Here is a 57,111-nt window from a genome sequence, read left to right on the forward strand (position 1 = left end):
AGAAAGATGCCGCCCGAGGTCGCCGCGAAGCGCACGAAGAAGCCGTCGTCGTCGTTTTTATCGGTGGTCTGCGAGCGCACGAGGAACGGCCGGCCGATCTGGCCGGCGGCGATTTTATCGAACGCGTCGCGGTAGCTCGGATCGAAGCGGCGCATGAAGCCGATCGTCGCTTGCAAGTGCGGATAGCGCACCGCTTCGGCCAGCACGCGCTCGCATTCGGCGACATCGAGCGACAGCGGCTTTTCGCAGAACACATGCTTGCCGGCGCGCAATGCGTCGACGATCTGCTGCGCGTGCAGCGACGAAGGCGTGACGAGCCATACCGCGTCGAGCTGCGGATCGGCGAGCAGGTCCGCGTAATCGGCGTAAAGGCGCGGCTCGGGTAGCGCATCGCGCGCCCACGCGAGTTCCGCTTCGAGCGGACTGCACGCAGCCGCGAGCGTCGCGCCCGGCACCCGATACGCGAGATTCTCCGCATGCCGCTTGCCAAGCCGCCCAAGGCCGACCACGCCGATCCGCAAGCGCTCCGTGGCGGCCTTCATCACGCGGCCTCGCCGAGTTTGACCGCGCGGCCCTCGCGCCACGAACGCGTTGCGGCTTCCGCGAGTTCGAGCGCTTTCAGGCCATCGGCGACGGTCGTGCGCACCGGTCTGCCGTGCGTCACCGCGTCGAAGAAATGCGCGATTTCGAGCGCGTACGCCGCACGATAGCGTTCGAGAAAGAACGCCTCGGGAACGTCGGTCGATACTTTCGTGTTCGAGTATGCGGTGACTTCGGTCGGCCGGACGTTGCCCGCCTGCAGCATGCCGGTGCTGCCGAGCACTTCGAAGCGCTGGTCGTAGCCGTACGCGGCGCGCCGCGTGGTGTTGATCTGGCACAGGCGGCCGCGCTTCGTGCGGATCGTCACCGCGGTCGAATCGACGTCGCCCGCGTCGGCGATTGCGGGGTCGGTGAGGCAACTGCCGGTGGCGTGCAGCGTGTCGGCTTCGTCGTCGAGAATCCAGCGGCAGATGTCGAAGTCGTGAATCAGCATGTCCTTGAAGATGCCGCCGGAGCGCCGGATGTACTCGACCGGCGGCGCGCCCGGATCACGGCTCGTGACGACGAGCATCTCGGGCGTGCCGATCTCGCCCGCGTCGAGGCGCGCTTTCAATGCGGAAAACGTCGGATCGAAGCGCCGCTGAAAACCGATCATGCACACGACACCCGCGCGCTCCACAGCTTCCGCGCACATCCGCGCGCGCTCGAGCGTGAGATCGACCGGCTTCTCGCAGAACACGTGCTTGTTCTGCGCGGCCGATTTGACGATCAGGTCCGCGTGCGTGTCGGTGCTCGAACAGATCACGGTCGCGCCGATCGACGCATCGCCGATCGCGCCGTCGATATCCGCGACCTGCGCGCCATGCTGCGCGGCGAGCGCGGCCGCTGCTTCGCGATTCACGTCGACCACGTATTTGAGTCGCACGCCGGGCTGCCGCGCGAGATTCGCCGCATGGATCTTGCCGATGCGCCCCGCGCCGAATACCGCGACGTCGATCGTGCTTACCGCGTCAGTCATCGTAGCCTCCAGTGTCGTTGGATTCTTCAACGTTCAGTTCGAGCTTGTACGCGAGCGCGATGAAAAGCGCCTGGCACAGGCAGATCGTGCTGGTCAGCGAGCGGAACGCGAACGCGCTGCCCTCTTTCACGTAGAGTTGCGTGCTCGCGTAGCGTGCGAGCGGCGAGAGTTGGCTATCCGTGATGACGAGCGTCTTCGCCTGATGATGATGCGCGACGCGCAGACAGTACTGCGTCTCCTTGCCGTACGGCGCGAAACTGATCGCGATCACCACGTCGCCCTTCCTGACGCTGCGAATCTGCTCGCGATACATGCCGCCGAAGCCGGACACCAGATGCACGCGCTTGTGCGTGTGCTGCAACGCATAGACGATGTAGCTCGCGACCGGAAACGAACGCCGCACGCCGATCACGTAGATGTTGTCGGCCTGCTGCAGCATCTTCACGGCGGCGTCGAACTGCTTGTCGTCGAGGCCCGCTTCGAGTTCTTCGAGCCCGCCGCGCGACGCGGCGATGAACTCACGCGCGACCGCGCCGCCCGACAGCGTGCCGGGCTTCTCGTCGATCAGCTTGCGGATGCGCTGCTGATAGCTAGACGACGACACGCCCTGCCCCGTATACGCCTGACGAAACACCGCCTGCAGATCCGAAAAGCCGGAAAAGCCGAACCGCTGCGCAAAGCGCACGACCGCCGACGGATGCACGCCGCAGCTGGCGGCGATATCGCTGGTGCGATCCATCATCACGCTCGAGCGATGCTGCTCGATATACGTCGCCACGCTCTTCAACTGCCGCGGCAGCGACTCGTAGGTATCCGCGATGCGCTGCATCAATTCATCGACGCTCGGCGACGCCTCTTCGGTGATCTGTTCCGCCATGACAGCCTCTCGGGGTTTCCTGCAATGCGACAGACGCGCCCGCGGCCCGCCGCAACGCGCATCCGACGTTGCCGAGTATAGGCGGCTGCCCCATCAAATGGAACGTATTTTCCATTTTTATTTGTCATGAAATTTTCTTTGCAAGCCCTCGGAAGATGACCTACTCTTGGTCGTGAGCGATGGCGCTTCGGCCGCGTTGTGTGGGTCATCGGAATGGCAAGCCGCCCGCCAGGCGCTCCCTCAATAACGAACGACAGACCGAGAAAGGTGGAGACAATGAGACTTTGCAGAGGCAAGGCAACGCTCAGGATTCTGGTGACGGCGTTGACGTTGGCGACGGGATTCGGCGCGGCCTCGGCCGCCCGCGCGGCGGACGCTCACTTCGTGCTGATCAGCCACGCGCCGGATTCGGACTCCTGGTGGAACACGATCAAGAACGCGATCAAGCAGGCCGACGAGGACTTCAACGTTCAGACCGACTACCGCAACCCGCCGAACGGCGACATCGCCGACATGGCCCGTCTCGTCGAGCAGGCGGCCGCACGACACTACGATGGCGTGATCGTATCGATCGCCGACTTCGACGTGCTGAAGAGCTCGATCGGCAAGGTCACCGAGAAGCACATTCCGCTCGTCACGATCAATTCGGGCACCGAAGAGCAAAGCGCGAAGCTCGGCGCGATCATGCACGTCGGCCAGCCCGAGTTCGCGGCCGGCAAAGCCGCCGGCGAAAAGGCCAAAGCCGCCGGCATCAAGTCGTTCCTGTGCGTGAACCACTACGCGACGAACCCGGCCTCGTTCGAACGCTGCCGCGGCTTCGCCGAAGCGATCGGCGCCAACTTCAAGACCTCGACGCTCGACGTGGGCCAGGACCCGACCGGCGTGCAGTCGAAGGTCAGCGCGTTTCTGCGCAATCATCCCGATACCCAGGCGGTGCTGACGCTCGGTCCGCTGTCGGCCGACCCGACTTTGAAGGCGCTGCAGCAGATGGGCCTCGCCGGCAAGATCTGGTTCGCGACCTTCGATTTCGATAGCGACATCGCGAAGGGCATCCAGGACGGCACGATCCAGTTCGCGATCGACCAGCAACCGTACTTGCAGGGCTATATCCCGGTCGCCGTGCTGGCGATCGCGAAGAAGAACAACACGACCGACCCGGTGAAGATCCGCGAGGTCCTGCAGGCGAATCCGAAGTTCAAGGAGCGTCTCGCGACCTACGGGCTCGCACCGTCGTATGGGCCGCGCAATATCGGCTCCGGTCCGGGCTTCATCACCAAAGAAAATGTCGACAAGGTGCTGAAGTACGCGGGTCAGTACCGCTGAACGCACGGCAACGCATCGCATCGCGCGATCGAGCCGCCGCGCCAGCGGCAAGGTTGACAAGGCAGTGACCGGTGGGACGCAGTGCGTCTTGCCGGCACTCGCCCGCTCAGAGGATTCGCACACGCCCACGGCATTGCGCCGATTCGCCGGTCGCGGGGCGTATCAAGGAGAGCTTCAATGGGTGTCGCCGACCTGTTTCATCCCCATCACCGCAAGCAACCGCCGTCCGATCCGCAGGACCCGGCGCAATCTGGCGCGTCGACCGCCTCGCAATCCGCTGCCGTCGACGAACGCGTGCGCGAGGAATCCTGGTTCCGCCATCTGCTCGGCCGACCGGAGTTCGCGGCGCTCGCGGGCACCGTGATGGTGTTCATCGTGTTCGGCGTGGCCGCGGGCAACTCCGGGATGTTCAACCTCGACGGCGTGATGAACTGGTCGCAGGTCGCCGCCTACCTCGGTCTGATCTCGGTCGGCGCATGCCTGCTGATGATCGCCGGCGAGTTCGATCTGTCGATCGGCTCGATGATCGGCTTTGCCGGCATGATGGTCGCGCTGCCGACCATGTACTTCCACTGGCCGATCTGGCTCGCGATCGTGTTCGCGTTCGTCGGCTCGATGCTGCTCGGCGCGCTCAACGGCTATCTGGTGATACGCACGCGTCTGCCGTCGTTCATCGTCACGCTGGCGTTCCTGTTCATTCTGCGCGGTCTGACGCTCGCGCTGTCGGTGATGTTCGCCGATCGCACGATCATCTCCGGCGTCGGCGACGTCGCGCGTCAGGACTGGTTCGCGCACACGTTCTTCCAGGGCGTCGCGTTCCGAGGTTTGTTCGTATGGCTTGGCCACCTCGGTCTCGTGAAGATGCTCGACAACGGCGCGCCGCTGGTGCCGGGCATTCCCAAGGTGTTGCTGTGGTGGTTCGTGCTCGCGGTGGTCTGCGCATTCACGCTCGCGAAGACGCGCTTCGGCAACTGGATTTTCGCGGTCGGCGGCGATGCCAACGCGGCCAAGAACGTCGGCGTGCCGGTGCGTCGCGTGAAAATTTCACTGTTCGTGCTGACCGCGTTCTGCTCGGCGCTGTATGCGGTGCTGCAGGTATGCGACATCGGTTCGGCCGCGGCCGACCGTGGTTTGCAGGCAGAGTTCGAGGCGATCATCGCCGCGGTGATCGGCGGCACGCTGCTGACGGGTGGCTATGGTTCGGTGGTCGGCGCCTGCTTCGGGGCTCTGATTTTCGGCGTCGTGCAGATCGGCATCACGTACACCAATGTCGATTCCGACTGGTTCCGCGTGTTCCTCGGCGTGATGCTGCTGCTCGCCGTGCTGTTCAACCACTACGTGCGCGGCCGCGTCGCGGCATCGCGCTAGACGGAGGTTCACGATGAGCACCCCCGAACAGAACGCGGACGACATCATCCTGTCGCTCGAGAACGTCAGCCGTTATTTCGGCAACATCATCGCGCTGAACGACATCACGCTGCGGCTCAAACGCGGTGAAGTGCATTGTCTGCTCGGCGACAACGGCGCCGGCAAATCGACACTGATCAAGACGCTCGCCGGCGTGTATCAGCCGAGCAAAGGCACCTACCGGGTGGACGGCAAACCGGTGCACTTCACGTCGCCGAAAGACGCGCTCGATCTCGGTATCGCGACCGTCTACCAGGATCTCGCGCTGGTGCCGCTGCTCTCGGTCGCGCGCAATTTCTTCATGGGCCGCGAGCCGCAGAAAAAGCTGTTCGGCTTTCTGAACGTGATGGACCTCGAAACCTGCGCCACCACCGCGCGCGACAAGCTCGCCGAAATGGGCATCAACGTGCGCGACCCGCATCAGCCGATCGGCACGATGTCGGGCGGCGAGCGTCAATGCCTGGCCATCGCGCGTGCGATTCACTTCGGTGCGCGCGTGCTGATTCTCGACGAACCGACCGCCGCGCTCGGCGTCAAGCAGAGCTTCAACGTGCTGAAGCTGATCCATAAGGCGCGCGCCAAAGGCATCTCGGTGATCTTCATCACGCACAACGTGCACCACGCGTACCCGATCGGCGATTCGTTCACGCTGCTCAATCGCGGCCGCTCGCTCGGCACCTTTACCAAACAGACGATCAGCAAGGACGAAGTGCTCGACATGATGGCCGGCGGCGCCGAGATGCAGAAGATGATGGGCGAACTCGAAGGCGCGACGATCTGACCGATTCGCGCGGGATGTCCGGCCTCGGCGCGTTTCGCCCGGCCGGCCTCCGCGCACTGTTACTCAGGACTATTCATGGCTCACTCCAGCACCTCCAGCGGTTCCGCAGGCAGCCGGTTCGCGCCGGACCGTGCCCGCGACATCGTGTGCCTCGGCCGGCTGGCCGTCGATCTGTACGCACAGCAGGTCGGCGCACGGCTCGAAGACGTGTCGAGCTTCGCGAAGTATCTCGGCGGCTCGTCGGCGAACATCGCGTTCGGCTGCGCGCGGCTCGGGCTCAATGCAGCCATGCTCGCGCGCGTCGGCAACGATCACATGGGACGCTTCCTGACCGAGACGCTCACGAAGGAAGGCTGCGACGTGAGCCACGTGCGCGTCGATCACGAACGGCTGACCGCGCTCGTGCTGCTCGGCCTGAAGGACCGCGACACGTTCCCGCTGATCTTCTACCGCGAGAACTGCGCGGACATGGCGGTCGACGAGGCCGATTTCGACGAGGCGTTCATCGCGTCGTCGAAAGCGCTGCTGATCACCGGCACGCATTTTTCCACCGAGCAGGTCAATCGCACGAGCCGGCGCGCGCTCGAATACGCGCGCCGCAACGACGTGCGCACCGTGCTCGACATCGACTACCGCCCGGTGCTGTGGGGGCTCACCGGCAAGGCCGACGGCGAGACGCGCTTCGTTGCGAGCGAAGGTGTCAGCGCGCATTTGCAGCGGATTCTGCCGCTGTTCGACCTGGTGATCGGCACCGAGGAAGAGTTTCGCATCGCCGGCGGCAAGACCGACCTGCGCGACGCGCTCGCGATGGTGCGCGCGGTGACGCCGGCCACGCTGGTGCTCAAGCGCGGGCCGCTCGGCTGTCAGATCATCGACGGCGAGGTGCCTGCATCGCTCGACGCTGCGCCGATTCACGGCGGCGTCGAAGTCGAAGTGCTGAACGTGCTCGGCGCGGGCGACGCGTTCGCTTCCGGCTTCCTGTCCGGCTGGCTGCGCGATCAGCCGCTCGACGCCTGCGCGCGCGCCGCGAACGCAAGCGGCGCGCTGGTCGTGTCGCGGCACGGCTGCGCCCCCGCGATGCCGACCCCGGCCGAACTCGACTACTTCCTGCGCGAAGCGCAGGCCGATCCGCAGCGCATGCGCCGACCGGATCGCGATGCGAAGCTCGCAAGACTGCATCGCGTGTCGCCGGCGCGCAAAGCGTGGCACGAAGTGCTCGGCTTCGCGTTCGATCATCGCAATCCGTTCTTCGAACTCGCGCAGCAGACCGGCGCCGACGAGGCGCGCATTTCCGAGTTGAAGGCTTTGTTCGTCGAAGCGGTCGCGCAAACCGAACGCGCGTTGGATCTGCAGGGACGCATCGGCGTATTGATCGACGATCGCTATGGTCAGGACGCGCTGAATGCCGCGACCGGCCGCGGCTGGTGGATCGGCCGTCCGGTCGAATTGCCCCACTCCGTGCCGCTCGTGTTCGATCATGGCCGCTCGATCGGCACCACGCTGATCGCGTGGCCGCAGGAGCACGTCGTCAAATGCCTCGTGCAGTTTCATCCGGATGAGCCGATCGAGCAGCGGCTCGAACAGGAGGCGCAACTGCGCGCGCTGTACGACGCGACCCAGGCCAGCGGCCACGAACTGCTGCTCGAAGTGATTCCGCCGAAGCATGCGTCGCTGCCGCAGGGACCGGACATCGTGTATCGCGCGTTGAAGCGCCTGTACAACCTCGGCATCTACCCCGAGTGGTGGAAGCTCGAACCGATGGACGCCGCGCAATGGCAGGCCATCGACGCGCTGATCGCCGAGCGCGATCCGTATTGCCGCGGCGTCGTGCTGCTCGGCTTGTCGGCGGCGGTCGAGCAGTTGAGCGAAGGCTTTCGTGCGGCCGCGCAAGCGGCGACGTGCCGCGGCTTCACGGTCGGCCGCACGATCTTTCACGAACCGAGCCATGCGTGGCTCGCCGGTGAAATCGGCGACGACGAACTGATCGCGCGCGTGCGCCACACGTTCGAGACGCTGATCGCCGCGTGGCGCGGTGCGCGCGGCGACCCGACGGCGCATGGCGCACCTCATCACTCTCATCAGGAGCAGGCGGCATGAACGAGCGCATCATGCATGACGACACTCCATCCACCAGCGGCGCGACGCAAGCACCCGCCCGCTCCGGCGGCACGATCCGCCTGACGATGGCACAGGCGCTGGTGCGCTATCTGGCCGCGCAACGCGTCGCCAGCGAAGACGGCGTCAGCGCCGAGCCGCTGTTCGGCGGCGTATTCGCGATCTTCGGCCACGGCAACGTCGCGGGCATCGGCGAGGCGCTGTATCAGCATCGCGACGCCCTGCCCACTTTCCGGGCGCACAACGAGCAGGCGATGGCGCACAGTGCGATCGCCTACGCGAAGGCGCACTTTCGCCGCCGCATGATGGCCGCGACGACGTCGATCGGCCCCGGCGCCACCAATCTGCTGACCGCGGCCGCGCTCGCGCACGTGAACCGTCTGCCGGTGCTGCTGCTGCCCGGCGATATCTTCGTGTCGCGTGCGCCCGATCCGGTGTTGCAACAGCTCGAGGATTTCAACGACGGCGGCGTATCGGCGAACGACGCGTTCAAGCCGCTGTCGCGCTACTTCGACCGCATCGTGCAGCCGGCGCAATTGCTGAGCGCGCTGCCGCGCGCGATCCGTGTGCTGACCGATGCCGCGTTGTGCGGCCCCGTCACGCTCGCGTTGCCGCAGGACGTGCAAGCACAGGCCTGGGACTTTCCGGAGGACTTTTTCACGCCGCGCGTCGTGCGCATTCATGCACCCGCGCCACGTAGCGACGATCTCGACGCCGCGTGTGCGCGCTTGCGGCACGCGAAGCGGCCGCTGATCGTCGCGGGCGGCGGCGTGCTGTACAGCCGCGCGGCCGATGCGCTGCACCGCTTCGCGAGCGCGCATGGCGTGCCGGTCGCGGAAACGCAGGCCGGCAAGAGCTCGCTCGCGTGGAACGATCCGCTGAATGCGGGCGCGCTCGGCGTGACCGGCTCGCCGGCCGCCAACGCGCTCGCGCATGACGCCGACTGCGTGCTCGCGCTCGGCACGCGGCTGCAGGACTTCACGACCGGCTCGAACACGCTGTTCACGCAGGCCGACGTGATCGCGATCAACGCGAATGGCTTCGACGCGCTCAAGCATCGCGGCTTCGTCGTTGAAGCCGATGTGAAGCTTGCGCTCGATGCGCTCGCCGGGCCGCTGCAAGGCTGGCACGCCGAGCGCGCGTGGACCGCGCGCGCACACAAGCTCGCGGCCAGTTGGCGCGACACCGTGCAAACGCTCACACATGCGCCACAACGCGACGCGGTGCTGCCATACGAGGGCGACGTGATCGGCGCGGTGCAGCGTTCGAGCACGCGCTCGCCGACCGACGACATCGTCGTCTGCGCGGCCGGCACGCTGCCCGCCGATCTGCACAAGCTATGGCGCGCGGGCCGGCCCGGCGCGTATCACGTCGAATATGGCTACTCGTGCATGGGCTACGAGATCGCGGGCGGTCTCGGCGTGAAGCTCGCGCGGCCCGAGCGCGAGGTGATCGTGATTCTCGGCGACGGCAGCTATCTGATGATGAACAGCGAGATCGCGAGCTCGGTGATGCTCGGCGCGAAGCTGATCGTCGTCGTGCTGGACAATCGCGGCTTCGGCTGCATCAACCGGCTGCAACAGGCTTGCGGCGGCGCACCGTTCAACAATCTGCTCGACGATTGCGCGCACGGCCCGGAAGGCGTGCCGCGCATCGACTTCGCCGCGCACGCGCGCGCGCTCGGCGCGCAAGCCGAACATGCGCGCAATCTCGCCGAACTCGAAGTGGCGCTGCAACGCGCACGCGCGGCCAAGGGCACGTACGTGATCAGCATCGACACCGACCCCGCTCGCACCACCGAAGACGGCGGCTGGTGGTGGGAAGTCGCGGTGCCCGAAGTATCGGCGCGCACCGAGGTGCGCGACGCCCGCGCGAAGTACGACGCGCAGTTCGCCGCGCGCGCGGCGCCCTCTGCAACGCCTTCGCCGTCCCAGGGCAGCGATCACGACTGAAAACCATGAGGACTTCGGCATGACTGCTTTCGACGTACGCATCGGCATCAATCCGCTGTCGTGGATGAACGACGACCTGCCGTCGCTCGGCGGCGAGACGCCGCTCGAAGTCGCGCTGACCGAGGGCCGCCAGATCGGCTATCAGGGGTTCGAGCTCGGCAACAAGTTTCCCCGCGAGCCGCAAGCGCTGAAAACGCTGCTCGCGCAATACGACCTCGCGCTCGTGTCCGGCTGGTACTCGGGACAACTGGCCAAACGCAGTGTCGCGGAAGAAATCGACGCGGTCGGCCCGCATCTGGAATTGCTCGCGCAGAACGGCGCGACCGTGATGGTGTATGGCGAAGTCGCCGATTCGATCCAGGGCACGCCGCGCCCGCTATATCAACGGCCGCGCTTTTTCAGCGACGCGCAATGGGCCGACTACGCGGCACGCGTCGATGAATTCGCGCGCTATACGCTGAGCCGCGGCGTGCGGCTCGCCTATCATCATCACATGGGCGCGTATGTCGAAACGCCCGCCGACGTCGATCAGTTGATGGCGCGCACCAGCGACGCGGTCGGCCTGCTGTTCGACGCCGGGCACATCACGTTCGCGGGCGGCGACCCGGTGGCCGTGCTCGACAGGCACATCGCGCGCGTTTGTCACGTGCACTGCAAGGACGTGCGCCCCGCCGTGATGAAGCTCGCGCGCAATCGCAACTGGAGTTTTCTGGATGCGGTGATCGCCGGCGCGTTCACGGTGCCCGGCGACGGCGCGGTCAATTTTCCGGCGCTGATCGACCGGCTGAAGCGGCATGGTTATTGCGGCTGGCTCGTCGTCGAGGCGGAGCAGGACCCAGTGGTCGCGCCGTCGTTCGACTATGCGCAGAAGGGGTACGGAACTTTGCGGGCGCTCGTCGATGCGCCGCTCGGCAAGGAGGCAGCATGAGCTTATTGGTAAAGGCAGAGCGCGAAGGCCAGACGATCGCGCGCGTGACGCCGCAGTCGGCCTGCTGGCGCTATGTAGGATTCGCCGCGTATCGGGTCGGCACGAGCGAACTCGTGTACGTATTCGAACCGGCGCGCGAAACGTGCATCGTCGTGCTGAGCGGCGCGGTCGATATCCAAACGCCGGATACGACATGGAGTTCGCTCGGTTCGCGCGACAGCGTGTTCGAAGACGCGGCGCCGTACGCGGTATATCTGCCGCCGAACGTGCGCGCGACGGTGCGCGCGAACCGCGACGCGGAAATTGGTGTCGCGAGCGCGCCGGCCAAGGGCGAGTATCCGGCGCGCTTGATCGAGCCGGCGTCGATGAAGCGCTCGACGCGCGGCAAGTCGCTGAATACGCGCTATGTGTGCGACATTCTTCCGCAGACCGAGCCGGCGGAGTCGTTGCTGGTGGTCGAAGTGAGAACGCCGGGCGGTCACGCGTCGAGCTATCCGCCGCACAAGCACGACACCGACAACATTCCGCACGAAAGCTCGCTCGAAGAAACCTATTACCACCGGCTCGATCCGCCGCAAGGCTTCGCATTCCAGCGCGTGTATACCGACTCGCGCGATATCGACGAATCGATGGCCGTCGAGGACCACGACGTCGTGATGGTGCCGCGCGGCTATCACCCGGTCATCGTGCCGTATGGCTACGACTCGTATTATCTGAACGTGATGGCCGGCAGCCAGCGGGTCTGGCATTTCCATAACGATCCGGCGCACGAATGGATCATCAATAAGGATGCTTGACCAGCCAGGACCCGCAGCGCGTTGGGCCAGGCCAGCAACGCGTCAGGTGCGCGACAGCCTTCGTTTCAGCCCACCCCGAGCCACTCGCGCATCACATCATCACGCGACAGGAACGACGTGAGCGTGCCGTCGAACACGAGCTCGCCGTGCCCCATCACCGCGACGCGGCTCGCGATGTCCTGCGCGATCACGAGCCTCTGTTCGATCAGCAACATCGCGACGCCACGCTCGCGCAGCGTGTGCAGACAATCGGCGACCTGCTGCATCACGAGACTCGCAAGCCCTTCGCCAGGCTCGTCGATCAGCAGCAGATCGGGGTCGCCGAGCAGCGCCCGCGCGAGCGCGAGCATCTGCTGCTCGCCGCCCGACAGTGCGCCGGCACGCGTGCGCTTGCGCTCGGCGAGCACCGGGAATAGCGCATAGGCGTCGTCGAGCGTGAAGCGCGGGGCGCGGCCGCGCGCCCGCGATGCGGCGGCCGGCGCAATGCCGAGCAGCAGGTTTTCATGGACGCTCAGCGCGGCAAACACGTCGCGATGCTCGGCCACATAGCCGAGCCCGAGCCGCGCGATCTCGAACGTGCGCAGACCGGCGAGCGAGCGTCCCGCGAAACGCAGTTCGCCCTCGCAGCGCACGAGGCCCATGATCGCGCGTGCGAGCGTCGAGCGGCCCGAGCCGTTGCGTCCGACCAGCGCGATCACTTCGCCGGGCTCGATGCTCAGCGTGACGCCGTGCAGCGCCTGGCTCGCGCCGTACCACGCGTTGAGGTCGCGAATGTCGAGCAGCGCGCTCATCGGCTTGCCCCGTGGTCCGGTTTATCACCGGCGCGAGCGGCTGAGGCCAGATCGAAGCGCTCACCCAGATACGCGGCCCGCACCGCCGCGTCCGCGCGAATTGCGGCCGGCGACCCGCTCGCGATGATGCGCCCCTGCACCAGCACCGAAATCCGATCGGCGATCGCGAACACCGCGTCCATGTCGTGCTCGACCATCAGCAGCGTGCGGCCCGCCGTGGTGTCGCGGATCAGCTCGATCGCGCGCGCCGCCTCCGCGCGGTTCATGCCTGCGGTCGGCTCGTCGAGCAGCAGCGTGTGCGCGCCGCCCGCGAGCGCGATGCCGAGGTCGAGCGCGCGCTGCTCTGCGTAGCTGAGCGTGCCGGCCGCGACGTCGCGGCGCGGGCCGAGGCCAACCGCGTCGAGCACGTCGACGGCGCGCGCATCGACCGCGGCGGTGCCGGTCAGACGCTGCCACCAGCGCGTGCGATCGCGCTCGGCAAGCTGCGCCGCGCAGCGCAGGTTGTCGAACACGGACAGCCGCGCGAACACGCTGGTGCTCTGGAAACTGCGCGCCAGGCCGCGGCGCGCGATCGCGGCCGGCGCGAGCCGCGTGATGTCCGCGCCGAACAGATGGATACGCCCCGCGCTGGGCCGCGCGCCGCCGCCGATCAGGTGGAACAGCGTCGATTTGCCCGCGCCGTTCGGGCCGATCAGCGCGTGGCGTTCGCCGGGTTCGATCGCGAGATCGACGCCGCGCAGGATCGGTGTCGCGCCGAAACGCTTTTCGATGCCATAGAGCGCGAGTGCGGGGATCATCGTGCGGCTCCGGAGGATCGTGCCGCGCGTGCTCGCGCGGGGACACGTGCATGCGCGCGCAGCGCATGGCGTGTGGACAGCGCTGCCAGGGCGGCGAGCGCAACGAGTGTCAGCGCCAGAGGACCCGGCGACAGCGTCGGTGCAACGGGGACATCGGCACTCGCACCGGCGCCGAACCATGCGCTAAACGCCGCGCCTTCGTCCGCACCGAACTGCGCCGCATAGGCCCATTGCACCGCGATCACGATGGCAGCGAGCCACAGCAGCCCCGCCGCCGCGCTCCACAGATACGCGGCCCGGCAACCACGCCAGCCATAGGCCGAAATCCGCGCCACCTGCCGCGACGCAAAGCCAGCAAGCCCATCCGGCGCGGCCATCACGACGACGACAAAGAACAACCCGAGATAGAACAGCCACGCCCGCGTGACACTCGCGACCACCACGCTGAAAAACGTGATCACGATCGCCCCCGCGACCGGCCCGAAGAAAGCGGCCGTGCCCCCGATCACGGTCGCGATCAGCACCGCGCCCGAGCGCATCATGCCGACGCTCTCGGTCGACACGAGTTCGATATTGATCAATCCGAGCGTCCCCGCGATACCCGCAAAAAACGCCGACAGCACGACCACGCCATAGCGAACCCGGCGCGGATAGCAGCCGATCGCCGCCGCGCGCGCCGGGTTGTCGCGCACCGCGTTCGCGAGCCGCATGAACGGCGTGCGCGACAGCGCAAACATCGCGACGCTCGCGACGACGCACCACAGCGCGATCAGCGCATAAGCCTCGCGCGCCGGACCGAAGCTCCAGCCGCCGAGCAGCGGCCCGCTCGCGCGATCGATCGCGACGCCCGCCTCGCCGCCGAACCAGCCCGGCAGCGTCCACGCCGCCGCGACGACGAGCTCGCCGAGACCGAGTGTGATCATCGCGAACGCGGTGCCGGCACGGCGCGTCGCGATAAAGCCGAACAGCACGCCGCACAGCGCGCCGCCGATGCCGCCGACCACCGGCAGTAGTACGAGCGGCACGCCGCCTGCGTTGAACACGCGCGCGGCGATCAGCGCGCCGAGCCCCGCAAACGCGGCGTGTCCGAACGACAGCAGCCCCGTCTCACCTAGCAGCAAGTTGTACGACAGCGCGAACACGATCATCGTCGCGCTTTGCGCGAGATAGGCGAGCAGCCAGCTGTGCGGCCAGATGAAAGGCGGCACGGCCAGGAAGATGACGAGCGCGAGCCACGGCGCGAGCGCGCGGCCGGGCCTGCAAGGCCGCACCCCGCTGTCCATCGCATCTGACGACCCGCTCCGCTTACGCATGATCGTCACGCCGTCCGAACAGCCCGCGCGGCCTCATCGCCAGCACCGCGACGAGCAGCAGGTACGGCAGCAGCGGCGCGACTTGCGCGAGCGTCAGCGCGTCCCATTCGGGCGGCAGCACCGCGCCGGCGAGCGACATCGCGTCGCCCAACGACAGATCGCTCGCGACCGCCAGCGTCTGCACGCACCCCACCAGCAGCGACGCGACCAGCGCCCCGCTCAGCGACCCCAGACCGCCGATCACGACCACGACGAACACGAGCGAGCCGAGCGACTCCGCCATCGCCGGCTCGATCACGAACAGCGGCGCGCCGATCACGCCGGCCAGCGCGGCGAGCGCGGTGCCGGCCGCGAACACGCCGGTGAACACTCGCGGCACGTTGTGGCCGAGCGCTTCGACGGCCTGCGCATGCGTGAGCGCGGCGCGCACGATCAAACCCGTCTTCGACACGCGCAGCATCGCGACGAGCGCCGCGAGCATCGCGAGCGACACCGCCATCATGAACGCGCGATAGCGCGTGAACACCGCGCCGTACAGCGAGAACAGCGGACCGTCGAGCACGGCCGGAATCGTCGCCGACAGCGGACTGTGCCCCCAGCCGAGCTTGACCAGTTCGCCGAGCAGATACGCGGCGCCGAACGTCAGCAGCAGCTCGGGCAGATGACCGTGCCCGCGCACGCGCCGCAGCAGCCAGCGCTCGAGCGCCGCGCCGAGCAGACCGACGACGAGCGGCGCGACCACCAGCGCGCTCCAGAAACCGGCGCGCGCCGCCACCGAAAAGCCGACGTACGCGCCGAGCATGTAGAAGCTCGCATGCGCGAAGTTGAGCACGCCGAGCATGCTGAAGATCAGCGTCAGCCCGGCCGACAGCATGAACAGCAACAGCCCGTAGCTCAGGCCGTTGAGCAGAGTGATGATGAACGACTGCACGCGTCTAGTTCGCCGGTCCGGCGACGCACAAAGGTTCGAGCGCCGCGCGCAGTTCGGCGGGCAGGTTCACCGGACGGCGCGTTGCGCGATCCACGTAGACGTGCACGAAATGCCCCTGCGCGGCGGGCGCGGCGTCGCCGTCGCGGAACAGCCCCACCTCGTAGCACACGCTCGACGTGCCGAGCCGCGCGACGCGCAAGCCCGCGTCGATGCGATCGGGAAACACGAGCGGCGCGAAGTAGTTGCACTGCGTCTCGACGACGAGCCCGATCGTCGCGCCGTGCTCGAAATCGAGCACGCCCGCGCGGATCAGATACTCGTTCACGACGGTGTCGAAATAGCTGTAGTAGACGACGTTGTTCACGTGGCCGTACACGTCGTTGTCCATCCAGCGCGTGGTGATCGACAGGAAATGCGGATACGCGGCGCGGCCGGCGGGGGCGGGTTTGTTCATCGGAGGTGGCGGTTGGTGGATGCGAGGATGCGGGGCTGCCTCACAGCGACTCGGTCAGCATGCGGCGATAGTCGTCGGCGCTCGCCTCGCGCGGATTCGTGCGGTGGCAATGATCGAGCAGCGCGCCCTGCACGACCTTGTCGAACATGCTTTCGTCGACGCCCATCTGCCTGAGGCCGGTCGGCAGGCCGAGCCGCGCGGTCATGTCGAACAGCGCCTGTGCGAGGTCCGCATGCTCGGGCACCCCCATCACGCGACGCATGCGCGCATAGCGACGCTCGGCCACCACGGTCGGCGCGCGCTCGTTGAAGCGCAGCACCGCGGGCAGCACGACCGCGTTCAGCGTACCGTGATGCAGCGACGTGCGGCCGTTCACCCTCAGGCCGCCCAGTGGATGCGACAGCGAATGCACACAGCCGAGGCCCTTCTGGAACGCCATCGCGCCCTGCATCGACGCGCTCATCATGTTCAGGCGCGCCTCGCGATCGCTGCCGTCCGCGCAGGCGCGCTCGATGCTGTGCCACGCGCGTTCGAGACCGTCGAGCGCGATGCCGTCGGCGGGCGGATTGAAGGCCGGCGCGAGGAAGGTCTCGATGCAATGCGCGATCGCGTCCATGCCGGTCGCGGCGGTCAGCCCCGGCGGCAGGCCGAGCGTGAGACCCGGATCGCATAGCGCCGATTTCGGCAGCAGACTCCACGAATGAAAACCGAGCTTGCGGCCGTCGTTCAGGATCACGATCGCGCCGCGCGCGACTTCGCTGCCGGTGCCGGCCGTGGTCGGAATCGCGATCAGCGGCGCGACGGCGTCGGTGATCTTCGCGCTGCCGCCTTCGATCGTCGCGTACTGCGTGAGCGGCCCCGGATGCGTGGCCGCGATCGCGACGCCCTTCGCGAGATCGATCGACGAGCCGCCGCCCACCGCGATCAGCCCGTCGCAGCCTTCGTCGCGATACAACCGAGCCGCCGCGAGCACCTTTTCCTCGGTCGGATTCGACGGCGTGTCGTCGAACAGCGGCACGTCGCCGAGCTTCAGCGCGTCGAGTGCCTGCCGCACGATGCCGGCCGCGACGACGCCCTTGTCGCTGATCACCAGGGGCCGCTCGATGCCGATGCGCGCGCACTCGGATGACAGTTGCGACAGTGCGTCGTAGCCCAGATGAATATGGGTCAGGTAGTAGATGTAGGCCATGCCGTTGCTTCTCCCTGAGCGTGCGCTCATTGACCGCTGATTGACGTGGATGATCGGTTCGGTAATGCGTCGATGGCTGTGCTGTGTCGGGTGGTGTCTCGTGTGCTGTGGGCTGTCTCTATGTTGGCTGCGTTGTCCGCGTTGTCTGTGTGCTGGCTAATGTTCCGGTTCGATGGCCGGAGCGCTTTACAGCCCCGGCCGCTCGACGAATTCGAACGGCAAATTGCGCCGCCGCATCCATTCGCCGAGCGCTTGCCCCGTGCCCGCGCGCCACGGCCGCAGCTTCGCGGGCTCGACGAGCTGGTATTCCAGCAGTTCCGGCGACAGCGCGATCGTCCCGTGCGCCTTCACGTGATACGCGATGATCAGCTCGTTCTTGCGGATGAATTCGTACACGCCGATCAGCTCGACCGACTCCGCATGCAGTGACGTCTCCTCCATCACTTCGCGCGCGATGCCCTGCTCCGGCGTCTCGCCGTTTTCGAGGAAGCCGGTGATCAGCGCGAACCGGCCCTCGGGCCACGCGGCATTGCGCGCAAGCAGAATCTTGCCCTCGTACTCGACGATCGCAGCGACGACCGGCAGCGGATTATTCCAGTGCACGTAGCCGCACTCGGTGTCGGGACAGATTTGACGGACGCGGCCACCGTCGTGCTCAGGGTCGGTGCGTTCGGTCAGTGGCTTCGCGCAGCGGGGACAGAATCGATACTCGGTCATGGCGGGGGACGTCTCTTTGTTTCGTGTTTTTTGGCGGGTCGTAGTGGCGTGCTTCGCGTGTGTGCCGAGTGATGCGTCGAGGTGCCGGTGGTCGCTCAGGCTCCGGCAACTCACGCGTGCGCGATCACGCGGCGCACAGCTCGCGCACGTCGGCGGCAAAACGCTCGACCGTTTCGGGCTGCGTGTCCCACGCGCACATCAGACGGCAACCGCCCGCGCCGATGAACTCGTAGAACTTCCAGCCGCGCCCGCGCATCGCCTTCGCGGCATGCGGCGGCAACTGCGCGAACACCGCATTCGATTCGCTCGGAAACATGATGCTCACGCCCGGGATTTCCTGCAACCGCGTCTCCAGCAGGCGCGCCATCGCGTTCGCGTGACGCGCATTGCGCAACCATACGTCGTTGTCGAGCAGACCGAGCCAGGGCGCGGAAATGAAGCGCATCTTCGATGCAAGCTGTCCCGCCTGCTTGAGCCGATAGGCGAAATCGTCGGCGAGCGCGCGGTCGAAGAACACCACCGCCTCGCCGACCGGCAAGCCGTTCTTGGTGCCGCCGAAGCACAGCACGTCGACGCCCGCGCGCCACGTGATTTCGGACGGATGCACGTCGAGCGCGGCGACCGCGTTCGCGAAACGCGCGCCGTCCATGTGCACCTTCAGATGACGGCGCTTCGCGATCGCGGCGATCGCGCGCACTTCCTCGACGCTGTAAACGGTGCCGACCTCGGTCGACTGCGTCAGCGTGACGACCTTCGGCTTCGGATAGTGGATATCGGCGCGCCGCGTGACGATGGACTCGATCGCATCGGGCGTGAGCTTGCCGCCGATGCCCGGCGCCGTCAGCAGTTTCGAGCCGTTTGAGAAGAACTCGGGACCGCCGCATTCGTCGGTCTCGATGTGCGCGAGTTCGTGGCAGATCACCGAGTGGTACGACTGGCACAGCGACGCGAGCGCGAGCGAATTGGCCGCCGTGCCGTTGAACACGAAGAACACTTCGCAATCGGTCTGAAACAGGTCGCGCAGACGGTCGCAGACCTGGTTGGTCCAGGAGTCGTCGCCGTAGGCCGGCTCGTGGCCGCTGTTGTTGGCGGCGATCAGCGCGTCGAGCGCTTCGGAACAGATGCCGGCGTAGTTGTCGGACGCGAAATGTTGCATGGTCGAGCGACGCGCCCGGCGACAGGCGCGAGAAAATGACGGAAAGCGGTCATTTTAGTGCGCTCGTGCGAGATTTGTTTTCGGGTGCTAGCTGCAACCGCAATCCGGCATGCGGCCACGGCGCGGGCCGCGCGGCACGCGCATTACCGCGATCAGTCCCGCCGCCCCCGCCAGCAGCGCGCCCGCGGCGAGCCACAGCGCCAGCGAAAACGATCCCGTGTGGGCGGCAATCGGCGCGGCGACCAACGGACCCGCGATCTGTCCGATACCATAGGCCGCCGTCGCGTAACCCATCAGCCCGGCCGCGTCGTCGCCGCGCAGCCGCCGCGCCTCGCGCATCGCGAATAGCGTGATCGCGGTAAACGGCAGGCCGATCAGGATGCTGCCGAGCGAAAACCCGCCCGCAGTCGGCCACACGATGCCCAATGCGATGCCGAATGCCTGCAGCACATACGAGCCCCCAAGCAGCGCGCGGTTGTCCCAATGCAAGGGCAAACGCGCGGCGAACAACGCGCCGACGATCAGCGCGGCACCGAACATCGGCCAGAACAGGTCCGGCCACGCCGAGCCCGGCAACGCGTGGCGCGCGATGACCGGCAGAAAGGTCGCGGTAATGATGTAGCCGAAGCCCGGGATACCGTAGAGCAGGACCAGCCAGAACGCGTCGGCGCGGCGGACGGCATGACTCGTCCGAACACCGTCCGTACGGGGCGGCGGGTTTGCGCCAGCGCGTGATCCGGTGGCGGATTTTGCGGTGGAGGAGCTCGCAACGGCAGGCTTCGCCGCCCCCACGCCCTGAGTCTCCCCGAACACCGGCCACACCAGCACGGTCAGCACCGCGCCGATCAACGCAAAGCCGATCCATCCGACCACCGCGCCATAGCCGCCCGCGACGCTGACCAGCAGGCCGGTCCCGACGATGCCCACGCCCGGCCCGGTGTAGATGACCCCGCTCCACTCATTTGCGCCGAGTTCAGCGAGCCGCCGCAAGCCCCACTGCGACGCGAACACGAAGGTCCACGCGCTGACCGCGCCGGCGACGAAGCGCACCAGCGCCCACACCCAAAACTGGCCGGTGACACCCATCGCGAGCGTCAGCAGCACGGTTGCGGCGAGTCCGACGCGCACCATGCGCGCGGGCTCGGCCCGCAGCGCCGCGCACGTCATCGCGCCGACGAAATAGCCGGCGTAATTGGCCGACGCGAGCCAGCCGCCATGCTGGATATCGAGGTGCGGCTGGCCGAACGCGGCGCCGTGCAGCATCAGCGGCAGCAGCGGCGTAAAAGCAAAGCGCCCGATACCGAGCGCGACGGCCAGCGCGGCCATGCAGGCGAGCGCCGCGCGCCGGGCGGCGTGCGGTTCGTGGAAGCGCCGGTACGCGTGGGAGGCAAGGTCGTTCATGATCGGACGGTCAAGCAGCGATGGGGTGAATCCATATTAGCTTGACCTCTGGATCACGAAAAATGAATAATTAGGATGCCATTCATCGCCAGGAGAGAATCATGGATCTGGCCGCTCTGACCATTTTTCGCGCGGTCGTGCGCGAAAACGGCGTGACGCGCGCCGCGGCGAAGCTCAATCGCGTGCAATCGAACGTGACCACCCGCATCAAGCAGCTCGAGGAGCAACTCGGCACCGAGCTGTTCATCCGCGACGGTCGCCGGCTCGTGCTGACGCCGGCCGGCGAGACCCTGCTGCCCTACGCGGAACGGCTGCTCGCGCTCGCCGACGAGGCGCGTCACGCGGTGCGCGAGGATCGCCCGAGCGGGCGTCTGCGCCTCGGTACGATGGAAAGCGTCGCGGCGACGCGTCTGCCGGCCCTGCTCGCGCAATATCACCAGCAATGGCCGGCCGTCGAACTGGAGCTGGAGACCGGCACGACCGGCAGGCTGATCGAGCGCGTGCGCGAGTTCGAGGTCGACGCGGCACTAGTCGCTACGCCGCTCGATGCCGCCACGCTCGGCGATGTGTTCGAGACCGTGCCGATCTTCCACGAGGAACTCGTGATGCTGACGCCGCGCGGCCATCGGCCGATCCGCGAAGTGCGCGACATTGCGCTATCGACGTTGATCGCGTTCGAGCGCGGCTGCGCCTATCGCGCGTATATCGAGAAGTGGTATCTGGAGCACGGCATGCGGCCGGAGCGCGTGCTGGAACTCGGCTCGTATCACGCGATCGTCGCGTGCGTGGCGGCCGGTGCGGGCGTTGCGGTCGCACCGCGCTCGGTGCTCGATCTACAGAGTGACACGAGCAATATCGCGGTGCACGAGTTGCCCGATATCGGCATCATCGACACGTTGCTGGTCTGGCGACGCGGACATTTTTCATCGGCGCTCAATGCGTTGCGGCGCGCGCTGGTCGCATCGCAGGAAGGGACGGCCGACGCGGATACGGCGGCGTCCGTGGTTGCGAACGTGGTCTGATCGTTGAATCCGCGCCGGCAACCTGGGCTCGACGCAAGCCGAACGGCTTCAGCAAAAGCAAAGGGGCCACGCAGCGCGCCGATCTTGCTGGCGCGCTGCGTGGCCCCTTCGTCGAACCCGGCTCGACTTCGCGTCGAGCCGGACTCAACCGACCATCAGTTTCAAAGCTGACTTTCGACCCAGCCCTTGACGCCCGCGAGCGCCGCCGGCAGGTTGGCCGGCTCGGTACCGCCAGCCTGCGCCATGTCCGGACGGCCACCGCCCTTGCCGCCCACCTGCTGGGCCACGAAGTTGACCAGCTCGCCCGCCTTGACCTTCTTGCTGGCGTCGGCGGTCACACCGGCGATCAGGCTGACCTTGCCGCCTTCGACAGACGCCAGCACGATCGCCGCGCTCTTCAGCTTGTCCTTGAGCTTGTCGACCGTTTCGCGCAGCGTCTTCACGTCCGCGCCTTCGAGCGTCGCCGCGAGCACATGCACGCCGCCGACTTCGATCGCCTGGCCCGCGAGCTCGTCGCCCTGGCTCGACGCCATCTTCGACTTCAGCGCGCTCAGTTCCTTCTCGAGCGCCTTCACCTGGTCTTGCACCTGGCCGATGCGCTGCGTGAGTTCCGCCGGTTGCGCCTTCAGCACGGCCGCGGCCGCGTTGACCCGCGCTTCGAGCTCCTGCACGTAGCGCACCGCGTTGTCGCCGGTGATCGCTTCGACGCGACGGATACCGGCCGCGACGCCGCCTTCCATCACGATCTTGAAGAAGCCGATGTCGCCCGAGCGATTCACGTGCGTACCGCCGCACAGCTCACGCGAGAAGCCGAGGTCGAGCACGCGCACTTCGTCGCCGTACTTTTCGCCGAACAGCGCCATGGCGCCGCCCTTCACCGCATCGTCGTACGACATCAAACGCACGATACCGGGCGCGTTCGCCAGCACTTCGGCGTTGACGATTTCCTCGACGCGGCGGATCTGTTCGTCCGTCATCGGCGCGTTGTGCGCGAAGTCGAAGCGGGTCTTGTCAGCGTCGACGAGCGAGCCCTTCTGCTGCACGTGCGAACCGAGCACCTCGCGCAGCGCCTTGTGCATCAGGTGCGTGGCCGAGTGGTTGCGCGCCGTGCGAGCGCGGCGCACCGCGTCGATTTCCGCCTTGACGACGTCGCCGACCTTCAGCGTGCCCTGCTCGAGCGTGCCGTGATGGCCGACCACATCGGCCTGCACCTTCAGCGTATCGGCAACGGCAAAGCGCGTGCTGGCGTTCGCGAGCACGCCCTGGTCGCCGACCTGGCCGCCCGACTCCGCATAGAACGGCGTGTGATCGAGCACGACGACCGCCGGCTGGCCGGCCTGCACCTGCTGCACCGACGCGCCGTCCACATACAGCGCGACGACCTTTGCGTCGTCGAAGACGATTTCTTCGTAGCCGTGGAACGTGGTCTTCGCGCCCGAGTATTCGAGGCCCTGCGCCATCTTGAACTTGCCCGCCGCGCGCGCCTGTTCGCGCTGACGCGCCATCGCGTCGTCGAACGCGGGTTCGTCGACCGTCACTTCGCGCTCGCGGCAGACGTCCGCGGTCAGATCGAGCGGGAAGCCGTAGGTGTCGTGCAGCTTGAACGCGAGTTCGCCGTCGAGCGTCTTGCCGCCCTTCGCGTCGAGATCGGCCAATGCGGCTTCGAGAATCGACATGCCGTGCTCGATCGTCTCGAAGAAGCGCTCTTCTTCCTGACGCAGCACGTCGGTCACGCGCTTCTCGGCCTGTGCCAGTTCCGGATAGGCGTCGCCCATCTGCGCGACGAGGTCGGCGACGAGGCGATGGAAGAACGAACCCTTCTTGCCGAGCTTGTAGCCGTGGCGGATCGCGCGGCGCACGATGCGGCGCAGCACGTAGCCGCGGCCTTCGTTGCCCGGAATCACGCCGTCGACGATCAGGAACGAGCACGCGCGGATGTGATCGGCGATCACCTTCAGCGAGTTGTTGGTCAGATCGGTCACGCCGGTTTCGCGGCCAGCGGCTTGAATCAGCGCCTGGAACAGGTCGATCTCGTAGTTGCTGTGCACGTGCTGCAGCACCGCGGCGATACGCTCGAGGCCCATGCCGGTGTCCACGCATTGCTTCGGCAGCGGCGTCATGTTGCCCTGCGCGTCGCGGTTGAACTGCATGAACACTAGGTTCCAGATTTCGATGTAGCGGTCGCCGTCTTCCTCCGGCGATCCCGGCGGGCCACCCCACACGTCCGGGCCGTGGTCGTAGAAGATTTCCGAACACGGGCCGCACGGGCCGGTGTCGGCCATCTGCCAGAAGTTATCCGACGCGTAGCGCGCGCCCTTGTTGTCGCCGATGCGGATGATGCGCTCGACCGGCACGCCCACTTCCTTCGCCCAGATGTCGTGCGCTTCGTCGTCTTCCTGGTAGACGGTGACCCACAGCTTGTCTTTCGGCAGCTTGTAGACTTCGGTCAGCAGTTCCCACGCGTAGTGGATCGCGTCGCGCTTGAAATAGTCGCCGAACGAGAAGTTGCCGAGCATCTCGAAGAACGTGTGATGACGCGCGGTGTAGCCGACGTTCTCGAGATCGTTGTGCTTGCCGCCGGCGCGCACGCTGCGCTGCGCGGTCGTGGCGCGCGAATACGGGCGCGATTCCGCGCCGAGGAACACATCTTTGAACTGCACCATCCCCGAATTGGTGAAGAGCAGCGTCGGGTCGTTGCCGGGCACGAGGCTCGACGAACGGACGATCGTATGGCCCTTCGATTCGAAGAACTTGAGGAATTTCTCGCGGATATCAGCGGCTTTCATAGCGTGCGGGGGACGGTCCTGACGGTTCCTGACGAAGACTGGCGGTCGGTGGGATGCGCCAACTGTCTGTTTCTTTAAACGACTGATTATACGGGATCGGCACGCGCGCGCGGCACTGCGCGCCGCCTGGCCGGCTATCCGGCCAGGCCGGCATGCGCCCGCTGCGACACTCGCGTGTCCGATCGTCCGATCCGCGCTATGACGTTCGGCTGACTGCGTCCGCGAGCGGGAATCGCTTAAGATGACTTCCACGAAACTTCACGCGAAATGGCGCATGGCGGTTCGCCGCGCGGCCTGCAACCATCAGGAGACATTCACGAACATGGGCGCTCTCAGTCACATCCGCGTGCTGGATCTCACCCGCGTGCTCGCCGGTCCGTGGTGCGCGCAGACGCTCGCCGACTTCGGCGCCGACGTCATCAAGATCGAACGCCCCGAGGTCGGCGACGACACGCGCCACTGGGGGCCGCCGTATCTGAAAACGCCGGACGGCGCGGACACGCGCGAAGCCGCCTACTATCTCGCGGCGAACCGCAACAAGCGCTCGGTCACGCTCGACATCGCGTCGCCCGAGGGCCAGCGGATCGTGCGCGAGTTGGCAGCGCAAAGCGACGTCGTGCTCGAAAACTACAAGGTCGGCCAGTTGAAGAAATACGGCCTCGACTATGAATCGCTCAAAGCGGTGAAGCCCGACCTGATCTACTGCTCGGTCACGGGCTTCGGGCAGACCGGGCCGTATGCGCAGCGCGCCGGTTATGACTTCATCGTGCAGGGCATCGGCGGCTTCATGAGCATCACCGGCGAGCGCGACGGCCAGCCCGGCGGCGGCCCGCAGAAGGCCGGCGTCGCGATCGCCGACCTGATGACCGGCATGTACTCGACGATCGCCGTGCTGACCGCGCTCACGCACCGCGACCGCACGGGCGAAGGCCAATACATCGACATGGCGCTGCTCGACGTGCAGGTCGCGATGCTCGCCAACATGAACTCGAACTACCTCGCGAGCGGTCAGCCGCCGGTGCGCTGGGGCAACGCGCATCCGAACATCGTGCCCTACCAGACCTTCCAGACGAGCGATGGCTGGATCATCGTCGCGGTCGGCAACGACGGACAGTTCCGCAAGTTCGTCGAGGTCGGCGGCCGCCCGGAACTCGCCGACGACGACCGGTTCGCGACCAACCCCGCGCGCGTGCGCAACCGCGAACTGCTCGTGCCGATGCTCGCGGACATGGTCCGTGTGCAAGGCAAGCAGCGATGGATCGCGGCGCTCGAAGCGGCCGGCGTGCCGTGCGGGCCGATCAATAACCTCGACGAAGTGTTCGACAACGAGCAGGTGGTCGCGCGCGCACTGCAGGTGGATCTGCCGCATCCGTCGGGCGGCACGGTCAAGCTCGTGCGCAATCCGATCAACATGACCGGCACGCCGCCGCAGGCGCTGAGCCATCCGCCACTGCTCGGCGAGCATACCGAGCAGGTGCTGAGCGACCTGCTCGGATACGACGCGCAGACGATTGCGGAATTGAAGCGAAAAACGGTGATCTGATCGACGAGGCGGCGAGACTCAGCGCGGCGCCCTTAGCGAAGCCAGCCAGCTGCGCCCCTCGTCCCAATCGCCGAGGCCGCTATCGGCGTTGATGTGGCCGCGCGCGCCAATCTCGATCCAGCGGCTGCCCCACGCGTTCGCGCAGGTTCGTGAAAACGGCACGCCGCCATACGGATCGTCGCTGCTCGCCACGACGATCGTCGCAAACGGCAGGCGTTCGAGCGGCACCGGCGCAAAACCGGTCGCGTCCCGCGGGAAATGCGCTTCGGCCGGATCAGGCACGGCGACCAGCAGCGCGCCGGCCACCTTCGCGAGCTGCGCCGCGCTCGCGTACTGCGAGGCCCAGAACGCCGTGGTCAGACAGCCGAGGCTGTGAGCGGCGAACACGACCGGCGCGTCCAGGGAGTCGAGCGTGGCGGCCAGCGTGCGGCACCAGGCGTCTCGCGAAGGGTGGTCCCAGTCCGGCATCCGCACGCGGACGAACGCGGGATCGAGCGCTTGCCAGCGCGTTTGCCAGTGGCCTGGGCCGGAGTCCAGATAGCCCGGCAGTACGAGTGTGGTTGGTTGTTGTTCGGTCATCGTGCTTCCCCGTGTTCGGCTTATGGCCCGCTCGCGGGATAGCGCGGCGGGGCGTCTACCGTATCACGCGTGCCACGCCGGCACCACGGGGATCGCTCGCTGGCTCGGGCGTCGCGCCGTTCACGCGGATCATCTGCACGTCGCCGTTGAACGGCTGCTGCTCGACCGTATAGCCGAGGTCCTTCAATTGCGTGGCGAGCTCATCCGGCGCGGGATGGTACGGCTCGAAGTAGATCGTCTTTTGCGGCAGCAGCTGATGATGGAAACGCATTGCGGCGAGCGCGTCCGTCGGCGACATGTCGAAGTCGGACAGATTCGTCATCACCTGAAAGATCGTCGTCAGGATGCGCGAGCCGCCGGGCGTGCCGATCGCTAGCGCGATCTTGCCGTCCTTCATCAGCAGCGTGGGCGTCATCGACGAAATCGGGCGGCGGCCCGGCGCGATCGTGTTCGGCTCGGCGTCGGCGGCGCCAGTTGCCGAGACCGCGCCCGACGCGCCTGTCGCACCGGCGCCGGCCGGCTTGATCACGAAATCGTCCAGCGCATCGTTCAGCAGAAACCCACCGCCGTCCACCACCACGCCCGAGCCGAAATCGCCGTTCAGCGTGTAGGTGTTCGACACCGCGTTGCCCCACTTGTCGACCACCGAAAAATGCGTGGTTTGCGCCTTCTCCGTGGCCGCGGCACCGTCGACACCGGGTTTCACCGCTGCCGCGCCCGGCGCTTCGTCGGTTTTGACTTCGGCCGCGCGCTGCGCGAGGTAGGCGTCGTCGATCAGCTTCGCGACCGGCACCGGCGATGCATCCGGGTCGCCGAGATAGCGCTGCCGGTCCGCGAACACCCGATCCTCGATCTGCGCGATCAGATGGATGTACGGCGCCGAATTCAACGCGACACCGTCGAACGCAGGCTGCAGAGCGGCCCGCATCTTCAGCATCTGGATCAGCCCGATCCCGCCCGAGCTCGGCGGCGGCGCGGTGATCACGCGGTAGCCGTGCCAGTCGGCGGCGAGCGGCTCGCGCCACAGTGCCTTGTACTGGCTCAGATCCTGGCTCGTGATCAGGCCGTGGCCGTACATCTGCGCGGCGATCATTTGGGCCGTGCGGCCCTCGTAGAACTCGCGGCCGCCGTCGCTCGCGATCCGCCCGAGCGTCTGCGCGAGTTCGGGCTGGCGCAGCGTCACGCCCGCTTTGAGGTTCCCGAAATAGGCGTCGAAATTGGTCTTGCTGGCGAAGCTCTTCGCAGCCGCGTCGCGTCGCTGCTGCAGCCGCGGGTCGACCTGGAAGCCGTCGGTCGCGTAATGGATCGCGGGCGCGAGCACCTGCTTCCATTTGAGCTTGCCGAAGCGCCGCTGCGCTTGCCACATACCATCGACCGTGCCCGGCACAGCCGCCGCGCGATGCCCGACCGTGCTCATGCCCGGCACCACATTGCCCTTGTCGTCGAGGTACATGTCGCGGGTCGCCTGCTGCGGCGCGCGCTCGCGATAGTCGAGAAAATACGGCTTACCGTCGACCAGCAGCGTCATGAAACCGCCGCCGCCGAGGTTGCCCGCATCGGGCCGCGTGACGGCGAGCGTGAAGGCCATCGCGACCGCGGCATCGACCGCGTTGCCGCCTTCGGCGAAGATCTGCTGCGCCGTGTCGGCACTGTAGCCATCCGGCGCGGCGACGGCCGACGCATCGAGCGCCGGCTTCGGCGCCGGTGTTTTCGCGCCGGCGGACAACGGCGCAGCCAGGTTCACGGCAAGCGCGGCACACCAGGCCGATGCGAGCACGCGACGGGTACGGCAAGAAAATCTGGCGCTAGCCAAAGCGCGGGCGGAAGGCGCGCGAAACGCGCCGTGCGTCGGGATAGACATCCGAGAAAACTCCGGCAACGAGGCGAGCATGGCGCACGAGCAGAGAAGCCTCGTGCAAGAAGATGAAGAATAGTGTGGACGGCCCGGGCAAGCCCGCCCCGCGCAAAGGCCCAGCACAGGTGCGCGGCCGCGCGCAGCAGCGCATCCTAAGTCGGCGCGCAGCCGGCCGCCAACCCGTTTTACCTCCTGTTACAGCCCCGCGCGCCTGCTGCGGTCACTGCGGCATCCGCGCCAAACCCGCCCCGCTGTTGGCTGCGCGCCGCAAGCGCCTGCCGCGAACGGGCTCGTCAGGTAGAATTGACGGCTAAGCGGGCGCATTGCGCGCCCCCACGGACTCTCATCTTCTCGCATGAATATCGAACGCAAAGACGCTGACCGCAACGACGCGCCCGCGGCATCCAATTTCATCCGCAACATCATCGACGACGACAACCGCACCGGCAAATGGAGCCAGCGCGTCGAAACGCGCTTCCCGCCGGAGCCGAACGGCTATCTGCACATCGGTCACGCGAAGAGCATCTGCCTGAACTTCGGCGTCGCGCGCAGCTACGGCGGCGTGTGCCATCTGCGCTTCGACGACACCAATCCGGAGAAGGAAAGCGTCGAGTACGTCGAGTCGATCATCGACTCGGTGCGCTGGCTCGGCTTCGAATGGGAAAAGGACCGCACCGAGCATCTGTACTACGCGAGCGACTACTACGACAAGCTGTACGAGTTTGCCGAGCTGCTGATCCAGCGCGGCAAGGCGTACGTGGATAGCCAGTCGGCCGAGGAAATGCGCGCGAACCGCGGCTCGGCCACCGAAGTCGGCACGCCGTCGCGTTTCCGCGAGCGTTCGGTCGAGGAAAACCTCGATCTGTTCCGCCGCATGAAGGCGGGCGAGTTCAAGGAAGGCGAGCACGTGCTGCGCGCGAAGATCGACATGTCGTCGCCGAACTTCAACATGCGCGACCCGGTCATCTATCGCATCCGCTTCGCGCATCACTACCGTACCGGCGACACGTGGTGCGTGTACCCGATGTACGACTACACGCACTGCATCTCGGACGCGCTCGAAAACATCACGCATTCGCTGTGCACGCTCGAATTCGAAGATCACCGCCCGCTGTACGACTGGATCCTGAACGAGCTGGCCGAAGCCGGCATCTTCAAGCGTCCGTTGCCGCAGCAAATCGAGTTTTCGCGCCTGAACCTGACTTACGCGATCACCAGCAAGCGCAAGCTGCTGCAACTCGTCAACGAAGGCCATGTGGAAGGCTGGGACGACCCGCGCATGCCGACCATCGTCGGCGTTCGCCGGCGCGGCTTCACGCCCGAATCGATCCAGCTGTTCTGCGAGCGCATCGGCGTGACCAAGGTCGACTCGTGGATCGACATGAGCGTCTTCGAAGGCGCGCTGCGCGACGATCTCGACGAGAAGGCGCCGCGCATCGCCGCGGTGCTCGATCCGGTCAAGCTGATCATCGACAACTTCCCCGAACGCCTCACCGAGCCGTGCCACGCACCGGTGCATCCGCATCATCCGGAACAGGGCGTGCGCGAGTTTCCGATTTCGCGCGAGCTGTGGATCGAGCGCGAGGACTTCACGGAAACGCCGCCGAAGGGCTACTTCCGCCTGTTCCCGGGCAACAAGGTGCGCCTGCGCTACGGCTACGTGATCGAATGCACGCACGCGGACAAGGACGAGAACGGCAACATCGTCGCGGTACATTGCAACTACTTCCCGGACAGCAAATCGGGTACCGAAGGCGCGAACAACTACAAGGTCAAGGGCAACATCCACTGGGTCAGCGCGGCGGCCGCGTGCCCGGCCGAAGTGCGCATCTACGACCGGCTGTTCAAGGAACCGCAACCGGACGCCGGCGGCCGCGATTTCCTCGAAGCGCTGAATCCGGACTCGAAGCGCGTGGTCCAGGCCTACCTCGAAACCGGCGCGCGCCATGCGCTGCCGGAGCAGCGCTACCAGTTCGAGCGGCATGGCTACTTCGTTGCCGACCGCGTCGATTCGAAGCCGGGTAAGCCCGTATTCAACCGCATCGTCAGTCTGCGCGACAGTTGGGGCAAGCCGGCCTAAATTCGCGTCAGCGACGGCCCGGCGCTGCCGGGCCATCCGGGTTGCAGGATGTTAGATCGATAATCACAGCGCGCTCGCCTGGGCGCGCCGGTCCGGGAGGCCCGATGAAGGTTGCAGGCCGCTGCGGGGAAGGGTCGGAAGGTATGGTTCGGGTTGCACGGGGCCCGCGCAGCGCAGCCATGCCGCATCTCGTGCGCGGCATGCACCGCGTGCTGCTTGCGCTGACCGCCTGCGGCGTGGTCGCATTCGCCGGCCCCGCCCGCGCGGATGAACTGACCGGCACGCTGAAAAAGATCCACGACGACGGCGTCGTCGTGCTCGGCGTGCGCGAGGCGTCGATCCCGTTCTCGTACTTCGACGGCAAGCGTACGGTCGGCTACTCGCAGGCGATCGCGATGCAGATCGTCGATGAAATCAGGAAAACGCTCGGCATGACGCAGCTGCGGGTTCACGAAATCACGGTGACTTCGTCGAATCGCACGCCGATGCTGCTGAACAATCAGATCGATCTCGAATGCGGCTCGACCACGCACACGGTCGAGCGCGAAAACGTCGCCGCGTTTTCGGACAGCTTTTTCCAGTACGCGGTGCGCATGATCACGCGCAAGAACAGCGGCATCACCGACTTCCGCGATCTCGCCGGCAAGCCGGTCGTGACGACCGCGGGCACGTCCGACGAGCGCCTGCTGCGCAGCCTCAACACCGAGAAGCAGCTGAACATGCGCATCATGAGCGCGCGCGACCATCAGGAAGCCTTCAGCGCAATGAAGGACGGCCGCGCGGTGGCGTTCGTGATGGACGAGCCGATCGTCTACGGTTTCAAGGCGACCGACCCGCATCCCGACGATTTCATCGTGACGGGTACGCCGCTCGGCTACGAGGTGTACGCGTGCATGTTCCGCAAGGGCGACGAGTCGTTCCGCGCGCTCGTGAATCGCGTGATCGTTCGCTCGCAGACGTCCGGAGACGCCGAGCGTCTGTACCGGCAGTGGTTCACGCAGCCGATTCCGCCGCGCGGCATCAATGTCAATTTCCCGCTGTCGGAGCAGAACCGCGCGTTGTTCGCGCATCCGAACGACCACGCGCTCGATTGAACGCAGCCTGCGCCTTCTATAGCGAGCGGTGCAGCTCCGCGAGCGACAGCGTCGTCTCGAAGAGCCGCGTCAGACTACGGCTCGCATAGTGCGGGACCTCTTCGATCGACGCCCAGCGGTAGTCGTCCATTTCGGGGATCAGCGTGCCGTCCGAGCGGCGCGGAAACAGCGACGTGCAGGTGCAAGTGCTCAGGTCCAGTTCGCCGGCACTCGCGCGCGCCGCGAACAGATGCAGGTCCTTGTCGCGCCGGTAGACGAACAGACCGAGATCCTTCAGCCGACCAGCCTCGAGCGCGATGCCGGTTTCCTCGACCATCTCGCGCAGCGCGGTCACGTGCGGCGCCTCGCCGTCCTCGCCCTGCCCTTTCGGAATATCCCAGTGCGTCGTTTCGGTGGCGTGCGCGAGCAGCACGCGCCCGTCGGGATCGAGCAGCACGATGCCGCAAGAAACGATTCGCGGGCTCATCGCTTCTGCAGTTGCCAGGCGCCGCCTACCCTGCAGAAGTTCGGACGCAGGTTCATCGATTGCCCTTTCGCATTGAGTACGACGCCGAGGACGCGGCAAGTGCGCCCGCCGTCGTTCGAGGTGCTGTCCATCGTGATGGTCGCGTCGATCTTCACGCTATTGCCGGTGCCGTCGTTGACCCACGTGAAACTGTCGCCGTCCTTTCTGTCATTGAGCGCGCTCATGACCGCGTGCTTGATCGAGTCGTTGTCGCGCTGCTTCATGTAGGTGATCGTGTGTCGTTCAGAAAGGCAAGGTTCGCCGCTTGCGCGCCGATCGCCGCGCCGAGCAGCAGGCTCGCCGCACCGAGGTGGAACAGCACACGGGTTCGCGTCGACATGTGGGACTCTCCTCGAAGTGCGCACGGCGGCTTTTGATCGTGACCTCAAAAGCATAGCATGCACACTTCTGCGAGCCGCGCGCCGTCGACGCGGCCATCAACGCTTGGCGGCCGTCTCCTGCAGGCGGAACGTGTTGACGACGTCGCGCAGCATCTGCGCCTGCTCCTGCATCGACTGCGCGGCGGCCGCCGCCTGCTCGACCATCGCCGCGTTCTGCTGGGTGGTCTCGTCCATCTGCGCGATCGCGAGATTGACCTGCTCGATGCCGCGGCTCTGCTCGTCGGACGCGGCGGAAATCTCGCTGATGATGTCGGTCACGCGCTTCACCGCATCGACGAGCGAATCCATCGTGCCGCCCGCCTTCTCGACGAGCGCCTTGCCGCTGCCGACGCGCGCGACCGAATCTTCGATGAGCGTCTTGATCTCCTTGGCCGCATCGGCGCTGCGGCGCGCGAGATTGCGCACCTCGCCCGCGACGACCGCGAAGCCGCGGCCCTCCTCGCCGGCGCGCGCGGCTTCGACGGCCGCGTTCAGCGCGAGGATGTTGGTCTGAAACGCGATGCTCTCGATCACGCCGATGATATCGACCACCCGCGCGGAGCTCGCCGCGATGCTCTGCATATTCGCGACGACGTGCTGCACCGCCTCGCCGCCCTCGCCCGCGAGCTGCGACGCCGAGTGCGCCATGCGGTTGGCCTGCAGCGCGTTGTCGGCGTTCTGCTTGACGGTCGCCGTCAGCTGCTCCATGCTCGCGGCCGTTTCGCCGAGCGACGACGCCTGCTGTTCCGTGCGCGCCGACAGATCGAGATTGCCCGCGGCGATCTCTTCGGCCGCGACCGTGATGGTTTCCGTACCGCCGCGAATGCGCCGGATCGCGTCGGCGAGGCGGCTTTGCATGCGCTGCATCGCGAACAGCATGCTTTCCTGATCGTTGCCGGCCAGTGTGACCGGGCACGACAGATCGCCGTCGGCGATCGTCTGCGCGACGCTCGCCGCGTAGGCGGGCTCGCCGCCGAGACTGCGCTTCACGTTGCGGATGATCAGCACGAGCGCGATGGTGCTGACGCTGCCGATCATGAGGATCGTCAGCAGATATCGCAGCAGATCGGCGCGGAACGCCGCGTCGATATCGTTCACGTAGACGCCCGAAATCAGATACCAGTCCCACGCGGCAAAGCGCTTGACGAAGCTGATCTTCGGCACGTGCTCGTTGTGGCCGGCAAGGCGTCCCATGTAATCGACGAAGCCCTGCCCCTGCGCCTGCGCAACCTTGACCATCTCGACGAACAGCAGCTTGCCGTCGGTGTCCGCGTAGTGCGACACGTCCTTGTTGCGCAGATCGGCGAGCACCGGATGCATGATCACGACGGGCGTCGCAGTCGTCACGATCATGTAGCCGCTGCCGGGGTAGCGCATCGCGGACAGGCGCGCCAGCGCCTGCTGGCGCGCCTGTTCGGGCGTCAGCTCGTGCTGGTCGGCGCGCTGCGCGTAGTCGGCGACGATGCCGTACGCGGTCTCGACGACGTTCTGCACCGCCGACTTGCGCTCGGCGAGCATCGTCGAGCGCGACTGCCACGCGGCCCAGCCGCCGAGGCCGAGCAGGCCGAGCCACGTGATCAGCAACGCGAGCCAGAGTTTGGTGTTGAGGCTGAGTCGGTTCACGCTGATTCCTCCATCGCGGCGCGTCAAACGGTACTTTCGAACTAACGGCGTCGCACGAGAATTCCTGAGTCGGGGAAACACCCGAAGCGAGTCGTTCGATGACGGAAATGACACCGTGCGGGTGGCGTTGGGGGCGTGCTGATCGTCACGGGGCCCAGCTTGCCAATATCAGGTGCTCGCCGATCCGGGCAGCAATCTCGCGGTGATCATGAAGGATGGGCGGATCTACAAGAACGCGCTCGGCGTGGCGTTCGACTGATCCGCGCGAGGTGCGAAAAGACCGCAAAAAAAACAAAAAGGGTTACAGGCGCGATGCCTGTAACCCTTCGATGATTCTGGTACGGCAGGAGGGGCTCGAACCCCCGACCCTCGGCTTAGAAGGCCGATGCTCTATCCAGCTGAGCTACTGCCGTATGGATCGCAATCTGCATGAAACCGGCACTCGTGGCGAGCCGCCCATTTCGCACAAACTAAAATTCTAACTGACCTGCAAGCAACCGGGCCCGGATTATAACCGATCGCTCGCCGCGCTCAGACCGGCTGCGGATGCAGCATGAACCAGCCGAGGAACACGATCCCCGCGATCGCGCAGTACAAACCGAACGACGCGAGACGTCCGCGTCCTTCGAAATAGCGCATCAGGAAACGCACGCTCAGGTACGCGGCGATCGCGGTCAGCACGCCGCCGAGCACCGCGTCGGCAAGCTGGCTCGGCGCGTGAAGCAGCTTCGGCAGTTCGAGTACGCCAGCCGCAAAAATGATCGGCGTGCCGAGCAAAAACGAAAATTCGGCGGCTTTCTCGGTGGTGAGTCCGGCCGCATTGCCGGCGATCATCGTCAGGCCGCTGCGCGAGAAGCCCGGAATCAGCGCGCCGATCTGCGCGAGGCCGACGAAGAACGCCTGACGGAACGTCAGCTTTTCCGGCGCCCGATGCGCGCGTGCGCGTTGCAGGCGATCGCCGAACCACAGCAGCACGCCGTTCACGATCAACGCAAACGCGACGATCCGCAGATCGTGAAAAATCGCTTCGAGGCGCTTTTCCAGCACGAGGCCGACGAGACCCGCCGGAATCGTACCGATGATCAGCGCCCACATCATGTGACCGTCGTCGTTGCGGCGGCCGCCGAGCGACGCGAAGAAACCACGCACCAGCGCACACCAGCGCGCGCGGAAGTACCACAGCAGCGCGAACGCGGTGCCCAGATGCAGCGCGACGAGGAACGGCAGCAACTGCGGCGCATGCTTGTCGATGTGCATGTCGAACACGGCTGGCACGAGCAGCGTGTGGCCAAGGCTGCTCACCGGAAACAGTTCGGTCACGCCTTGCAGCACGCTCAGCAAAATCAGAAACGACAGGTTCACGCGGCGGTCCTTGTAAGGAAAGTGTCGGAAAACTGCGCGCCGCACAAAAGGGAACCCGGCGCGTCGAAAAGCGCACCGATTATGCCTGGCTGCACAGTCAGCGCCAAGCGGTTAGACCACATTCGGGGAAATATTGACGCACTGCGTCACAACTCGACACCGTTGTTACGCAAGAGCAAGGAAGCGGGCGGTGGATTCGTCGGACGCGTACCGCGACCGCAGAGGAATGAACCAGCGGGATCAGCGCTTGAGCGAGTGGAAGAAGTAGTACGTGCTAGCCGTGAATATACCGAACAAAGAAACCGCCATTGCCATTGCGAGATCCATGATGCCTCCTGAGCCGATTCGCCCGGGAGTCGGATTGACCGGACGCTCGGACGCATTATCAATAGGATTCGCCTTTTTCCGACACCCGCAATTTCCCGGGAAGGGTTTCCCCGTAGCGCAAAGCAGCGCAAAATCGCGGTTTCTCCGCGCGTGACGCAGTCGCGGCGAGTGGCGCAAAACGCCGCTTCAATGCGGATGCAACGGTCGACGCACCCGGCCCCTTTGCACGACCCTCAACCTCTTTCAGGCTACCTACTGACCATGCCCCTCTCCCCGGAACAGGACATTCTCGAGATCGCCCAGGACGCCTCCGTGCTCCGCTTTTCGCCGCAAGCCGGCGGCCGTCTGCTGTCGTGGACGATCGACGGCGAAGAAGTGATCCACTGGCCCGAGCACGCCGACTGGAGCGTACCCGCGCGGATCCGCGGCGGCAATCCGCTGCTGTTCCCCTTTCTCGGCCGTCACTTCGTGGACGGCAAGATCGGCTATTGGCGTGACGCGCATGGCACCGTGCGCGAGATGCCGATGCACGGCTTCGCGCGCGACCTGCCGTTCGAGCCCCACGCCGATGTGCATGGCGCCGGCCTGCGCATGGTGCTGACCGACAGCAAAGCAACCCGCGCCGTCTATCCGTTCGGCTTTCGCTTCGAGGCCGCCTACGAGCTCATCGATCCGCGCACGCTCGAAGTGACACTGACCACCACCAATACCGGCCACACGCGCCTGCCGTACTACGCCGGCCATCACTTCTACTTCACGCTACCGCACACGCAGCGCGCGCAGACGACGATCGAACTGCCGCCCACCGAGCGCTGCCGTCAGCTCGGGGATGGCTCGATCAGCCCCGCCGAGCCGGGCGAAGCGAGCTACACGCTCGACGAAGACCGCATCTACGACCGCTTCCATTGCCTGACCGGCACGCCCGATCGACCGGTGCGGGTCGAGGCGCCGGGTATCAACCGCGTGATTACGATCGATCTGCAGCGGCCCGGCTCGGTGCCCTGGTACTCGGTCACGACGTGGACTGAAACGCCGCAGTCGGACTTCTACTGCGTGGAACCGTGGCTCGGGCTGCCCGATGCGATCCATAACGGCCGCGGGTTGCGCTGGCTCGAGCCGGGACAAACCGAGACGGCGGCACTGCGCATTACCGTCGAGAAGACCAGCTGATACGCCGACGCCGGAGGCGAGCCGCTCGAAGCGGCCGCCCGCCGCCTCGCCCTCCTCGCCGGGGGGCGCAACACAAAACCGTTAGAATCGAACGCTTTGTCTGTCTGTGCCGCGTGATCGGGATCGGCGCGCGGCAGCGCTTTGCGAGGTCCAATGCTGGAAACAACAAGAATCAAACGACTCGGTTGCGCGGCGTTGCTCGCGCTGCTCGCGGCGTGCGGGTCGGCGCCGGTGGCGCCGGGCTACTACCGGGTCGAACGGGGCGACACGCTGTCGAAAATCGCGCGCGGCAACCGGCAATCGGTGCAGAACATCGCGCGCTGGAACAACCTGACCAATCCGGACAATATCGAGGTCGGCCAGGTGCTGCGCGTCGCGCCACCGAGCGGAACGGCGTCGACGAGCGGCGCAATCCGGAGCGGCGGCGGTAGCGGCAGCGCGACCGCATCGGCCGCGCCACGTCCTGCGCCAGCGGACACTGCGCCGGCCACCGCGCCCGCGGCGATTTCGCTGGTATGGCCGGCCGACGGCACCGTGTTCCGCCGTTTCGACGGCGGCAACTCGAAGGGGATCGATATTTCCGCGGCGGCCGGCACGCCGATCGTCGCGGCGGCGCCCGGCACCGTCGTCTATGCGGGCAACGGTCTGCGCGGCTACGGCAATCTTTTGATCCTCAAGCACAACGCCGACTACCTGACCGCTTACGCGCATAACCGCGCGCTGTTCGTGAAGGAAGGCGAAGCGGTCAAGCGCGGCCAGAAAATCGCCGAAATGGGTAACACCGATACCGATCGCGTGATGCTGCATTTCGAGCTGCGCTACCAGGGCCGCTCGATCGATCCGTCGAAGGAACTGCCGCCGCGCTAGGCTGCGGCGGGCGTGGGAACCCCGCCGTGCTATAACGCTCAATCCGAAGCGGCGTGGCTGCGCGCCCCGCCCTTCCGTTATTTGCAAGGAATCTGAAATGAAAAGCCCATTGGCGCGCATCGCGACGGCCGCAACGATCAGTCTCGGCCTCCTGACGCTCGGTGGCCTCGGCGGCTGCTCGACCACGACCACGATGACCTATCTGCCGAGCGGTGACACCGGCTTCGCGATCAACTGCAGCGGCAGCGACGCGAGCACGAGCTGGGCTGAGTGCTACAAGCGCGCGGGCGAAACCTGCGGCAACTACGGATACGACGTGGTTTCGAAAGACGTCGATAACGGCGCGACGTCGGGCGGCACGATCGGCGGCATTTTTGGCGCGAATGTGAAAAACCGTTCGATGGTCATTCGCTGCAAGCAGTAAAGGCAGCACGCGGTGCGTACGCGCGGCCGCCCAGCGAGATAGCGTCACCGCTTAGCGGCGTCGCCGGCGTCCCGAGCGCGGATCGATGCGCGCGGCGAAGCGCAGCAGCAACGCGAGCGCGATCGCCCACACGCCGACAAAGATGATCACCCCGGTCATGAGCCTCGCGCCGCAAAAAATAATCCGCCATCATCGGCCGCCTATCTGAATTCGCGGTGAAGATCGCCGTGGCGGGTTAAACACCCGCGTAAATCCGTTCAAAAAAAAGCCCGGCACGAAGCCGGGCTAACGGGGGTTCGGCGCATATCGGCAAAGGACCGGTTCACCATGCGCCAGAACGAAATCTAACAATCCGCATTTACAAGCGCAATCCATTAATTTTGCGGTCAATGTTACACGGCGTACGGATTACGCAATCCGTGAATCGGAAATGTCGGAATGGGACCGGCTAAATGCGCCGCAGCCTGAATACTCAACACGCCAGGTCATTCAAACTGGATTGTCCGAGCCTCGCACCGGCCAATGTTCCTGGGCGATCGACGAAAATCTCTCCCAAACGGCAGAGGAAAGACATCTGTCCGAATAACACTAACTCGTCCGGTGATAACGCCGCTTTCGCATTCGAATATTAACTTGGTGCGGAAACGCACGTAACGCATCGATTAGTCGCAGAAACGCTTCCGAATAATCTTCGATATTTCATCACAACAAATTCGCGAATAGTGAAACATTTAACACCGACAATTCCACCGACAATCTTGAAACCAGATTCAAACTCGCGTTTCAACTTCGAATATTCGGATGATTAATGGCGCTGAGTGCCGGCACGGCTCGTGCGCCGTCGTCGTTGAATCCGCCGGCAACCAGGTTCAGAATCCGACTCAGTCCGGCGATGCATAAAAGGCCGCCCGGCGCGTTGCGCGAGGCCGCCACGCGGCCCGCCGGTGCGCGCCAATAGTTTATAGTGACGGCCCCGTCCGACCCCCCCTACGATGACTTCCAACGACGCCCCCCAAAGCCCCCTATATGCGAAGCTGCTCGGCGAAACTGCCAAGATCGGCTGGAGCGAGCTCGAACGTTTCTTTGCGCGCGGCATCCTGCTGCACGTCGCGCGCGACCTGGATCTCGTGAGCGTCGCCGAAGCGATCGCCAACGACGACACCACCCAGGTCGCCCAATGGTTGTCTTCCGGCCTCGTCGAGCGCGTGCAGTCGGAGACGGCCGCCGATTTCGCCGCGCGCGACCCAGAGCTGTGGGCGGTCGTCGTTTCGCCGTGGGTCTGCGTGCAGGAGCGCTCTTGAGCGACGCGAGGATGCCCGACGCCGGTACGCCCGACGCCGGGACACCCGACGCCGGTATGCCCCCCGCCGCGCCTTCCGAGATTGCCGTGCAAGCCGCCAGCGCGCCCGCGCTGCCGGTGGGCTGGCATCGCCGGGTGCTCGGGCTCGCGTTCCCGATCGTCCTCGCGAATCTGACGCAGCCGATCCTCGGCGCGGTCGATACCGCCGTCGCAGGTCATCTGGACAGCGCCTCGTACCTCGGCGGCGTCGCGCTCGGCGGGCTCTTCTTCAATTTCGTGTTCTGGGGCTTCGGCTTCCTGCGCATGGGCACGACCGGCCTCGTCGCGCAGGCGCACGGGGCGGGCCACGGCGACGAGCTGCGCAACAGCGTCGTGCGCGCACTGCTGATGGCGGTCGCGATCGGCGCGCTGGTGCTGCTCGTGCAGCAACCGCTGATCGACTACGCGCTGCGGGCGATCGGCGGCAGCGACGCCGTGCAGCGGCACGCGCAGGTTTATTGCCACGCGCGGATCTGGGCCGCACCGCTCGCGCTCGGCAACTACGTGGTGCTGGGCTGGCTACTCGGCACGCAGCGGGTGCGGCTCGCGTTGCTGTCGCAGGTGTTCATCAACAGTGTGAACATCGTCGCGGTGCTGCTGTACGTGTACGCGTTTCATTGGGGCGTGGCCGGCATCGGCGCGGCGACCGCGACCGCCGACGCACTCGGCTTCGCGCTCGGCCTCGCGCTGCTGTGGCACGGCAGGCCGCGCGGCCTTCCCGCGCTGAATCACGCCGCCTTGTTCGACGCCGCCGCGTTGAAGCGGCTCGTCGTGCTGAATCGCGACATCTTCGTGCGCACGCTGTGTCTGCTGTCGTCGTTCGGCTGGTTTGCACATCTGGGCGCCCGGCAAGGCGACGCGACGCTCGCCGCTAATGCATTGCTGCTCAATTTCCAGACCTTCATGGCGTACGGGCTCGACGGCTTCGCGCACGCGGCCGAGGCGCTGGTCGGCGCGGCGATCGGCGCGCGCGATCGTCACGCGTTCGCGCAGGCGGTCAAGGTCACCGCGCTGTGGTCGGCGCTCGGCGCGCTCGGGTTCTCGTTCGTGTACTGGGGCGCGGGCGCATGGATGATTGAACGGCTGACCGATCAGGCCGCGGTGCGCGCCGCGGCCGAAACCTATCTGCCGTGGGCGGCGCTGTCGCCGGTCATTTCGGTGTGGGGCTTCCTGCTCGATGGCGTGTTCATCGGCGCGACGCGCACGCGCGAACTGATGATGGCAATGGTGGTGTCGCTCGCGGTATTCGTGGCGGCGTCGTCGACATTGCTCGCGTGGCACGGCAATCACGGGCTGTGGATCGCGTTGCTGATCTTCATGGCCACGCGCGGCGCAACGCTAGCGCGTTACCTGCCGGGCGTGTCGCGGGGGATTGCGGCGGCCTGATGCGGTGCGGCGCGGCGCTGTTCGGCGGACGACAGAACGTTACGGCTTGAAACAAGCGCATACATATCGCATAACGAGCGCGTCCTGGAATGCACTCAGCCCGTGCTCTCCGCGCGAAAAGTCGGCACGGGTCAGAAGTGCCGGCGTGCCCGCGCCGGCGCTTCGCTTTCCGCGTCCCGCCCTTTCCCGATCGTTTTCACTTCAACGAGCGCTCACTTTGCAACGGGCGCCGGCACCATCGCGGGCGGCCGATCGTCGGTGGGCACGCCGTGGTAGTCGGCGGGATCATGTGGCGGGCTGCCGCGATGCGCGGACGGATTGTCCGCACAGCCGGCGACGCCGGCGCACAACAGCAAGGCAACAGTCAGAACACGGGTCATTTTGCAATCGTCTCCGGGACAAAGGGATGGCGGACGTCCGCCGGTGCGCCGAGAGTCTACCCGCAAAGGGCATTCCGCGACGCCGTCAGTCGCGCTCGTGCCTCGCTCGTTCCAATTCGTGAGATTTCGCCGGACCTGCGCTACTATGGCTTCATGGCTGAACCTACCGGGAGACTGCCATGGACGGTGAATCGATCGCGGGCCTGGTCGGGCTCGCAATAGGCCTGCTCGTGCTGGTGGCGTTGTCGATTTTCGAGTCGCGGACGTACCGGCGAGAACATGACGGCGAGGGCATGCTGCACCACTGGACGCATCAGCATCTGCATATGCCGCATTGGAGGCGTCCAAGGCATTGATGCAGGGGGATCTTCGACTCGGACCGAAGCGCTTCAAGTCGCGGCACCGGCATGTCGCGGCGCCTCAGTTGCGCGTCCGCTAAATGACGCGATGACCGCCGTTGCGGCGCATGCATGCGCCGCGCGTGTCGTCGTCCGCTGGACGTGCGCAACGCCTTTTCAGTTCGTTGGGCATACATACATCAAACGGTGACGCTGCGCGCGCCACTCTCTCCTTTTTCGACTTCGTCCAAGGCCTCGCCGCATCGATCTTCATCGGTGATGGGCACGTGCCTTGCGGGTTCCGATCCAGCAACAGATGCGCGATAGCGCGTCGATTGTCGCGGCGCGCATGCGCCAAACCAGCGTGACGATGCGGCCAGCGATTTCGCTGCCCGTCGAAAAGGAGAACGCCATGACCGTCGGAACCATCCTGCTAATCGTGCTCATTCTGCTGTTGATCGGCGCATTGCCAAGCTGGCCGTATAGCAGCGGCTGGGGCTATCGACCGACCGGCCTCGTCGGCATCGTGCTGATCGTCGTGATCATTCTGCTGTTGATGGGACGCATATAGCTCACCGCCGAGTCAGCGCAAGCCAAGGGATTGACGCTCCTGTCCGTACCCCCTATACTCTCGGATTCGTCGGAGCGTAGCGCAGCCTGGTAGCGCATCTGATTTGGGATCAGAGGGTCGAAGGTTCGAATCCTTTCGCTCCGACCACGAAAAGCAAGTCGAAACCCGCGAAGCCTCCGCGCTTCGCGGGTTTTTTGCTTTTTGGCTCGCGTTCGCCTGGACGCCGACAGCCAATCCGTCAGGCACTCGCCTTGCAAGTCATCGCCCGTGCATGCGACAGTGCTTGCGCACGTACCTCGCTACGATGACGCGCAAACCCGCCGCAACGCCTTCCCAAGCCGCTCAAAAGGAGACTCCCATGGATCTGATCCTCTGGCGTCACGCCGAAGCAGAAGATGTCGCCGCGAGCGATCTCTCTCGCGCGCTCACCACGCGCGGCCGCAAGCAGGCACAGAGCGCCGCGAAATGGCTGCGCGCCCGCTTACCCGAGGACGCGGTCGTACTCGCGAGCCCCGCCGTGCGCACGATCCAGACCGCCGAGACATTGAGCGACCACTATCGCGTCGTGCGCGAACTCGCGCCGAACGCGAGCGCGAACGACGTCCTCGAAGCGGCCGGCTGGCCCGGCGGCATCGCGCAGACCGTGGTGATCGTCGGCCATCAACCGACGCTCGGCCACGTCGCCGCGCAACTGCTCGGTGACAGCCGCGCGAGCTGGCCGCTGAAAAAAGCGGGCATCTGGTGGATCGAAAGCCGCGAGCGCAACGGCGAAGAAGAAGCAGTGTTGCGCGCCGCCATCAGTCCCGATCTGATCTGAACGCGCGCGGCGCGCGACGCGAGGGCTTACGGGCAGTCATCCAATCGTCACAGCTTTGCCATGCGAGCGTCACCGCGCATTACTACATTGGCGAAAAAAGAAATCCTCCCTCTTTTCGACCAGGAAAGCCAATGCGAGAACTGCCGACGCCCACCCTGCCCTTCGCCTCGCTTTTCGAACCGCGCCGTCTGCCGCGCGCCGAGGAAACGGTCACCGCGCAGCATCGCCTGCAAGTGTCGTGGGCGCGTACCGACGAAGAGCTGCGTGAAGCGCAGCGTCTACGCTATCGCGTCTTCGCCGACGAAATGGGCGCGCGCCTCAGCGGCCCCGCAGGCCTCGACGTCGATGCATTCGATTCGTACTGCGATCACTTGCTGGTACGCGATCTCGACACGTTGAAAGTAGTCGGTACGTATCGCGCGTTACCGCCGCATCAGGCCGCGCGCATCGGCCGTCTGTATGCGGAAAGCGAGTTCGACGTGTCGCGTCTCACGCATCTGCGCGCGAAGATGGTCGAGGTCGGCCGCTCGTGCGTGCATCCCGACTATCGCAGCGGCTCGGTGATCATGTCGCTGTGGGCAGGGCTCGGCGCGTACATGAAGCACAACGGCTACGAGACGATGCTCGGCTGCGCGAGCGTCGCGATGGCCGACGGCGGCCACTATGCGGCGAACCTGTATTGCTCGCTGCGCGACAACGCGCTGACCGCGCCCGAATATCGCGCGTTCCCGCATACGCCGCTGCCGGTCGACGACCTGCAGACGGGCGCCGCCGTCGCGCCGCCGCCGCTCGTGAAGGGCTACTTGCGTCTCGGTGCGAAGATTTGCGGCGCACCGGCGTGGGACCCCGACTTCAATACCGCGGACTTTCTGACGCTGTTCCGCCTGTCCGATATCAACGCACGTTACGCGCGGCACTTCCTCGGCGATGCGTTGCCGCGATAAGCTGAATCACCAGGAAACGAAAAAGCCCTGCATTTGCAGGGCTTTTTTTGTGCACGCTTCGAATCGAAGCACGCGTCGATCAGCGTCGCGTCAATCGTCCGTATAAACCACGCGATACGGAATCCCGACTTTTTCCCACTCCGCTGCTTCCTGGATCAGGCTGTAGTCCGTCAACGGATTGTTGGCGACCCACTCGTTCGGCAAACGCACCTCGTAACCGCCGTTCGCCTGAGCAACCGTGATACCCGGCAGGCCGACGTCCGCGCGTCGACGGCACAGCAACGCCGCGAGCCTCAAGCAGAACAGAAGCGGCCATTCGACGTCGCGCGTCTGCGACAGCTTGCCGAGCTTGCCCGCATGGCCGAGCACGAGTGCGGCGAGGCGTGCCTGGTCGGTGCGCGAAAAGCCCGGCATGTCGGCGTTGCTTGCGATATACGCCGAATGCTTGTGATAAGCGCTATGCGAGATCGACAGCCCGATTTCGTGCAGCGACGCCGCCCAGCCGATGAACATGCGGTTCTCCGCGCGGCGCTCTTCGTCCGGTTCGATGAACTGATCGTAAAAGCTCGTCGACAGATCGCTGATACGCCCCGCCTGCGCACGATCGACGCCATAGCGGCGCATGAAGCCCCCGACCGTCACCGTACGCATGTCCTCGTGCTGCGAACGGCCGAGCAGGTCGTACATGACGCCGAGACGCAGCGCGCCGTCGGTGGTGTCGACATAATCGACGCCCAGTTCGTCGAACACCGCGATCATGATCGACAGGCCGCCCGCGAGCACCGGCACGCGATCGCTCTTCAGCGCGATCAGTTTCAGCCGGTTGACGTTTTCGGCCTTGATCAGCGCGCGCTTGAGCCGCTCGAGGCCGCCGCGCGAAATGCCGTGCGTGACGCCGGCATCGTTGAAATTGTTCGCCTCGACCAGCTCGGCGAGCGCTCGCGCGGTGCCCGACGAGCCGATCGCCTGCTCCCAGCCGGTCTTCTTGTATTCGGCGGAAATGATCTGGATTTCGCGGCGCGCGGCGAGCTCGGCCTGGCGCATCGTGTATTCGTCGACGTTGCCGGCCGGGAAAAACGTGCGGCTATGGCTCACGCAGCCGATATACAGGCTCTCCATCTTGATCGGCGTGTAGTGCGAGCCGATGATGAATTCCGTCGAACCACCGCCGATATCGACGACGAGCCGCTTGCCCGCGCTCGCCGGCACCGAGTGCGCGGCGCCAGCATAAATCAGGCGCGCTTCCTCGCGCCCCGCGATCACTTCGATCGGAAAACCGAGCGCCGCCTGCGCCTCGCCGAGAAACTCGCCCGCATTCTTCGCGATGCGCAGCGTATTGGTCGCGACCGCGCGCACGTGGTCGGGGTGAAAATCGCGCAGACGCTCGCCGAAGCGCTTCAACGCATCCCAGCCACGCACCTGCGAGGCGCGATCGAGCATCTTGTCGCTCGATAGCCCGGCCGCGAGCCGCACCGGCTCGCGCAAGGCGTCGACCTGATAGATCTGGCTGCCCGCGTCGGTTTCCTCGACCCGGCCCACGATGAGCCGGAAGCTGTTCGAACCGAGATCCACGGCGGCGAGGAGATGAGGGATATTGACCATCGGGTAAGCGTACTCCATGCGCGCGAGCGCGGCGGCTGCGGCCGCGGGCGTGGCGGCGGACGCTGGCAGCGTCACCCGCCTGCCCGGCGCCTTCGACGCATGGTGCGCGTCGCGGCCGGCCGCACTGTTCAAAGACGCCATTCTAAGCGTAGCAGCCTTCACGGTGTCACCTCGCGGCGCAGGGAGTTCGGTATCGTCGCATAGGTAACGCGTCATATTGACGACAGGCGACGATTGCGGCATAAAATGTTCAAAACACCGCCGATGTCATCAGGACGTCATCAAATCGTGAGAATTTCCGAGCGTCTTTCCGTCGCCATTTCAGACATTCCAATCTCGCCACCGATGTCCGTCCGCTATCCCTTATTGAATCGCGAGCTGGGCATTCTGGGTTTCAACGAGCGCGTGTTGGCGCAAGCCGCCGATCCCGCCGTTCCCTTGCTCGAACGTCTCCGCTTTATCTGCATCACCAGCAGCAATCTCGACGAATTCTTCGAAGTCCGCATGGCCGGGCTTCAGGAACAGATGCGCGACAATCCCGGCGCATTGTCGCCAGACGGCATGTCGCTGCAGCACGTGTACGACCTCGTGGTCGAACGTGCGCAGAAGCTCGTGCATCGCCAGTACACGATGCTGCACGACACGGTGCTCAGCGCGCTCGAGCAGGAAGGCATCTATTTCCACGGCACCGAAGCATGGAGCGACGCGCAGACCGAATGGGCGCGCAACTACTTCTTCGACGAACTGCTGCCGGTGTTGACGCCGATCGGTCTCGATCCCGCCCATCCGTTTCCGCGCGTGCTGAACAAGAGCCTGAACTTCGTCGTCGAACTCGAAGGCAAGGATGCATTCGGCCGCCAGGCGATGATGGGCATCGTGCAGGCACCGCGGGCGCTGCCGCGGCTCGTGCGCATGCCGCAGGAACTGTCGGGCTATCCGCATGGCTTCGTGCTGCTGAGCTCGCTGTTGCAACGCTTCGTCGGCGAGCTGTTTCCGAACCTGGTCGTGCGCAGCTGCAATCAGTTCCGCATCACACGCAATAGCGAACTGTTCGTCGACGAAGACGAAATCACCAATCTGCGCGTCGCGTTGCAGGGCGAACTGCCGGCGCGGCATCTGGGTAACGCGGTGCGGCTCGAAGTGTCGGCGGAAACGCCCGCGCACGTGGTGCGGCGTCTGCTCGACGAAAGCGGCCTGTCAAACAAGGACTGCTACTACGTGAACGGCCCCGTCAATCTGGTGCGGCTGATGCAGCTGCCGGAGATGGTCGACCGGCCGGATCTGAAGTTCGTGCCGCATATTCCGTCGACGCCGACGCAGATCGCCAACAGCGCGAGCATGTTCGACGTGATCGATCAGGGCGACGTGCTGCTGCATCATCCGTACGAGAGCTTCCAGCCGGTGCTCGAGCTGCTGCTGCAGGCGGCCAAGGACCCGCACGTGGTCGCGATCAAGCAGACCATCTATCGCACCGGCACCGACTCGCCGCTGATGGACGCGCTGATGCAGGCCGCGCGCAACGGCAAGGAAGTCACGGTGGTCGTCGAGCTGCTCGCGCGCTTTGACGAGGAAACCAACATCAACTGGGCCTCGCAGCTTGAAGCGGTTGGTGCGCATGTGGTCTACGGCGTGGTCGGCCACAAGTGCCACGCGAAGATGATGCTGATCGTGCGACGCGTATCGGCGGGCGGCAAATCGACCCTGAAGCGCTACGCGCACCTCGGCACCGGCAACTATCACCCGCGCACCGCACGCCTCTATAGCGACTTCGGCCTGATGACCGCCGATCAAAATATCTGCGAGGATGTGCACCATGTGTTCCAGCAGCTGACCGGCATCGGCGGCGAGCTGAAGCTGCACGAGTTGTGGCAGTCGCCGTTTACGCTGCATCCGAAGCTCGTCGAAGCGATCCGCAAGGAAGCCGAGCATGCCCGAGCAGGCAAGAAGGCGCGCATCGTCGCGAAGATGAACGCGCTGCTCGAGCCGACGGTGATCGCCGAGCTGTATGAAGCTGCGCAGGCCGGCGTGAAGATCGATCTGATCGTGCGCGGCGTGTGCTCGCTGCAGCCGGGCGTGCAAGGGCTCTCCGAGAACATCACGGTCCGCTCGATCGTCGGGCGCTTTCTCGAACACCATCGCATCTACTACTTCTACGACGGCGGCAAGGAGCAGGTGTATCTGTCGAGCGCCGACTGGATGGATCGCAATCTGTTCCGGCGCGTCGAAGTCGCATTCCCGGTCAACAACCGCCGGCTGAAACGGCGCGTGATCGCGGAAGGGCTATCGGCGTTTCTCGGCGACAACCAGTCGGCCTGGTTGATGCAAAGCGACGGTCACTATCGCCGGCGCCGGCCGGGCAAGGCGTCGCGCAATGCGCAGATGAGCCTGCTCGGAAAGTTCTGTTCGTAGCGCCTGCGTTGCGGGTGCTCGCCGCGACGGCGGGCACCTCACAATCCGCGTGCATAAAAAAACCGCCTGTTTCAGGCGGTTTTTTCTTGGGTCGAGCGGTAGGACGACTGCCGCACTCACACCTGCGCGGTTTGACAGCGCGCGGTCCGATACACCGGAAAGCGCACCGTGAACGTGCTGCCGCGCCCTTCTTCACTCTTCACTTCGAGTTGCGCATCGTGCCGCTGCAATACGTGCTTGACGATCGCGAGACCGAGCCCGGTGCCGCCGGTGTCTCGCGAACGGCTGCGATCGACGCGATAGAAGCGTTCGGTGAGCCGTGGGATATCGGCGGCCGGAATGCCGAGGCCGCTATCGGTGACCGAAAACACCGCATGGCCCCCCTGCGCACGCCAGTTGACCTTGATCGACCCGCCGTCCGGCGTATAGCGGATCGCGTTCGTCACCAGGTTGCCGAACGCGCTGAGAATCTCGGTTTCGACGCCGGTGACGGTCAAAGCTTCGTCGGCTTCGAAGACGATCTTGTGATGATCGCTGGACAGACTCTGCGCGTCGTCGTGCAGATGCCGCAATACCGCCTGCATGTCGATCATCTGATCGCTCGGCGGCTTGTTGTCGCCTTCGAGCGTCGCGAGCACCAGCAGATCGCTGACGATATGACGCATGCGCGATGCCTGTTGCTCCATCAGGTCGAGATATCGCGCGCGCTCGGCCTCGCCCAACGGCAGCTCGCGCATCGTCTCGAGAAAACCGGACAGCACGGTGAGCGGCGTCTTCAGTTCGTGCGATACGTTGGCGACGAAGTCGCGCCGCATTGCATCGGTGCGCTCGAGTTCGGTGATGTCTTGCGACAGTACCAGCTTGCGATTGTCGCCATATGGAAACACCTGCACCGACAGCACGTTCTGGCGCTTGTCGCCCATGCCGCGCATGATCAGCATTTCCTCGTACCGATGCGAATTCAGATAGCGCACGAAATCCGGATGACGCACCAGATGCGTGATGTGCTGACGCAGATCGCGCTTCGCATCGAGCCCGAAGTGGCTTTCGGAAATCGCGTTGCACCACTCGATCTGATCGTGATCGTCGAGCATCGCGACGCCGTTCGGCGACGCCTGGATCGCCTGGATGAACCGCGAATGCTGCTGCTCGACCTGGCGCACCTGGGCGTGCCAGCGCTTCGCGAGCTTGTGCAGACGGTAGTAGATTTCGCCCCAGATGCCGGGGGCGCTCGGCACTTCGCCGTACACCGGCGCGTCGAGCAGACGCCACAGACGCTGCTTGTGGAAGGTGCTGAAGACGCTCTGTGCGAACAGCATGGCGATGGCGAGAGCGAGCCCTGCCTTGACGTTCACCAGTGCGCCGACCACCGCGCACAGAACAGCAAGCAGCACGACCGACACGATGGAGCGCGCCCAGATGATGTTCATGGTCTAGCGATCGAAGAGAAAATACAGCGCAGGAAGGAGGTGCGGCGGCTCAACAGCTACGCAGTGCAGTGCGCCGCCGACCACGGCTATCAGGCGCTCTTCGCCAGCCGGTAGCCGCTGCCGCGTACCGTTTCAATCATAGCATCGCACCCGGCCGGCTTGAGCGCCGCGCGCAGACGCTTGATATGCACGTCGACGGTACGCTCTTCGACGAACACGTGATCGCCCCACACCTGGTCGAGCAGTTGCGTGCGGCTGTGCACGCGCTCCGGGTGAGTCATGAAGAAGTGCAGCAGACGGAATTCGGTCGGGCCGAGATCGAGCTTGATCTCGCTGCCTTCCGCATGCGCCGCGACGCGGTGCGTGGCCGGGTCGAGCTTCAGGCCGTTGATCGCGACCACGTCTTCGGTCAGCTGTGGCGCGCGGCGGCGTAGCACCGCCTTGATGCGCGCCATCAGTTCCTTCGGCGAGAACGGCTTCGTCACGTAGTCGTCGGCGCCGATTTCTAGGCCGAGCACCTTGTCCTGCTCGTCGCCGCGCGCAGTCAGCATGATGATCGGGATGTGCTTCGTACGCTCGTTGTTGCGCAGATCGCGCGCGAACGAAATGCCCGATTTGCCCGGCAACATCCAGTCGAGCAGCACGAGATCGGGTAGCACGTCGCTGATCAGGTTGTGCGCCTGCTCCGCGTTGTACGCGCGAATCGGGCAGTGTCCGGCGTGTTGAAGATTGACCGAAATCAGTTCGGAAATGGCGGGCTCATCTTCAATGACGAGAATGCTGCTGGGCATCGGCACCTCTGTTCCTTATCTCTGGATTAGCTGAGCGCTTCGCGTTCGAGCGCGTCGCGCGACTGGTGCCGCACGTCGGTACCCTTGACGATGTAGATGATGAATTCAGCGATGTTCTTCGCGTGGTCGCCGATCCGCTCGATCGCCTTGGCGATGAACAGGAAGTCGAGGCCCACCGAGATCGAACGCGGATCTTCGGTCATATACGAAATCAGCTTGCGCACGAACGCGCGGAATTCTTCGTCGATCGCCTTGTCGTCGCGCACGATCTGCGCGGCGGCGACCGTGTCCAGACGCGCGAACGCGTCGAGCGCACGGCGCAGGATCGACACCGCCATTTCGCCGGACAGCTTGATCTCGGCGATGTTGATGGTGCGCGATGCGCCGTCTTCCATCAGACGCCTGGTGCGCTTCGCGATCTTTTCGGCTTCGTCGCCGGCGCGCTCGAGATTCGTGATGGTCTTCGAGATCGCGATCAGCAAACGCAGATCGCGCGCGGCCGGCTGACGGCGCGCGATGATGTTGCTGCACTCCTCGTCGATCTCGACTTCCATCTTGTTCAGACGGTCTTCGGTGGCAATGACCTGCTCGGCAATACCGAGGTCGAATTCGTTGAGCGCCTGCATCGCGTTGACGATCTGCGATTCGACGAGGCCGCCCATTTCGAGCACTTTCGACGAAACGAGGTTCAGGTCGGCGTCGAACTGGCTGGACAGATGTTTATCGGACATGTCGTACTCCGTTGTATTGCCCGGCGGATCAGCCGAAGCGGCCGGTGATGTAGTCCTCGGTTTCCTTGCGGACCGGCTTGATGAAAATCTTTTCGGTGTCGCCGAATTCGATCAGTTCACCGAGGTACATATAGGCAGTGTAGTCCGAACAGCGGGCCGCCTGCTGCATGTTGTGCGTGACGATCACGACCGTGTAGTCGCTCTTCAGTTCAGCGATCAGCTCTTCGATACGGCCGGTCGAGATCGGGTCGAGCGCCGAGCACGGCTCGTCGAGCAGCAGCACCTCGGGGCGAATCGCAATACCGCGCGCGATACACAGACGCTGCTGCTGGCCGCCCGACAACCCGTAGCCGCTCTGGCCGAGCTTGTCCTTCACTTCGTTCCACAGCGCCGCCTTGGTCAACGCCCATTCGACGCGGTCGTCCATTTCCGAGCGCGGCAGCTTCTCGAACATCTTCACGCCGAAAGCGATGTTGTCGTAGATCGACATCGGGAACGGCGTCGGCTTCTGGAACACCATGCCGATGCGCGCACGCAGCAGGGAAATGTCCTGACGCGTGGTCAGCAGGTTTTCGCCGTCCATCACGATCTCGCCTTCCGCGCGCTGCTCCGGATAGAGCGCGTACATCTTGTTGAAGGTTCGCAGCAGTGTGGACTTGCCGCAGCCAGACGGGCCGATGAACGCGGTCACCTTGCCTTCGGGAATCTGCAGATTGATGTTCTTCAGCGCGTGGTACTTGCCGTAGAAGAAGTTGAGATCCTTGACCTCGATCTTCGGACGCGACGGCGTTTGCGCATGAGCGCTGTGTTCGGGGTCGGAGCCCGCGGGCGCGGTTGCGCGCCCGACCGGATTGAGTTGGGTTTCTGCCATGTTCATCGGATTCACTCCGCCCTTACTTGTTCGAGAAGATCGTGCGCGCGAGGATATTCAGTCCCAGCACCGCGAGCGTGATCAGGAAGACGCCGGCCCACGCGAGCGATTGCCACTGCGCGAACGGGCTCATCGCAAACTTGTAGATCGTGACCGGCAGGTTCGCGACCGGCTGGCCCATATCGACCGAGAAGAACTGATTCGACAGCGCGGTGAAGAGCAGCGGCGCGGTTTCGCCGGCAATCCGCGCGACAGCGAGCAGCACACCCGTGACGATGCCCGCGATCGACGCCTTCAGCGTGATCGACAACACCATCTTCCACTTCGGCGTACCGAGCGCGAATGCGGCTTCCCGCATCGCATTCGGCACCAGCTTCAGCATGTTTTCGGTCGTGCGGATCACGATCGGGATCTGCAGCAGCGCCAGCGCGAGCACACCGGCCCAGCCGCTGAAGTGGCCCATTTTTGCGACCACGAGCGCGTAGACGAACAGACCGATCACGATCGACGGCGCCGACAGCAGGATGTCGTTGATGAAGCGCGTGAGGTTCGCAAGCCAGCCTTTCTGGCCGTATTCGGCGAGATAGACGCCCGCCATGATGCCGATCGGCGTGCCGACGAAGGTCGCAAGCGCGACCAGCAACAGGCTGCCGACGATCGCGTTCGCGAGGCCGCCGCCATCGGTGTTCGGCGGCGGCGTCGACTGCGTGAACAGTTCGACCGACAGGCCGCCGATGCCGAGATGCAGCGTCGTATAGAGAATCCACACGAGCCACAGCAGGCCGAAGGCCATCGCCGCGAGCGACAGCGTCAGCGCGATCGCGTTGGTCATCCGACGGCGCCCTTGCAGACGCACGCGCATCGCTTCGAGCGTCGCGGGGTCCTTCAAGCCCGGCATGTTCAGGGACGGCCCGCTCATTTCGCGCCCTCCCCTTTCTCGAGACGCAGCAGCATGATTTTCGAAATCGCCAGCACGATGAAGGTAATCACGAAAAGGATCAGGCCGAGTTCCATCAGCGCCGACGTGTGCAGCCCCGGGTCCGCTTCGGCGAACTCGTTGGCGAGCGCCGACGTGATGCTGTTGCCCGGCGAAAACAGAGAAATATTGTCGAGCAGATTGGTGTTGCCGATCACGAAGGTGACCGCCATGGTCTCACCCAGTGCGCGGCCGAGGCCGAGCATGACGCCGCCGATCACACCGGTTTTGGTGTACGGCAGCACGATCTTCCACATCACTTCCCACGTCGTGCAGCCGATACCGTAGGCCGATTCCTTCAGCAGCACCGGCGTCACTTCGAACACGTCGCGCATGACCGCGGCGATGTACGGGATGATCATGATCGCAAGGATCACGCCCGCGCACAGAATACCGATGCCGATCGGCGGACCCGAGAACAGCGCACCGACGATCGGAATGCCGCCGAGCACTGCACCGAGCGGCTTCTGGAACCACACCGCGAAGATCGGTGCGAACACGAGCAGACCCCACATGCCGTACACGATCGACGGAATCGCGGCGAGCAGTTCGATCGCGATGCCAAGCGGCCGACGCAGCCATGCGGGCGACAGTTCAGTCAGAAACAGTGCGATGCCGAAGCTGACGGGCACCGCGATGATCAGAGCGATGATCGACGTCGCGAGGGTGCCGTAGATCGGCACGAGCGCGCCGAATTGCTTGCTGGGTGGATCCCACACCGCCGTCCACAGGAACGCGAGACCGAACTCGCGAATCGACGGCATCGAGGCGATGATCAGGGACACGATGATGCCGCCGAGCAGCAGCAGCGTGACGATGGCGGAAAGGCGTGCGAGGCCGCCGAAGATCAGATCGCCGGAGCGGCCAGGCGCTTTTTGCTGCGACGCGCTGCCAGGCGGAGTGGCCCGGCTCGTGCCGGACGCTAAATGAATATCGGACATGAGAGCCTGATGGACCTGTTTCCAGTTGCCGGACGACACATGTCGGGCGGTCGGTGATGCATGCGGCGCATGCCGCGTGGAAAGTCACAGGCCGTCCTCGTACGAGGACGGCCGGGGTGCTACCCGGCGCGGGCGCGATTCAGATCTATCGCGCCAGCTTACGCCTGTTACTCAGCGAGCGTCTTGCCTGCCGAATCCTTGACCTTCTGCTTCCACTGCGTGCGGATTTCCGACACGACCGATTCCGGCAGCGAGATGTAGTCCAGATCGTTCGCTGCCTGGCCGCCGTTCTTGAACGCCCAGTCGAAGAACTTCAGCGTTTCGGCGCCTTGCGGTGCCTTTTCCTGCGTCGTGTGCAGCAGCACGAACGTCGCGCCGACGATCGGCCATGCGTTCTTGCCCGGCTCGTTCGTCAGGATCTGGTAGAACGACTTCGACCAGTCAGCGCCAGCCGCCGCTGCCTTGAACGTTTCGGTCTGCGGCTGAACCACTGCGCCAGCTTCGTTCTTCAGCGCGACGTAGTTCATGTGGTTCTGCTTGGCGTACGCCCATTCGACGTAGCCGATCGAACCCGGCAGACGCTGCACGAATGCCGCGACGCCGTCGTTACCCTTACCGCCCGTGCCGGTCGGCCAGTTGACCGTCGCACCTTCGCCGACCTTCGTCTTCCATTCCGGGTTGACCTTCGACAGGTAGTTCGTCCAGATGAAGCTGGTGCCCGAACCGTCGGCGCGGCGCACCACGGCAATGTCCAGATCCGGCAGCTTGACCTTCGAGTTCAGCGCGACGATTGCCGGGTCATTCCACTTCTTGATCTTGCCGAGGTAGATGTCGCCGAGCACTTCACCCGACAGCACCAGTTCGCCCGGCTTCACGCCCGGCACGTTGACTGCCGGCACCACGCCGCCAACCACCGTCGGGAATTGGAACAGGCCTTGCTTCGCGAGTTCGTCGTCCTTCAGCGGAGCGTCCGAACCAGCGAAATCGACGGTCTTCGCCTCGATCTGCTTGATGCCGCCCGACGAACCGATGCCTTGGTAGTTAACCTTGCCGCCGCCGGTCTTCTGATAAGCGTCGGCCCACTTCGTGTAAATCGGTGCCGCGAACGTGCTGCCCGCGCCGGTGATGTCTGCGGCTTGCGCTGCGATTGCGAAAAGCGCGCCAGCGACGCCAGCGAACACGGTTTGCATCAATTTCATGAGACCTCCAAGGGAGTGTGAGCGTGTGGTGTGAGCGGGAAACTCGATCACCGCGAAGCTTAGGGTCTCTTTATGACAAAAACGTGACTGATCGTGAATCGCATGTGACAGCCATATTACCGGCTGAAAGGTTCGGGAGGCCGGCGAATTACCGCGCTAGCGATGCGCGCCGCATCGCAAGTTTCAAGTTAGACGAAAAAGACGAGGCGCGAACGTTTGCGCTCGGTATGGAGGGTCGATTTGGTGTGGGATGCGCCGACCTTTTGGCGGCTGGGGCGAGGGATCTGTTGTGGGTAAAGCCCGGCGACGCCGTGTATGACACGAGGCTCGCTGAACCTTTTCATAACGACCGTCAGGCAGCAAGCGGTCGCCACCGCCCGCCGCCTGTTCGGGAACAGATCAGGCCGTCGCTACCCGTACGGCTTCGGCAATAGCTTCAGAATGCTCGAGCGCGTCCGCGACGTTCTGCGCCTCTACCATCACGCGCAGTACCGGCTCGGTACCCGACGCGCGGATCAGTACGCGACCGCGGCCGTCGAGCGCGCCTTCGGCCACCTTGATCGCGCTACGAATCGCATCGCTGCCCTTCCAGTCCGCGCCGGGCTTCATGCGCACGTTGATCAGCTTCTGCGGGAACAGCGTGACACCGTCGAGCAGATCCGCGAGCGATTTGCCGCTGCGCTGCATCGCCGCCAGCACGAGCAGAGCGGACACGATGCCGTCGCCGGTCGAATGGCGATCGAGCGACAGAATGTGGCCCGAACCTTCGGCGCCGAGCTGCCAGCCGTGCTCGCGAAGCTGTTCGAGCACATAGCGATCGCCAACCGCGGCGCGCACGAACTTGACGCCGGCTCTCTGCAACGCGACCTCCACCGCCATGTTGGTCATCAGCGTGCCGACCGCCCCTTCCACATGGCCGGCGGTCGCGATACGGTCCTTGACCAGCACGTACAGCAGCTCGTCTCCGTTGAACAGGCGGCCCGACTCGTCGACGACCTGGAGACGGTCGGCGTCGCCATCGAGCGCGATGCCGAGGTCCGCGTGGTTCGCGCGCACCGCGCGAACCAGCGCATCCGGCGCGGTCGCGCCGACGCCGTCGTTGATATTGAAGCCGTTCGGCGAGACGCCGATCGGGATCACTTCCGCGCCGAGCTCATGGAACACGTGCGGCGCGACGTCGTACGCGGCGCCATGCGCGCAATCGACGACCAGCTTCATGCCGCGCAGGTCGTACGCGGCCGGGAACGTGCTCTTGCAGAATTCGATGTAGCGGCCGGCCGCGTCGTCGAGACGGCGCGCCTTGCCCAATTGCTCGGAAGCCGCGCACGCGAGCGGCAGCTCGAGCTGCTCCTCGATCTGCGCCTCGACGTCGTCCGGCAGCTTGTTGCCGTCGGCCGAGAAGAACTTGATGCCGTTGTCGTAGTACGGGTTGTGCGACGCGCTGATTACGACGCCCGCGGCAAGCCGCAGCGCGCGCGTCAGATAGGCGATGCCGGGCGTCGGCATCGGACCGGCCAGCATCACGTCGACGCCGGCCGCCGAAAAGCCCGACTCGAGCGCGGCTTCGAGCATGTAGCCCGACACCCGCGTGTCCTTGCCGATCAGCACGGTCGGGCGAGCACCTGTCTTCGCCCATTGATCGGCGCCCGCGAGCACCTTGCCGGCCGCGTAGCCGAGCCGCAACACGAATTCCGGCGTGATCGGGCCTTCGCCGACCTTGCCTCGAATGCCGTCCGTTCCGAAGTAACGACGTGCCATGTTTGTTCTCCCTATATCTGGCTGCGGGTTCAACCGTGCGCGCGGCTCCGCCTGGCCGCGTCGCGCAGGGTTGCCCATACTTTCAATGCATCGACTGTTTGCGCGACGTCGTGTACGCGCAGAATCGCGGCGCCCCGCTCGGCCGCACACACCGCCGCGGCGACGCTGCCGGCCACGCGCTCCGGCGCCGGCCGCCCGGTCACCGCGCCAACCATCGACTTGCGCGACATGCCCGCAAGGATCGGATATGGCGAGGCGGCGCGCGGCGCCGTGTCGCGCAGATGCGCGAGCAACGCGTAGTTGTGCTCGACGACGACCTTGCCGAAGCCGAAGCCCGGATCGACGCTGATACGCTCGCGTGCAATCCCCGCCTGCTGCAATGTCGCGACACGCTCCTCGAGGAACTGGCGCACTTCGCTGACAACGTCGGCATAGTGAGGCTCGCCGCGCTGCATGGTCTGCGGCTCACCTAACATATGCATTACACAAAGGCCGCAATCGCTGTCGCGCACGGCATCGATTGC

At 65.3% G+C, this 57,111-nt stretch carries 50 protein-coding genes, 2 tRNA genes and 1 pseudogene (2 of these 53 only partly in view); 22 read left to right on the top strand and 31 right to left on the bottom strand.

Annotated features, from left to right (window positions below; translation table 11 throughout):
- The 3 genes in view from BC1002_RS10190 to BC1002_RS10200 are tightly spaced (each overlapping or abutting the next) and all read right to left on the bottom strand, a layout consistent with a single transcriptional unit that may run on beyond the window.
- Nucleotides 1-542, bottom strand: the 5' portion of a protein-coding gene (locus BC1002_RS10190; protein WP_013089958.1) for a Gfo/Idh/MocA family oxidoreductase. The gene continues 505 nt to the left of window position 1, outside the view; only the first 542 of its 1,047 coding nucleotides appear in the window; its start codon is at nucleotides 540-542; the stop codon falls past the left edge of the window.
- A complete protein-coding gene (gene iolG / locus BC1002_RS10195) occupies nucleotides 542-1,558 on the bottom strand; it encodes an inositol 2-dehydrogenase (RefSeq protein WP_013089959.1) in 1,017 nt (338 codons plus the stop codon). Before iolG ends, BC1002_RS10190 begins: the two co-directional genes overlap by 1 nt.
- Nucleotides 1,551-2,435 (bottom strand): MurR/RpiR family transcriptional regulator, encoded by an 885-nt coding sequence (locus BC1002_RS10200; RefSeq protein ID WP_013089960.1) that lies wholly within the window; start codon nucleotides 2,433-2,435, stop codon nucleotides 1,551-1,553. Before BC1002_RS10200 ends, iolG begins: the two co-directional genes overlap by 8 nt.
- Nucleotides 2,436-2,711: 276 nt before the next feature.
- Between BC1002_RS10200 and BC1002_RS10205 the strand changes: the two genes are divergently transcribed.
- From BC1002_RS10205 to iolB, 7 genes are all read left to right on the top strand, one after another.
- Entirely contained in the window at nucleotides 2,712-3,758 is a 1,047-nt protein-coding gene (locus tag BC1002_RS10205) for a sugar ABC transporter substrate-binding protein (RefSeq protein ID WP_013089961.1), read from the top strand.
- A gap of 177 nt (nucleotides 3,759-3,935) precedes the next feature.
- Entirely contained in the window at nucleotides 3,936-5,126 is a 1,191-nt protein-coding gene (locus tag BC1002_RS10210; protein ID WP_013089962.1) for an ABC transporter permease, read from the top strand.
- A 13-nt stretch (nucleotides 5,127-5,139) separates the two neighbouring features.
- Nucleotides 5,140-5,946, top strand: coding sequence for an ATP-binding cassette domain-containing protein (locus BC1002_RS10215; protein WP_013089963.1), 807 nt, complete (start codon nucleotides 5,140-5,142; stop codon nucleotides 5,944-5,946).
- A 75-nt stretch (nucleotides 5,947-6,021) separates the two neighbouring features.
- Nucleotides 6,022-8,043, top strand: coding sequence for a bifunctional 5-dehydro-2-deoxygluconokinase/5-dehydro-2-deoxyphosphogluconate aldolase (locus tag BC1002_RS10220; RefSeq protein WP_013089964.1), 2,022 nt, complete (start codon nucleotides 6,022-6,024; stop codon nucleotides 8,041-8,043).
- Nucleotides 8,040-10,013 carry a 3D-(3,5/4)-trihydroxycyclohexane-1,2-dione acylhydrolase (decyclizing) gene (gene iolD, locus BC1002_RS10225; protein WP_013089965.1) on the top strand — a complete coding sequence of 658 codons (1,974 nt, stop codon included), beginning with the start codon at nucleotides 8,040-8,042 and terminating at the stop codon, nucleotides 10,011-10,013. The genes BC1002_RS10220 and iolD overlap by 4 nt, the downstream gene beginning before the upstream one ends.
- A 19-nt stretch (nucleotides 10,014-10,032) precedes the next feature.
- Complete coding sequence (iolE, locus tag BC1002_RS10230) at nucleotides 10,033-10,941, top strand: myo-inosose-2 dehydratase (RefSeq protein ID WP_013089966.1); 909 nt, start codon at nucleotides 10,033-10,035, stop codon at nucleotides 10,939-10,941.
- The gene (gene iolB / locus BC1002_RS10235) at nucleotides 10,938-11,738 is read left to right on the top strand and encodes a 5-deoxy-glucuronate isomerase (RefSeq protein ID WP_013089967.1); all 801 of its coding nucleotides are present in this window, start codon (nucleotides 10,938-10,940) and stop codon (nucleotides 11,736-11,738) included. The genes iolE and iolB overlap by 4 nt, the downstream gene beginning before the upstream one ends.
- 65 nt (nucleotides 11,739-11,803) lie before the next feature.
- Here the strand turns inward: iolB and BC1002_RS10240 are convergent, their stop codons facing one another.
- The 9 genes from BC1002_RS10240 to BC1002_RS10280 all read right to left on the bottom strand — a co-directional run bounded on the left by BC1002_RS10240 (nucleotide 11,804) and on the right by BC1002_RS10280 (nucleotide 20,487).
- Nucleotides 11,804-12,529: an ABC transporter ATP-binding protein gene (locus BC1002_RS10240; RefSeq protein ID WP_013089968.1), complete on the bottom strand. Its 726-nt coding sequence runs from the start codon at nucleotides 12,527-12,529 to the stop codon at nucleotides 11,804-11,806.
- Nucleotides 12,526-13,326: an ABC transporter ATP-binding protein gene (locus tag BC1002_RS10245; protein WP_013089969.1), complete on the bottom strand. Its 801-nt coding sequence runs from the start codon at nucleotides 13,324-13,326 to the stop codon at nucleotides 12,526-12,528. The genes BC1002_RS10240 and BC1002_RS10245 overlap by 4 nt, the downstream gene beginning before the upstream one ends.
- Nucleotides 13,323-14,609 carry a branched-chain amino acid ABC transporter permease gene (locus tag BC1002_RS10250; protein ID WP_013089970.1) on the bottom strand — a complete coding sequence of 429 codons (1,287 nt, stop codon included), beginning with the start codon at nucleotides 14,607-14,609 and terminating at the stop codon, nucleotides 13,323-13,325. The genes BC1002_RS10245 and BC1002_RS10250 overlap by 4 nt, the downstream gene beginning before the upstream one ends.
- Nucleotides 14,610-14,631: 22 nt before the next feature.
- The gene (locus tag BC1002_RS10255) at nucleotides 14,632-15,570 is read right to left on the bottom strand and encodes a branched-chain amino acid ABC transporter permease (protein ID WP_013089971.1); all 939 of its coding nucleotides are present in this window, start codon (nucleotides 15,568-15,570) and stop codon (nucleotides 14,632-14,634) included.
- A gap of 4 nt (nucleotides 15,571-15,574) precedes the next feature.
- Complete coding sequence (locus BC1002_RS10260) at nucleotides 15,575-16,024, bottom strand: acyl-CoA thioesterase (protein ID WP_013089972.1); 450 nt, start codon at nucleotides 16,022-16,024, stop codon at nucleotides 15,575-15,577.
- Nucleotides 16,025-16,064: 40 nt separating this feature from the next.
- Nucleotides 16,065-17,213, bottom strand: coding sequence for an iron-containing alcohol dehydrogenase (locus tag BC1002_RS10265; RefSeq protein ID WP_013089973.1), 1,149 nt, complete (start codon nucleotides 17,211-17,213; stop codon nucleotides 16,065-16,067).
- Nucleotides 17,214-17,399: 186 nt separating this feature from the next.
- Complete coding sequence (locus BC1002_RS10270) at nucleotides 17,400-17,930, bottom strand: NUDIX domain-containing protein (protein WP_013089974.1); 531 nt, start codon at nucleotides 17,928-17,930, stop codon at nucleotides 17,400-17,402.
- Between the two features lie 124 nt (nucleotides 17,931-18,054).
- Entirely contained in the window at nucleotides 18,055-19,086 is a 1,032-nt protein-coding gene (locus BC1002_RS10275) for a threonine aldolase family protein (protein ID WP_013089975.1), read from the bottom strand.
- An 87-nt stretch (nucleotides 19,087-19,173) separates the two neighbouring features.
- A complete protein-coding gene (locus BC1002_RS10280) occupies nucleotides 19,174-20,487 on the bottom strand; it encodes a YbfB/YjiJ family MFS transporter (protein WP_013089976.1) in 1,314 nt (437 codons plus the stop codon).
- Between the two features lie 101 nt (nucleotides 20,488-20,588).
- Here BC1002_RS10280 and BC1002_RS10285 point away from each other — a divergent pair, with 101 nt between their 5' ends.
- The gene (locus BC1002_RS10285) at nucleotides 20,589-21,509 is read left to right on the top strand and encodes a LysR family transcriptional regulator (protein WP_013089977.1); all 921 of its coding nucleotides are present in this window, start codon (nucleotides 20,589-20,591) and stop codon (nucleotides 21,507-21,509) included.
- Nucleotides 21,510-21,670: 161 nt separating this feature from the next.
- Here BC1002_RS10285 and alaS read toward each other — a convergent pair whose 3' ends face one another.
- The gene (gene alaS / locus BC1002_RS10290; protein ID WP_013089978.1) at nucleotides 21,671-24,295 is read right to left on the bottom strand and encodes an alanine--tRNA ligase; all 2,625 of its coding nucleotides are present in this window, start codon (nucleotides 24,293-24,295) and stop codon (nucleotides 21,671-21,673) included.
- Nucleotides 24,296-24,617: 322 nt separating this feature from the next.
- On the opposite strand from alaS, the gene BC1002_RS10295 reads away from it, so the two are divergent.
- Nucleotides 24,618-25,838, top strand: coding sequence for a CaiB/BaiF CoA transferase family protein (locus BC1002_RS10295; RefSeq protein WP_013089979.1), 1,221 nt, complete (start codon nucleotides 24,618-24,620; stop codon nucleotides 25,836-25,838).
- Between the two features lie 18 nt (nucleotides 25,839-25,856).
- On the opposite strand, the gene BC1002_RS10300 is transcribed toward BC1002_RS10295, so the two are convergent.
- Together BC1002_RS10300 and ggt are read right to left on the bottom strand one after the other, a co-directional pair.
- Nucleotides 25,857-26,417, bottom strand: a complete 561-nt coding sequence (locus BC1002_RS10300; RefSeq protein ID WP_013089980.1) for an RBBP9/YdeN family alpha/beta hydrolase — start codon at nucleotides 26,415-26,417, stop codon at nucleotides 25,857-25,859.
- Nucleotides 26,418-26,472: 55 nt separating this feature from the next.
- Entirely contained in the window at nucleotides 26,473-28,278 is a 1,806-nt protein-coding gene (gene ggt, locus BC1002_RS10305; RefSeq protein WP_013089981.1) for a gamma-glutamyltransferase, read from the bottom strand.
- Between the two features lie 349 nt (nucleotides 28,279-28,627).
- On the opposite strand from ggt, the gene BC1002_RS10310 reads away from it, so the two are divergent.
- Together BC1002_RS10310 and BC1002_RS10315 are read left to right on the top strand one after the other, a co-directional pair.
- A complete protein-coding gene (locus BC1002_RS10310; RefSeq protein WP_013089982.1) occupies nucleotides 28,628-30,352 on the top strand; it encodes a glutamine--tRNA ligase/YqeY domain fusion protein in 1,725 nt (574 codons plus the stop codon).
- 179 nt (nucleotides 30,353-30,531) lie between these two features.
- Nucleotides 30,532-31,446 carry a transporter substrate-binding domain-containing protein gene (locus BC1002_RS10315; protein WP_085954267.1) on the top strand — a complete coding sequence of 305 codons (915 nt, stop codon included), beginning with the start codon at nucleotides 30,532-30,534 and terminating at the stop codon, nucleotides 31,444-31,446.
- 16 nt (nucleotides 31,447-31,462) lie between these two features.
- On the opposite strand, the gene BC1002_RS10320 is transcribed toward BC1002_RS10315, so the two are convergent.
- From BC1002_RS10320 to BC1002_RS10340, 5 genes and pseudogenes are all read right to left on the bottom strand, one after another.
- The gene (locus tag BC1002_RS10320; RefSeq protein ID WP_013089984.1) at nucleotides 31,463-31,912 is read right to left on the bottom strand and encodes an NUDIX hydrolase; all 450 of its coding nucleotides are present in this window, start codon (nucleotides 31,910-31,912) and stop codon (nucleotides 31,463-31,465) included.
- Nucleotides 31,909-32,291 (bottom strand): annotated as a pseudogene (locus BC1002_RS10325) (hypothetical protein). Before BC1002_RS10325 ends, BC1002_RS10320 begins: the two are co-directional and overlap by 4 nt.
- Nucleotides 32,292-32,388: 97 nt before the next feature.
- Nucleotides 32,389-33,954 carry a methyl-accepting chemotaxis protein gene (locus BC1002_RS10330; RefSeq protein WP_013089986.1) on the bottom strand — a complete coding sequence of 522 codons (1,566 nt, stop codon included), beginning with the start codon at nucleotides 33,952-33,954 and terminating at the stop codon, nucleotides 32,389-32,391.
- 336 nt (nucleotides 33,955-34,290) lie between these two features.
- A tRNA-Arg gene (locus BC1002_RS10335) sits at nucleotides 34,291-34,367 on the bottom strand.
- A gap of 118 nt (nucleotides 34,368-34,485) precedes the next feature.
- Nucleotides 34,486-35,316 carry an undecaprenyl-diphosphate phosphatase gene (locus BC1002_RS10340; RefSeq protein WP_013089987.1) on the bottom strand — a complete coding sequence of 277 codons (831 nt, stop codon included), beginning with the start codon at nucleotides 35,314-35,316 and terminating at the stop codon, nucleotides 34,486-34,488.
- 588 nt (nucleotides 35,317-35,904) lie between these two features.
- Here BC1002_RS10340 and BC1002_RS10345 point away from each other — a divergent pair.
- From BC1002_RS10345 to BC1002_RS10365, 5 genes are all read left to right on the top strand, one after another.
- Entirely contained in the window at nucleotides 35,905-36,813 is a 909-nt protein-coding gene (locus tag BC1002_RS10345; RefSeq protein WP_013089988.1) for an aldose epimerase family protein, read from the top strand.
- A 153-nt stretch (nucleotides 36,814-36,966) separates the two neighbouring features.
- Entirely contained in the window at nucleotides 36,967-37,680 is a 714-nt protein-coding gene (locus BC1002_RS10350; RefSeq protein WP_013089989.1) for a peptidoglycan DD-metalloendopeptidase family protein, read from the top strand.
- 97 nt (nucleotides 37,681-37,777) lie between these two features.
- Complete coding sequence (locus tag BC1002_RS10355; RefSeq protein ID WP_013089990.1) at nucleotides 37,778-38,104, top strand: hypothetical protein; 327 nt, start codon at nucleotides 37,778-37,780, stop codon at nucleotides 38,102-38,104.
- A 992-nt stretch (nucleotides 38,105-39,096) separates the two neighbouring features.
- The gene (locus BC1002_RS10360) at nucleotides 39,097-39,405 is read left to right on the top strand and encodes a DUF2288 domain-containing protein (RefSeq protein ID WP_013089991.1); all 309 of its coding nucleotides are present in this window, start codon (nucleotides 39,097-39,099) and stop codon (nucleotides 39,403-39,405) included.
- 56 nt (nucleotides 39,406-39,461) lie between these two features.
- The gene (locus tag BC1002_RS10365) at nucleotides 39,462-40,829 is read left to right on the top strand and encodes an MATE family efflux transporter (RefSeq protein WP_041734669.1); all 1,368 of its coding nucleotides are present in this window, start codon (nucleotides 39,462-39,464) and stop codon (nucleotides 40,827-40,829) included.
- Nucleotides 40,830-41,041: 212 nt separating this feature from the next.
- On the opposite strand, the gene BC1002_RS38410 is transcribed toward BC1002_RS10365, so the two are convergent.
- Nucleotides 41,042-41,209 carry a hypothetical protein gene (locus BC1002_RS38410; RefSeq protein WP_013089993.1) on the bottom strand — a complete coding sequence of 56 codons (168 nt, stop codon included), beginning with the start codon at nucleotides 41,207-41,209 and terminating at the stop codon, nucleotides 41,042-41,044.
- A 179-nt stretch (nucleotides 41,210-41,388) separates the two neighbouring features.
- Between BC1002_RS38410 and BC1002_RS38415 the strand changes: the two genes are divergently transcribed.
- The 5 genes from BC1002_RS38415 (at nucleotide 41,389) to BC1002_RS10385 (ending at nucleotide 43,879) form a co-directional block, all read left to right on the top strand.
- Nucleotides 41,389-41,565, top strand: a complete 177-nt coding sequence (locus tag BC1002_RS38415) for a hypothetical protein (RefSeq protein WP_013089994.1) — start codon at nucleotides 41,389-41,391, stop codon at nucleotides 41,563-41,565.
- A gap of 394 nt (nucleotides 41,566-41,959) precedes the next feature.
- Nucleotides 41,960-42,118, top strand: a complete 159-nt coding sequence (locus BC1002_RS36195; RefSeq protein WP_013089995.1) for a DUF3309 family protein — start codon at nucleotides 41,960-41,962, stop codon at nucleotides 42,116-42,118.
- A 70-nt stretch (nucleotides 42,119-42,188) separates the two neighbouring features.
- A tRNA-Pro gene (locus tag BC1002_RS10375) sits at nucleotides 42,189-42,265 on the top strand.
- A gap of 211 nt (nucleotides 42,266-42,476) precedes the next feature.
- A complete protein-coding gene (locus BC1002_RS10380) occupies nucleotides 42,477-42,935 on the top strand; it encodes a SixA phosphatase family protein (RefSeq protein WP_013089996.1) in 459 nt (152 codons plus the stop codon).
- Nucleotides 42,936-43,066: 131 nt separating this feature from the next.
- On the top strand, nucleotides 43,067-43,879 hold the full coding sequence (locus BC1002_RS10385; RefSeq protein ID WP_013089997.1) for a GNAT family N-acetyltransferase: 813 nt from the start codon (nucleotides 43,067-43,069) through the stop codon (nucleotides 43,877-43,879).
- 90 nt (nucleotides 43,880-43,969) lie between these two features.
- On the opposite strand, the gene ppx is transcribed toward BC1002_RS10385, so the two are convergent.
- Nucleotides 43,970-45,622: an exopolyphosphatase gene (ppx, locus tag BC1002_RS10390; RefSeq protein WP_041734671.1), complete on the bottom strand. Its 1,653-nt coding sequence runs from the start codon at nucleotides 45,620-45,622 to the stop codon at nucleotides 43,970-43,972.
- Between the two features lie 204 nt (nucleotides 45,623-45,826).
- Here ppx and ppk1 point away from each other — a divergent pair, with 204 nt between their 5' ends.
- Nucleotides 45,827-47,890 carry a polyphosphate kinase 1 gene (gene ppk1, locus BC1002_RS10395; protein ID WP_013089999.1) on the top strand — a complete coding sequence of 688 codons (2,064 nt, stop codon included), beginning with the start codon at nucleotides 45,827-45,829 and terminating at the stop codon, nucleotides 47,888-47,890.
- A gap of 116 nt (nucleotides 47,891-48,006) precedes the next feature.
- Here the strand turns inward: ppk1 and phoR are convergent, their stop codons facing one another.
- The 9 genes from phoR to folP all read right to left on the bottom strand — a co-directional run.
- Nucleotides 48,007-49,320 (bottom strand): phosphate regulon sensor histidine kinase PhoR, encoded by a 1,314-nt coding sequence (gene phoR, locus BC1002_RS10400; RefSeq protein ID WP_013090000.1) that lies wholly within the window; start codon nucleotides 49,318-49,320, stop codon nucleotides 48,007-48,009.
- A gap of 89 nt (nucleotides 49,321-49,409) precedes the next feature.
- Nucleotides 49,410-50,111, bottom strand: coding sequence for a phosphate regulon transcriptional regulator PhoB (gene phoB / locus BC1002_RS10405; protein ID WP_008922879.1), 702 nt, complete (start codon nucleotides 50,109-50,111; stop codon nucleotides 49,410-49,412).
- Nucleotides 50,112-50,137: 26 nt separating this feature from the next.
- The gene (phoU, locus tag BC1002_RS10410) at nucleotides 50,138-50,842 is read right to left on the bottom strand and encodes a phosphate signaling complex protein PhoU (RefSeq protein WP_013090001.1); all 705 of its coding nucleotides are present in this window, start codon (nucleotides 50,840-50,842) and stop codon (nucleotides 50,138-50,140) included.
- 28 nt (nucleotides 50,843-50,870) lie between these two features.
- Nucleotides 50,871-51,719 (bottom strand): phosphate ABC transporter ATP-binding protein PstB, encoded by an 849-nt coding sequence (gene pstB, locus BC1002_RS10415; RefSeq protein ID WP_013090002.1) that lies wholly within the window; start codon nucleotides 51,717-51,719, stop codon nucleotides 50,871-50,873.
- A 16-nt stretch (nucleotides 51,720-51,735) separates the two neighbouring features.
- Nucleotides 51,736-52,632, bottom strand: coding sequence for a phosphate ABC transporter permease PstA (gene pstA / locus BC1002_RS10420; protein WP_013090003.1), 897 nt, complete (start codon nucleotides 52,630-52,632; stop codon nucleotides 51,736-51,738).
- The gene (pstC, locus tag BC1002_RS10425; protein ID WP_013090004.1) at nucleotides 52,629-53,630 is read right to left on the bottom strand and encodes a phosphate ABC transporter permease PstC; all 1,002 of its coding nucleotides are present in this window, start codon (nucleotides 53,628-53,630) and stop codon (nucleotides 52,629-52,631) included. Before pstC ends, pstA begins: the two co-directional genes overlap by 4 nt.
- A gap of 167 nt (nucleotides 53,631-53,797) precedes the next feature.
- Nucleotides 53,798-54,829 (bottom strand): phosphate ABC transporter substrate-binding protein PstS, encoded by a 1,032-nt coding sequence (gene pstS, locus BC1002_RS10430; RefSeq protein WP_013090005.1) that lies wholly within the window; start codon nucleotides 54,827-54,829, stop codon nucleotides 53,798-53,800.
- A gap of 399 nt (nucleotides 54,830-55,228) precedes the next feature.
- On the bottom strand, nucleotides 55,229-56,587 hold the full coding sequence (gene glmM / locus BC1002_RS10435; protein WP_013090006.1) for a phosphoglucosamine mutase: 1,359 nt from the start codon (nucleotides 56,585-56,587) through the stop codon (nucleotides 55,229-55,231).
- 29 nt (nucleotides 56,588-56,616) lie between these two features.
- Nucleotides 56,617-57,111: the 3' portion of a dihydropteroate synthase gene (folP, locus tag BC1002_RS10440; protein ID WP_157874662.1), read on the bottom strand. Its footprint extends 318 nt past the window's final position; only the last 495 of its 813 coding nucleotides appear in the window; the start codon falls outside the window, past its right edge; it ends in the stop codon at nucleotides 56,617-56,619.

This window comes from Paraburkholderia atlantica (assembly GCF_000092885.1).
GTDB lineage: Bacteria > Pseudomonadota > Gammaproteobacteria > Burkholderiales > Burkholderiaceae > Paraburkholderia > Paraburkholderia atlantica.

Coding starts and splice junctions, on each gene's coding strand:
- iolG (WP_013089959.1), bottom strand. CDS start 1,558: ATGACTGACGCGGTAAGCACGATCGACGTCGCGGTATTCGGCGCGGGG.
- BC1002_RS10200 (WP_013089960.1), bottom strand. CDS start 2,435: ATGGCGGAACAGATCACCGAAGAGGCGTCGCCGAGCGTCGATGAATTG.
- BC1002_RS10205 (WP_013089961.1), top strand. CDS start 2,712: ATGAGACTTTGCAGAGGCAAGGCAACGCTCAGGATTCTGGTGACGGCG.
- BC1002_RS10210 (WP_013089962.1), top strand. CDS start 3,936: ATGGGTGTCGCCGACCTGTTTCATCCCCATCACCGCAAGCAACCGCCG.
- BC1002_RS10215 (WP_013089963.1), top strand. CDS start 5,140: ATGAGCACCCCCGAACAGAACGCGGACGACATCATCCTGTCGCTCGAG.
- BC1002_RS10220 (WP_013089964.1), top strand. CDS start 6,022: ATGGCTCACTCCAGCACCTCCAGCGGTTCCGCAGGCAGCCGGTTCGCG.
- iolD (WP_013089965.1), top strand. CDS start 8,040: ATGAACGAGCGCATCATGCATGACGACACTCCATCCACCAGCGGCGCG.
- iolE (WP_013089966.1), top strand. CDS start 10,033: ATGACTGCTTTCGACGTACGCATCGGCATCAATCCGCTGTCGTGGATG.
- iolB (WP_013089967.1), top strand. CDS start 10,938: ATGAGCTTATTGGTAAAGGCAGAGCGCGAAGGCCAGACGATCGCGCGC.
- BC1002_RS10240 (WP_013089968.1), bottom strand. CDS start 12,529: ATGAGCGCGCTGCTCGACATTCGCGACCTCAACGCGTGGTACGGCGCG.
- BC1002_RS10245 (WP_013089969.1), bottom strand. CDS start 13,326: ATGATCCCCGCACTCGCGCTCTATGGCATCGAAAAGCGTTTCGGCGCG.
- BC1002_RS10250 (WP_013089970.1), bottom strand. CDS start 14,609: ATGGACAGCGGGGTGCGGCCTTGCAGGCCCGGCCGCGCGCTCGCGCCG.
- BC1002_RS10260 (WP_013089972.1), bottom strand. CDS start 16,024: ATGAACAAACCCGCCCCCGCCGGCCGCGCCGCGTATCCGCATTTCCTG.
- BC1002_RS10265 (WP_013089973.1), bottom strand. CDS start 17,213: ATGGCCTACATCTACTACCTGACCCATATTCATCTGGGCTACGACGCA.
- BC1002_RS10270 (WP_013089974.1), bottom strand. CDS start 17,930: ATGACCGAGTATCGATTCTGTCCCCGCTGCGCGAAGCCACTGACCGAA.
- BC1002_RS10275 (WP_013089975.1), bottom strand. CDS start 19,086: ATGCAACATTTCGCGTCCGACAACTACGCCGGCATCTGTTCCGAAGCG.
- BC1002_RS10280 (WP_013089976.1), bottom strand. CDS start 20,487: ATGAACGACCTTGCCTCCCACGCGTACCGGCGCTTCCACGAACCGCAC.
- BC1002_RS10285 (WP_013089977.1), top strand. CDS start 20,589: ATGGATCTGGCCGCTCTGACCATTTTTCGCGCGGTCGTGCGCGAAAAC.
- alaS (WP_013089978.1), bottom strand. CDS start 24,295: ATGAAAGCCGCTGATATCCGCGAGAAATTCCTCAAGTTCTTCGAATCG.
- BC1002_RS10295 (WP_013089979.1), top strand. CDS start 24,618: ATGGGCGCTCTCAGTCACATCCGCGTGCTGGATCTCACCCGCGTGCTC.
- BC1002_RS10300 (WP_013089980.1), bottom strand. CDS start 26,417: ATGACCGAACAACAACCAACCACACTCGTACTGCCGGGCTATCTGGAC.
- ggt (WP_013089981.1), bottom strand. CDS start 28,278: ATGTCTATCCCGACGCACGGCGCGTTTCGCGCGCCTTCCGCCCGCGCT.
- BC1002_RS10310 (WP_013089982.1), top strand. CDS start 28,628: ATGAATATCGAACGCAAAGACGCTGACCGCAACGACGCGCCCGCGGCA.
- BC1002_RS10315 (WP_085954267.1), top strand. CDS start 30,532: ATGCCGCATCTCGTGCGCGGCATGCACCGCGTGCTGCTTGCGCTGACC.
- BC1002_RS10320 (WP_013089984.1), bottom strand. CDS start 31,912: ATGAGCCCGCGAATCGTTTCTTGCGGCATCGTGCTGCTCGATCCCGAC.
- BC1002_RS10345 (WP_013089988.1), top strand. CDS start 35,905: ATGCCCCTCTCCCCGGAACAGGACATTCTCGAGATCGCCCAGGACGCC.
- BC1002_RS10350 (WP_013089989.1), top strand. CDS start 36,967: ATGCTGGAAACAACAAGAATCAAACGACTCGGTTGCGCGGCGTTGCTC.
- BC1002_RS10355 (WP_013089990.1), top strand. CDS start 37,778: ATGAAAAGCCCATTGGCGCGCATCGCGACGGCCGCAACGATCAGTCTC.
- BC1002_RS10360 (WP_013089991.1), top strand. CDS start 39,097: ATGACTTCCAACGACGCCCCCCAAAGCCCCCTATATGCGAAGCTGCTC.
- BC1002_RS10365 (WP_041734669.1), top strand. CDS start 39,462: ATGCCCCCCGCCGCGCCTTCCGAGATTGCCGTGCAAGCCGCCAGCGCG.
- BC1002_RS38410 (WP_013089993.1), bottom strand. CDS start 41,209: ATGACCCGTGTTCTGACTGTTGCCTTGCTGTTGTGCGCCGGCGTCGCC.
- BC1002_RS38415 (WP_013089994.1), top strand. CDS start 41,389: ATGGACGGTGAATCGATCGCGGGCCTGGTCGGGCTCGCAATAGGCCTG.
- BC1002_RS36195 (WP_013089995.1), top strand. CDS start 41,960: ATGACCGTCGGAACCATCCTGCTAATCGTGCTCATTCTGCTGTTGATC.
- BC1002_RS10380 (WP_013089996.1), top strand. CDS start 42,477: ATGGATCTGATCCTCTGGCGTCACGCCGAAGCAGAAGATGTCGCCGCG.
- BC1002_RS10385 (WP_013089997.1), top strand. CDS start 43,067: ATGCGAGAACTGCCGACGCCCACCCTGCCCTTCGCCTCGCTTTTCGAA.
- ppx (WP_041734671.1), bottom strand. CDS start 45,622: ATGGCGTCTTTGAACAGTGCGGCCGGCCGCGACGCGCACCATGCGTCG.
- ppk1 (WP_013089999.1), top strand. CDS start 45,827: ATGTCCGTCCGCTATCCCTTATTGAATCGCGAGCTGGGCATTCTGGGT.
- phoR (WP_013090000.1), bottom strand. CDS start 49,320: ATGAACATCATCTGGGCGCGCTCCATCGTGTCGGTCGTGCTGCTTGCT.
- phoB (WP_008922879.1), bottom strand. CDS start 50,111: ATGCCCAGCAGCATTCTCGTCATTGAAGATGAGCCCGCCATTTCCGAA.
- phoU (WP_013090001.1), bottom strand. CDS start 50,842: ATGTCCGATAAACATCTGTCCAGCCAGTTCGACGCCGACCTGAACCTC.
- pstB (WP_013090002.1), bottom strand. CDS start 51,719: ATGAACATGGCAGAAACCCAACTCAATCCGGTCGGGCGCGCAACCGCG.
- pstA (WP_013090003.1), bottom strand. CDS start 52,632: ATGAGCGGGCCGTCCCTGAACATGCCGGGCTTGAAGGACCCCGCGACG.
- pstC (WP_013090004.1), bottom strand. CDS start 53,630: ATGTCCGATATTCATTTAGCGTCCGGCACGAGCCGGGCCACTCCGCCT.
- pstS (WP_013090005.1), bottom strand. CDS start 54,829: ATGAAATTGATGCAAACCGTGTTCGCTGGCGTCGCTGGCGCGCTTTTC.
- glmM (WP_013090006.1), bottom strand. CDS start 56,587: ATGGCACGTCGTTACTTCGGAACGGACGGCATTCGAGGCAAGGTCGGC.